The 57,671-nt window shown below is 49.9% G+C and carries 58 protein-coding genes (1 of these 58 running past the window's edge); 41 read left to right on the top strand and 17 right to left on the bottom strand.

Going from position 1 to position 57,671, the window contains the following annotated elements; genetic code table 11:
- Positions 1-13: 13 nt before the first annotated feature.
- The 6 genes from AC1MEO_RS10055 to AC1MEO_RS10030 all read left to right on the top strand — a co-directional run bounded on the left by AC1MEO_RS10055 (position 14) and on the right by AC1MEO_RS10030 (position 6,406).
- Complete coding sequence (locus tag AC1MEO_RS10055; RefSeq protein ID WP_480329999.1) at positions 14-1,138, top strand: NADH-dependent flavin oxidoreductase; 1,125 nt, start codon at positions 14-16, stop codon at positions 1,136-1,138.
- Between the two features lie 269 nt (positions 1,139-1,407).
- Positions 1,408-2,364, top strand: coding sequence for a sugar kinase (locus tag AC1MEO_RS10050; protein WP_480329997.1), 957 nt, complete (start codon positions 1,408-1,410; stop codon positions 2,362-2,364).
- A 21-nt stretch (positions 2,365-2,385) separates the two neighbouring features.
- Complete coding sequence (locus tag AC1MEO_RS10045; RefSeq protein WP_480336077.1) at positions 2,386-3,015, top strand: bifunctional 2-keto-4-hydroxyglutarate aldolase/2-keto-3-deoxy-6-phosphogluconate aldolase; 630 nt, start codon at positions 2,386-2,388, stop codon at positions 3,013-3,015.
- A 5-nt stretch (positions 3,016-3,020) separates the two neighbouring features.
- Positions 3,021-4,097 carry a mannonate dehydratase gene (gene uxuA, locus AC1MEO_RS10040; RefSeq protein WP_480329995.1) on the top strand — a complete coding sequence of 359 codons (1,077 nt, stop codon included), beginning with the start codon at positions 3,021-3,023 and terminating at the stop codon, positions 4,095-4,097.
- Entirely contained in the window at positions 4,094-4,930 is an 837-nt protein-coding gene (locus AC1MEO_RS10035; RefSeq protein ID WP_480329993.1) for an SDR family oxidoreductase, read from the top strand. Before uxuA ends, AC1MEO_RS10035 begins: the two co-directional genes overlap by 4 nt.
- A gap of 138 nt (positions 4,931-5,068) precedes the next feature.
- Entirely contained in the window at positions 5,069-6,406 is a 1,338-nt protein-coding gene (locus AC1MEO_RS10030) for a gluconate:H+ symporter (protein ID WP_480329991.1), read from the top strand.
- A gap of 50 nt (positions 6,407-6,456) precedes the next feature.
- Here AC1MEO_RS10030 and AC1MEO_RS10025 read toward each other — a convergent pair whose 3' ends face one another.
- Entirely contained in the window at positions 6,457-7,785 is a 1,329-nt protein-coding gene (locus AC1MEO_RS10025; RefSeq protein ID WP_480329989.1) for a TrkH family potassium uptake protein, read from the bottom strand.
- Between the two features lie 228 nt (positions 7,786-8,013).
- Here AC1MEO_RS10025 and AC1MEO_RS10020 point away from each other — a divergent pair, with 228 nt between their 5' ends.
- From AC1MEO_RS10020 to AC1MEO_RS09975, 10 genes are all read left to right on the top strand, one after another.
- A complete protein-coding gene (locus AC1MEO_RS10020) occupies positions 8,014-9,000 on the top strand; it encodes a TAXI family TRAP transporter solute-binding subunit (RefSeq protein WP_480329987.1) in 987 nt (328 codons plus the stop codon).
- Positions 9,001-9,028: 28 nt separating this feature from the next.
- The gene (locus AC1MEO_RS10015) at positions 9,029-9,454 is read left to right on the top strand and encodes a DUF1850 domain-containing protein (protein WP_480336075.1); all 426 of its coding nucleotides are present in this window, start codon (positions 9,029-9,031) and stop codon (positions 9,452-9,454) included.
- Entirely contained in the window at positions 9,451-11,478 is a 2,028-nt protein-coding gene (locus tag AC1MEO_RS10010; protein WP_480329985.1) for a TRAP transporter permease, read from the top strand. The genes AC1MEO_RS10015 and AC1MEO_RS10010 overlap by 4 nt, the downstream gene beginning before the upstream one ends.
- Positions 11,479-11,666: 188 nt before the next feature.
- Positions 11,667-11,822: a hypothetical protein gene (locus AC1MEO_RS10005; protein ID WP_480329983.1), complete on the top strand. Its 156-nt coding sequence runs from the start codon at positions 11,667-11,669 to the stop codon at positions 11,820-11,822.
- A 273-nt stretch (positions 11,823-12,095) separates the two neighbouring features.
- Complete coding sequence (gene nagE, locus AC1MEO_RS10000) at positions 12,096-14,012, top strand: N-acetylglucosamine-specific PTS transporter subunit IIBC (RefSeq protein ID WP_480329981.1); 1,917 nt, start codon at positions 12,096-12,098, stop codon at positions 14,010-14,012.
- 69 nt (positions 14,013-14,081) lie between these two features.
- Positions 14,082-15,242, top strand: coding sequence for an N-acetylglucosamine-6-phosphate deacetylase (nagA, locus tag AC1MEO_RS09995; RefSeq protein ID WP_480329979.1), 1,161 nt, complete (start codon positions 14,082-14,084; stop codon positions 15,240-15,242).
- Positions 15,243-15,247: 5 nt separating this feature from the next.
- On the top strand, positions 15,248-15,988 hold the full coding sequence (nagB, locus tag AC1MEO_RS09990) for a glucosamine-6-phosphate deaminase (protein ID WP_480329977.1): 741 nt from the start codon (positions 15,248-15,250) through the stop codon (positions 15,986-15,988).
- Between the two features lie 5 nt (positions 15,989-15,993).
- The gene (locus AC1MEO_RS09985; RefSeq protein WP_480329975.1) at positions 15,994-16,716 is read left to right on the top strand and encodes a GntR family transcriptional regulator; all 723 of its coding nucleotides are present in this window, start codon (positions 15,994-15,996) and stop codon (positions 16,714-16,716) included.
- 73 nt (positions 16,717-16,789) lie between these two features.
- Complete coding sequence (locus AC1MEO_RS09980; protein ID WP_480329973.1) at positions 16,790-17,059, top strand: HPr family phosphocarrier protein; 270 nt, start codon at positions 16,790-16,792, stop codon at positions 17,057-17,059.
- A gap of 25 nt (positions 17,060-17,084) precedes the next feature.
- On the top strand, positions 17,085-17,819 hold the full coding sequence (locus AC1MEO_RS09975) for an SIS domain-containing protein (RefSeq protein WP_480329971.1): 735 nt from the start codon (positions 17,085-17,087) through the stop codon (positions 17,817-17,819).
- 214 nt (positions 17,820-18,033) lie between these two features.
- Here the strand turns inward: AC1MEO_RS09975 and AC1MEO_RS09970 are convergent, their stop codons facing one another.
- The 4 genes from AC1MEO_RS09970 to AC1MEO_RS09955 form a co-directional block, all read right to left on the bottom strand.
- On the bottom strand, positions 18,034-19,356 hold the full coding sequence (locus tag AC1MEO_RS09970; RefSeq protein ID WP_480329969.1) for a CitMHS family transporter: 1,323 nt from the start codon (positions 19,354-19,356) through the stop codon (positions 18,034-18,036).
- A 179-nt stretch (positions 19,357-19,535) separates the two neighbouring features.
- Positions 19,536-20,243: a response regulator gene (locus AC1MEO_RS09965; protein WP_480329967.1), complete on the bottom strand. Its 708-nt coding sequence runs from the start codon at positions 20,241-20,243 to the stop codon at positions 19,536-19,538.
- Positions 20,240-21,889, bottom strand: coding sequence for an ATP-binding protein (locus tag AC1MEO_RS09960; RefSeq protein ID WP_480329965.1), 1,650 nt, complete (start codon positions 21,887-21,889; stop codon positions 20,240-20,242). The genes AC1MEO_RS09965 and AC1MEO_RS09960 overlap by 4 nt, the downstream gene beginning before the upstream one ends.
- Before the next feature lie 379 nt (positions 21,890-22,268).
- Positions 22,269-22,886 (bottom strand): YdhK family protein, encoded by a 618-nt coding sequence (locus AC1MEO_RS09955; protein ID WP_480329963.1) that lies wholly within the window; start codon positions 22,884-22,886, stop codon positions 22,269-22,271.
- A 134-nt stretch (positions 22,887-23,020) separates the two neighbouring features.
- Between AC1MEO_RS09955 and AC1MEO_RS09950 the strand changes: the two genes are divergently transcribed.
- The 3 genes from AC1MEO_RS09950 to AC1MEO_RS09940 are packed head-to-tail and all read left to right on the top strand — an operon-like array spanning position 23,021 to position 26,082.
- Positions 23,021-23,998, top strand: coding sequence for a F510_1955 family glycosylhydrolase (locus AC1MEO_RS09950; RefSeq protein ID WP_480329961.1), 978 nt, complete (start codon positions 23,021-23,023; stop codon positions 23,996-23,998).
- Between the two features lie 34 nt (positions 23,999-24,032).
- The gene (locus AC1MEO_RS09945) at positions 24,033-25,421 is read left to right on the top strand and encodes a sensor histidine kinase (protein WP_480329959.1); all 1,389 of its coding nucleotides are present in this window, start codon (positions 24,033-24,035) and stop codon (positions 25,419-25,421) included.
- Positions 25,414-26,082, top strand: a complete 669-nt coding sequence (locus tag AC1MEO_RS09940) for a response regulator transcription factor (RefSeq protein WP_480336074.1) — start codon at positions 25,414-25,416, stop codon at positions 26,080-26,082. The genes AC1MEO_RS09945 and AC1MEO_RS09940 overlap by 8 nt, the downstream gene beginning before the upstream one ends.
- A 344-nt stretch (positions 26,083-26,426) precedes the next feature.
- On the opposite strand, the gene AC1MEO_RS09935 is transcribed toward AC1MEO_RS09940, so the two are convergent.
- The 4 genes from AC1MEO_RS09935 to AC1MEO_RS09920 form a co-directional block, all read right to left on the bottom strand.
- Positions 26,427-27,905, bottom strand: coding sequence for a phytoene desaturase family protein (locus tag AC1MEO_RS09935; RefSeq protein WP_480329957.1), 1,479 nt, complete (start codon positions 27,903-27,905; stop codon positions 26,427-26,429).
- 106 nt (positions 27,906-28,011) lie between these two features.
- Complete coding sequence (locus tag AC1MEO_RS09930; protein WP_480329955.1) at positions 28,012-28,338, bottom strand: four-helix bundle copper-binding protein; 327 nt, start codon at positions 28,336-28,338, stop codon at positions 28,012-28,014.
- Between the two features lie 101 nt (positions 28,339-28,439).
- Entirely contained in the window at positions 28,440-28,694 is a 255-nt protein-coding gene (locus tag AC1MEO_RS09925; RefSeq protein ID WP_480329953.1) for an SHOCT domain-containing protein, read from the bottom strand.
- 19 nt (positions 28,695-28,713) lie between these two features.
- Positions 28,714-28,977 carry an SHOCT domain-containing protein gene (locus tag AC1MEO_RS09920; RefSeq protein WP_480329951.1) on the bottom strand — a complete coding sequence of 88 codons (264 nt, stop codon included), beginning with the start codon at positions 28,975-28,977 and terminating at the stop codon, positions 28,714-28,716.
- 168 nt (positions 28,978-29,145) lie between these two features.
- On the opposite strand from AC1MEO_RS09920, the gene AC1MEO_RS09915 reads away from it, so the two are divergent.
- The 5 genes from AC1MEO_RS09915 (at position 29,146) to AC1MEO_RS09895 (ending at position 33,622) form a co-directional block, all read left to right on the top strand.
- On the top strand, positions 29,146-29,709 hold the full coding sequence (locus tag AC1MEO_RS09915) for a GNAT family N-acetyltransferase (RefSeq protein WP_480329949.1): 564 nt from the start codon (positions 29,146-29,148) through the stop codon (positions 29,707-29,709).
- A gap of 485 nt (positions 29,710-30,194) precedes the next feature.
- A complete protein-coding gene (locus AC1MEO_RS09910) occupies positions 30,195-30,920 on the top strand; it encodes an ABC transporter ATP-binding protein (protein ID WP_480329947.1) in 726 nt (241 codons plus the stop codon).
- Positions 30,917-31,939 carry an ABC transporter permease gene (locus tag AC1MEO_RS09905; protein WP_480329945.1) on the top strand — a complete coding sequence of 341 codons (1,023 nt, stop codon included), beginning with the start codon at positions 30,917-30,919 and terminating at the stop codon, positions 31,937-31,939. Before AC1MEO_RS09910 ends, AC1MEO_RS09905 begins: the two co-directional genes overlap by 4 nt.
- 627 nt (positions 31,940-32,566) lie before the next feature.
- Entirely contained in the window at positions 32,567-32,851 is a 285-nt protein-coding gene (locus tag AC1MEO_RS09900; protein ID WP_480329943.1) for a DUF5316 domain-containing protein, read from the top strand.
- Positions 32,852-32,869: 18 nt separating this feature from the next.
- Positions 32,870-33,622 (top strand): class I SAM-dependent methyltransferase, encoded by a 753-nt coding sequence (locus AC1MEO_RS09895; RefSeq protein WP_480329941.1) that lies wholly within the window; start codon positions 32,870-32,872, stop codon positions 33,620-33,622.
- A gap of 512 nt (positions 33,623-34,134) precedes the next feature.
- Here AC1MEO_RS09895 and AC1MEO_RS09890 read toward each other — a convergent pair.
- Both AC1MEO_RS09890 and AC1MEO_RS09885 read right to left on the bottom strand, forming a co-directional pair.
- Positions 34,135-34,491, bottom strand: a complete 357-nt coding sequence (locus AC1MEO_RS09890) for a DUF1801 domain-containing protein (RefSeq protein ID WP_480329939.1) — start codon at positions 34,489-34,491, stop codon at positions 34,135-34,137.
- A gap of 13 nt (positions 34,492-34,504) precedes the next feature.
- Complete coding sequence (locus tag AC1MEO_RS09885; protein WP_480329937.1) at positions 34,505-35,023, bottom strand: helix-turn-helix domain-containing protein; 519 nt, start codon at positions 35,021-35,023, stop codon at positions 34,505-34,507.
- 159 nt (positions 35,024-35,182) lie between these two features.
- On the opposite strand from AC1MEO_RS09885, the gene AC1MEO_RS09880 reads away from it, so the two are divergent.
- Together AC1MEO_RS09880 and AC1MEO_RS09875 are read left to right on the top strand one after the other, a co-directional pair.
- Complete coding sequence (locus tag AC1MEO_RS09880) at positions 35,183-36,493, top strand: MFS transporter (RefSeq protein WP_480329935.1); 1,311 nt, start codon at positions 35,183-35,185, stop codon at positions 36,491-36,493.
- 91 nt (positions 36,494-36,584) lie between these two features.
- The gene (locus AC1MEO_RS09875; protein WP_480329933.1) at positions 36,585-37,568 is read left to right on the top strand and encodes an ornithine cyclodeaminase family protein; all 984 of its coding nucleotides are present in this window, start codon (positions 36,585-36,587) and stop codon (positions 37,566-37,568) included.
- Positions 37,569-38,456: 888 nt separating this feature from the next.
- Here the strand turns inward: AC1MEO_RS09875 and AC1MEO_RS09870 are convergent.
- A complete protein-coding gene (locus AC1MEO_RS09870; RefSeq protein ID WP_480329931.1) occupies positions 38,457-39,017 on the bottom strand; it encodes a maltose acetyltransferase domain-containing protein in 561 nt (186 codons plus the stop codon).
- A 113-nt stretch (positions 39,018-39,130) separates the two neighbouring features.
- On the opposite strand from AC1MEO_RS09870, the gene AC1MEO_RS09865 reads away from it, so the two are divergent.
- The 8 genes from AC1MEO_RS09865 to AC1MEO_RS09830 all read left to right on the top strand — a co-directional run bounded on the left by AC1MEO_RS09865 (position 39,131) and on the right by AC1MEO_RS09830 (position 46,846).
- Positions 39,131-39,772 carry an alpha/beta fold hydrolase gene (locus AC1MEO_RS09865; RefSeq protein WP_480329929.1) on the top strand — a complete coding sequence of 214 codons (642 nt, stop codon included), beginning with the start codon at positions 39,131-39,133 and terminating at the stop codon, positions 39,770-39,772.
- A gap of 335 nt (positions 39,773-40,107) precedes the next feature.
- Positions 40,108-40,683 (top strand): MEDS domain-containing protein, encoded by a 576-nt coding sequence (locus tag AC1MEO_RS09860; protein WP_480329927.1) that lies wholly within the window; start codon positions 40,108-40,110, stop codon positions 40,681-40,683.
- A 174-nt stretch (positions 40,684-40,857) separates the two neighbouring features.
- On the top strand, positions 40,858-41,304 hold the full coding sequence (locus AC1MEO_RS09855; protein WP_480329925.1) for a DUF4385 domain-containing protein: 447 nt from the start codon (positions 40,858-40,860) through the stop codon (positions 41,302-41,304).
- A 67-nt stretch (positions 41,305-41,371) separates the two neighbouring features.
- Entirely contained in the window at positions 41,372-42,259 is an 888-nt protein-coding gene (locus tag AC1MEO_RS09850) for a TIGR01777 family oxidoreductase (RefSeq protein ID WP_480329923.1), read from the top strand.
- A 147-nt stretch (positions 42,260-42,406) separates the two neighbouring features.
- A complete protein-coding gene (locus AC1MEO_RS09845; RefSeq protein ID WP_480329922.1) occupies positions 42,407-42,676 on the top strand; it encodes an RNA polymerase sigma factor in 270 nt (89 codons plus the stop codon).
- 152 nt (positions 42,677-42,828) lie between these two features.
- Entirely contained in the window at positions 42,829-43,302 is a 474-nt protein-coding gene (locus AC1MEO_RS09840) for a MarR family winged helix-turn-helix transcriptional regulator (protein WP_480329920.1), read from the top strand.
- Positions 43,299-45,023, top strand: coding sequence for an ABC transporter ATP-binding protein (locus tag AC1MEO_RS09835; RefSeq protein ID WP_480329919.1), 1,725 nt, complete (start codon positions 43,299-43,301; stop codon positions 45,021-45,023). Before AC1MEO_RS09840 ends, AC1MEO_RS09835 begins: the two co-directional genes overlap by 4 nt.
- A complete protein-coding gene (locus AC1MEO_RS09830) occupies positions 45,020-46,846 on the top strand; it encodes an ABC transporter ATP-binding protein (protein WP_480329917.1) in 1,827 nt (608 codons plus the stop codon). The genes AC1MEO_RS09835 and AC1MEO_RS09830 overlap by 4 nt, the downstream gene beginning before the upstream one ends.
- 46 nt (positions 46,847-46,892) lie before the next feature.
- Here AC1MEO_RS09830 and AC1MEO_RS09825 read toward each other — a convergent pair whose 3' ends face one another.
- Positions 46,893-47,717 carry a CPBP family intramembrane glutamic endopeptidase gene (locus tag AC1MEO_RS09825; RefSeq protein WP_480329915.1) on the bottom strand — a complete coding sequence of 275 codons (825 nt, stop codon included), beginning with the start codon at positions 47,715-47,717 and terminating at the stop codon, positions 46,893-46,895.
- Between the two features lie 189 nt (positions 47,718-47,906).
- Here AC1MEO_RS09825 and AC1MEO_RS09820 point away from each other — a divergent pair, with 189 nt between their 5' ends.
- Both AC1MEO_RS09820 and AC1MEO_RS09815 read left to right on the top strand, forming a co-directional pair.
- Complete coding sequence (locus AC1MEO_RS09820) at positions 47,907-48,080, top strand: hypothetical protein (RefSeq protein ID WP_298825206.1); 174 nt, start codon at positions 47,907-47,909, stop codon at positions 48,078-48,080.
- A 564-nt stretch (positions 48,081-48,644) separates the two neighbouring features.
- Entirely contained in the window at positions 48,645-50,816 is a 2,172-nt protein-coding gene (locus tag AC1MEO_RS09815; RefSeq protein WP_480329913.1) for a penicillin-binding transpeptidase domain-containing protein, read from the top strand.
- A gap of 498 nt (positions 50,817-51,314) precedes the next feature.
- Here AC1MEO_RS09815 and AC1MEO_RS09810 read toward each other — a convergent pair whose 3' ends face one another.
- Positions 51,315-51,656 (bottom strand): hypothetical protein, encoded by a 342-nt coding sequence (locus AC1MEO_RS09810; protein WP_480329911.1) that lies wholly within the window; start codon positions 51,654-51,656, stop codon positions 51,315-51,317.
- A 668-nt stretch (positions 51,657-52,324) separates the two neighbouring features.
- Between AC1MEO_RS09810 and AC1MEO_RS09805 the strand changes: the two genes are divergently transcribed.
- The 3 genes from AC1MEO_RS09805 (at position 52,325) to AC1MEO_RS09795 (ending at position 55,187) form a co-directional block, all read left to right on the top strand.
- Positions 52,325-52,714, top strand: a complete 390-nt coding sequence (locus AC1MEO_RS09805) for a MerR family transcriptional regulator (RefSeq protein WP_480329909.1) — start codon at positions 52,325-52,327, stop codon at positions 52,712-52,714.
- Positions 52,715-52,752: 38 nt separating this feature from the next.
- Positions 52,753-54,060, top strand: coding sequence for a hemolysin family protein (locus tag AC1MEO_RS09800; RefSeq protein ID WP_480329907.1), 1,308 nt, complete (start codon positions 52,753-52,755; stop codon positions 54,058-54,060).
- A gap of 71 nt (positions 54,061-54,131) precedes the next feature.
- Positions 54,132-55,187, top strand: a complete 1,056-nt coding sequence (locus AC1MEO_RS09795) for a hemolysin family protein (protein ID WP_480329905.1) — start codon at positions 54,132-54,134, stop codon at positions 55,185-55,187.
- A gap of 674 nt (positions 55,188-55,861) precedes the next feature.
- Here the strand turns inward: AC1MEO_RS09795 and AC1MEO_RS09790 are convergent.
- From AC1MEO_RS09790 to AC1MEO_RS09780, 3 genes are all read right to left on the bottom strand, one after another.
- Positions 55,862-56,032 (bottom strand): hypothetical protein, encoded by a 171-nt coding sequence (locus AC1MEO_RS09790; protein ID WP_480329903.1) that lies wholly within the window; start codon positions 56,030-56,032, stop codon positions 55,862-55,864.
- A 76-nt stretch (positions 56,033-56,108) separates the two neighbouring features.
- Positions 56,109-56,375: a hypothetical protein gene (locus AC1MEO_RS09785; protein ID WP_480329901.1), complete on the bottom strand. Its 267-nt coding sequence runs from the start codon at positions 56,373-56,375 to the stop codon at positions 56,109-56,111.
- Positions 56,376-56,397: 22 nt separating this feature from the next.
- Complete coding sequence (locus tag AC1MEO_RS09780) at positions 56,398-56,559, bottom strand: hypothetical protein (RefSeq protein ID WP_480329899.1); 162 nt, start codon at positions 56,557-56,559, stop codon at positions 56,398-56,400.
- Between the two features lie 185 nt (positions 56,560-56,744).
- Here AC1MEO_RS09780 and AC1MEO_RS09775 point away from each other — a divergent pair, with 185 nt between their 5' ends.
- Positions 56,745-57,152: a hypothetical protein gene (locus tag AC1MEO_RS09775; RefSeq protein ID WP_480329897.1), complete on the top strand. Its 408-nt coding sequence runs from the start codon at positions 56,745-56,747 to the stop codon at positions 57,150-57,152.
- Between the two features lie 115 nt (positions 57,153-57,267).
- Positions 57,268-57,671, top strand: the beginning of a protein-coding gene (locus AC1MEO_RS09770) for a flotillin family protein (RefSeq protein WP_480329895.1). Its footprint extends 1,102 nt past the window's final position; only the first 404 of its 1,506 coding nucleotides appear in the window; the start codon lies at positions 57,268-57,270; its stop codon lies beyond the right edge, outside the window.

The following is a 57,671-nucleotide window of genomic DNA, read 5'->3' as shown; positions in this document are numbered from 1 at the left end:
AAGAGGAAGTCCATTGAATCCATTATATAAAGAGTTGTTTGAAGAAATTACGTTGCCGAATGGCGTCGTATTGAACGATCGCCTAGGTGTTGCACCGATGACGACCTATTCAGGAAATGAAGACGGCACCGTTTCTGACGAAGAATTGACCTATTACAACCGTCGCGCAGGTCTTGGCGACTTGTTCATCTCGGCATGCATCGCAGTGTCGGAAAACGGCATCGCGTTCCCGAACCAGTTTATCGGTTTTGACGACAACGCCATTCCGCGCCTGACGCAAATGGCAAAAGAAATGAAATCAAAAGGCAGCAAAGCGATCCTGCAGATCCAGCACGGTGGACGCCAAGGACAGCCTGCATTGATCAAAGCCAATGAAACAGTAGCTCCAAGTGCAGTGCCGGGTGCAGCAGGTACGCCGACACCGCGTGAATTGACGGAAAAAGAAATTGAAGCCATCATCGAAGACTTTGGCGCAACGACCAGAAGAGCGATCGAAGCAGGATTTGACGGCGTGGAAATCCACGGTGCCAATACCTACTTGCTTCAGCAATTTGTTTCTTCGGCGACAAACCAGCGGCAGGACCAGTGGGGAGGCAGCCTGGAAAACCGCTTGAAGTTTCCACTGGCTGTCCAGAAAAAAGTTCAGGACACTGTCGCACAATATGCGGATGAGCAGTTTATCGTCGGCTACCGCCTGTCACCGGAAGAAAACAATGAAACTTCAGCCGGCTATACAATAGAAGAAACCAAAGTATTGGTGGAAGAATTGATTCAGCATGGCATCCATTACATCCACGTGTCATTGATGGAAGTCATGAAAGCTCCAAAAGGCGCGGAACAAGGCGACAGCATCGTCCGCATCTTAGCAGACCACATCAATGGCCGCGCAGCTTTTGTCGCAGTCGGCAGTGTGAAAACACCGGAAGACGCATTGACGGCATTGGCAGAAGGCGCAGACATCGTCGTGATCGGACGCCAAGCACTGATCGATCCGGAATGGACTGAAAAAGTAAAACAAGGCAACGAACACGAAATCCATCCGCAAATTACGCAAAAAATGGTCGGCAGCTTAGACATCCCGCAAAACATGTGGCATCTCATCACATCGTACGGCATGGTTAAAGTAGCGGACCAGTAATATGGGGTACTGAGCGTTCAACTTCGGTTGAACGTTTTTTTATGGAATTATTTATACAGTAAAATAATTTGTAAACAGAAGAAGCGCTTTTGAGAACCAGTTTGTGGAATATCAGAAGTATAAAATAACTATATTCCTATAATAGGTTGAAATTGAAAGCACTTTCATTTATAATTTTAATAAACCGGTTTAGTAAACCGATTTAGCAGAAATTGGATTCTAATGATAAATACAAATAATGGTTTTATATAGCGGAAGGAGCGAGTATTTTGTCTGATACCTATGGTGTTTTTACACTGGGCGATGCGTTGATTACATTTAATCCGTCGGAGACAGGGCCACTTCGTTACGTCCCAGCTTTCACACGTAAAGTCGGGGGAGCAGAATTGAATTTTGCGATTGGCTGCGCGCGGTTAGGCCTGCATTCCAAATGGGCAAGCCGTTTGGGCGGCGATGAATTCGGCCGTGTCATTTATAATTTTGCGCGCGGTGAAGGCATTGATATGACGGATGTAGAATTTGTGGAAGGTTATCCGACTTCATTGAACTTCAAGGAGATCCGGGAAGACGGCTCAGGCAAGACGTTCTACTACCGCTACCAGTCACCTATCCTGACGATGCAACCAGAAGACATCACTGAGGAAATGTTTGAAGGCATTGACATCATTCATTTGACTGGGGTGTTCCTGGCAATCGATCCAAAAAATTTGGCCATCACAAAGCGCGTGCTGGAAATTGCAGAGCAGCTGGATATCCGTATTTCATTCGATCCCAATATCCGACTCAAGCTATGGACCATCGAACAGGCGAGAGCCGCTTATATGGAAATTCTGCCTTCAGTGGATATCCTGCTGACGGGTCTGGATGAAATTGAATTGATCATCGGCGATGCTTCAATAGAAGCATTGGAAAAATGTGCAGCGGATTTCTCGATTGGCCAATTGGTCATAAAAGATGGCGGCAACGGGGCACGGGTCTTTACTGGCGGCGAGTGGCACGAAAAGGAAGCGTTCAGCGTCAACCCGATCGATACAGTAGGAGCGGGTGATGGTTTTGATGCCGGGTATATCTATTCGGTATTGCACGGCTATTCACCTGAACAATCACTGGAATTCGCCAATGGCGTCGGTGCACTGGTGACGACCGTTTCCGGAGACAACGAAGGGCTTCCTTATCTGAAGGAAGTCGAGTCCTTGATCCATAAAGAAATTGTTATTGAGCGTTAATCTGAAGGAGGAAACCAATTGATGTTAAAGCATGCCATTCTATCCCAATTGTCTGAAACAAAAGTGGTGGCGGTTATCCGCGGCACCAGCGCAGAAGAAGCGGTTGAATTGTCGAAAGCGGCGGTACAGGGCGGCATACGCGCAATTGAATTGACCTATACGACGCCGCATGTCCAACAAGTATTCGAAGCGCTTGAAGGCGAAGATGTCCTGCTTGGTGCAGGTTCTGTGCTGGATCCGGAAACGGCGCGCCACGCCATTTTGGCGGGAGCGAAATTTATTGTCAGCCCGCATTTCAATGAAGAGATTGCACCAGTCTGCAACCGCTACGGCATTCCCTATCTGCCGGGCTGCATGACAATCCGTGAAATGGTAAAGGCATTGGAATCAGGAAGCGATATCATCAAATTGTTCCCGGCGAATAATTTCGAACCTTCGTTCATCAAATCGGTCAACGGACCGCTACCGCATGTGCGCATCATGCCGACTGGCGGCATCAACCTGAACAATATCCAGGACTGGCTGGCAGCCGGCGCAGTAGCGGTCGGCATCGGAAGCGATTTAAATAAAGCATACGCAGCTGGCGGTTTTGACGCAGCGGTGGAACTTAGCCAAAAATACATACAGAAAAGTGCGCAGCAGAAGGAGTGAAGACCATGAACATGACATTTCGTTGGTATGGACAGGGCAATGATACAGTAACGCTGGAACACATCAAACAGATTCCAGGCGTCAAAGGAATCGTTTGGGCGCTTCACGACAAACCGGCCGGCGAAGTCTGGACAAAAGAAGACATCCAAGAAGAAGTGGCCTACATCGAATCACACGGTTTCCATGCGGACGTCGTCGAAAGCGTCAATGTCCATGAATCCATCAAACTGGGAAATGCAGAACGCGGCCAATATATTGAAAACTATAAGGAATCAATCCGCAATCTGGCAGAATTCGGCGTCAAAGTCATCTGCTATAATTTCATGCCGATCTTCGATTGGACGCGGACAGAAATGTTCCATCCATTGGAAGATGGATCGACCGCGCTGTTTTTTGAGAAATCGAAAGTGGAACAGATGGATCCAAAAGAATTGATCCGTACCGTCAGTGAAGCGTCTGATTTGACGCTGCCTGGCTGGGAGCCGGAAAAAATGGACCGCATCACGGAACTTTTTGAGGCTTATAAAGAAGTGGACGAAGCGAAGCTATGGGACAACCTGGAGATTTTCCTGAAGGAAATCCTGCCGGTCGCAGAAGAAGCAGGCATTAAGATGGCCATTCATCCGGACGATCCGCCGTATTCGATTTTCGGATTGCCGCGCATCATCACCGGTGAAGCAAGCTACGAGAAACTGATCGAAATTTCCGATTCACCATCCAATGCCTTTACGATGTGCACCGGCTCGATGGGTGCAAGCCCGGCGAACGACATGGTGCAGGTGGCAAAAAAATACGCCAGCCGCTCTCCTTTCGCGCATATCCGCAACGTCAAGATTTATGACAACGGCGACTTTACAGAGACCTCCCATTACACACAGGATGGGTCGATTGATGTGAAGGGCGTCGTTAAAGAATTGCATGCACAGAACTATACAGGCTATGTACGTCCGGATCACGGCCGCCATATCTGGGGCGAAGTTTGCCGCCCGGGCTACGGTTTGTATGACCGAGCACTCGGCATCATGTACTTGCTCGGATTATGGGATGCTTACGAAGCAGCCGGAAAAGAAGGTGCCAAATGATTCCAGTCCATGAAAACCTGAACGGCCGCGTAGCCGTAATCACTGGCGGCAGCGGGGTTCTTTGTTCGGAAATGGCAAAGGAGCTGGCACGCCAAGGCATGAAAGTAGCTATTCTCAATCGTACTGCCGAAAAAGGCGAAAGCGTCGCGGTGGCTATTAAAGATGCGGGCGGGGAAGCTCTGGCGCTTCCAGCTGACGTTTTAGACCGTGCTTCATTGGAACAGGCAAAGCAGCAGATCCTTGAAACATTCGGCCGCATCGACTTGTTGGTCAATGGCGCCGGCGGTAACCATCCGGATGCCATCACTGGCCCGGAAACCTATGCGGAAGAAAATGAGGGACAATCGTTCTTCGATTTGGATGCAACCGGCTTTTCTTCGGTCTTCTCGTTGAACTTCACAGGGACCTTCCTGGCTTGCCAGGTGTTCGGCAAGGAATTGCTGAAAAGCGAAGCACCGGCCATCATCAATTTGTCTTCGATGAGCTCGTATGCACCATTGACGAAAATCCCGGCATATAGCGCGGCAAAAGCGTCGATCAACAACTTCACGCAATGGATGGCGGTTCATTTTGCGGAAACTGGCCTGCGCGTCAACTCGATTGCGCCCGGTTTCTTCCTGACGACACAAAACCGCGACCTGTTGATGGATAAAGACGGAAATCCGACGGCACGCACGAAAAAAATTCTGGAAGCGACGCCGATGAATAAATTCGGCGAGCCCGAAAATCTGCTTGGCGCATTATTGTTCCTTGCGGATGAATCGTATTCTTCTTTCGTTACTGGAACGACGTTGGCCATAGATGGTGGCTTTATGGCCTACTCTGGCGTATAAGAAAGTCCCCCTGTGCTTAGTGCACAGGAGCTTTCTCAAGCCGTTTGAAAGCGATTGCAAATTTTGGAAAAATAAATCAACCATCAACCAGAGTCGATATGGCATAAGAGTTGGATAGGTTTTAACGGAGGAAAGAGTATGGATTGGATTATTGATTCGCTGCCGATTATTTGGGTGGCACTGGGCGTAGCCCTGTTATTGTTCTTGAACATGAAAGTGAAATTAAACAGTTTCCTGTCTTTATTGATTGTGGCCATTATCGTCGGTATTCTGAACGGGTTAAGCCTGGATGATGTAGTTGAATCCATTAAAAACGGTTTCGGCAGCACACTCGGCAGCCTCGCATTGATCATCGGATTGGGTGCTGTACTTGGTAAATTGATGGTCGACTCGGGAGCAGCCCAACAGGTAGCTTCAACGCTCCTCAGAAAATTCGGCGTTAAAAATATTGAATGGGCAATTTTAATTGTCGGTGGGATCTTCGGGATCTCAGTTTTCTACGAAGTGGCATTCATCATTTTAGCGCCACTGGTCATCAGTATCGCGATTGAAGCGAAAGTGTCGTACATGCGACTTGGGATGACAATGGTTGCTGCGGCGACCTTAGCCCACAGTTTATTCCCGCCTCAGCCGGGTCCGACTGCTCTTGTTGAAGCCTATGGCGCGGATATGGGAATGGTTTACATATTAGGCGTGGTAGTCTTTGTGCCTGCTGTTATTGCAGCAGGAATCATCCTGCCACGATTGCTCGGCAACCTGGAAAAACCGGTTCCACCTCTTTTGAAAAAACCGAAAGAATTTACAGAAGAAGAAATGCCGGGCTTTGCAATCAGTGTCATTGTACCGTTATTGCCGGCCATCATCATCACCAGCACGACAATTTTCAATCTCTTCATTGAAGAAGGAACAATGTTCCACGAAATCATCAACTTCTTGGGCACAGCTGAAATCAGCATGCTGTTGGCAGTCCTTATTGCGATTTATGTATTTGGTTTGCGCCGCGGCAAGAAAATGCATGAAGTCATGGATTCGTTTGGCAGTGCCATCCAAAGCATTTCGATGATCATCCTGATTGTTGGTGCAGGTGGTGCTTTCAAACAGATCATCCTAGATTCCGGTGTCGGCGATTATATCGCTGTGCTGATGCAGAACACCAGCGTCTCCCCGTTGATCATGGCATGGGTCATTACGGCAATGCTGCGTATCGCAACGGGTACGGGTGTCGTTTCCGCTATCACGGCGGCAGGAATCGTTGGGCCGCTGATTCCGACATTCGACGTTAATCCGGTACTGATGGTACTTGCTACCGCAGCCGGCAGTAATACAATTACGCACGTCAACGATGCGTCGTTCTGGCTGTTCAAGGAATACTTTAATTTATCGATCAAAGAAACTTTCAGAACATGGGGACTGCTGCTGTTGACGACTTCGGTTGTCGGACTTGGCGTTGTTCTTCTGCTGAGCTTGTTTATATAATGGAATGAAAAAAGCGCAACTCCGAATTTTCGGAGTTGCGCTTTTTGTATTCAGCCGGTGAACACCGTATCGTACGGATAACGGTAATTTTCCTTGTGTGGTTTCATTAAGATAAAGAACAGAGTCAAGGGCCCGATCCGGCCGGTGAACATCACCAGACTCAACAGGATTTCGCCGAGGTCGCTCAACTCGCCGGTGATGCCCATCGACAAGCCGACGGTCCCGAATGCGGACACCACTTCGAATGCCAGCGGCAGGAATGGGATTTTTTCTGTTACGGTTAATAGGAACAGTAAGAAGACAACCAGCAATACGCTGATGGTCGTGATGGCCAGAGAACGGATCACCGTCTCAATCCGGATGGAGCGGCCAAAAATTTCGGGTTCGCGCCGTGACTGCAAAAAAGAAACCGTCGCCAGGACGACAACGACAAAAGTCGTCACTTTGATGCCGGAAGCTGTCGAAGCGCTGCCTCCGCCGATAAACATCAACAGCATCGTGAACAAGAGGGTCGGATCTTCGAATTCGCCGTAGTTCAGCGTATTGAATCCCGCAGTCCGCGGAGTTACTGCACTGAAATAGGAAGCCAGCAATTTGTCGTGCAGGGACATATTGCCGAGAGTACCGGGATTGTTGTATTCCAAAGCGAAAATTACAATCATGGCAACCACATTTAAAATCAGGGTGCCGGCGACCATCAGCTTGGTATGCAATGCCCATCTGTGGAACGTTTTTTTCTGTGAGATATCCATAACCACGGTGAACCCGATGCCGCCGATGATGAACAACATGGAAATGAGTCCATTGACCAGCGGATCTCCGGCAAAGCTCATCATGTTATCGGGAAACAGCGAGAATCCTGCGTTGTTAAAGGCGGAAACAACATGGAAGACACTGTAGTTGAGTGCATCTTTAAAGCCGAATTCCGGAATCCAGTAAATGGTCAACAGCACTGCAGCGATTGCTTCCACCGTCAAAGCAAATGTCAGGATCGATTTGACGAGTTTGACGATGCCCCCGACTGTGTTTTGGGTCAGCGATTCCTGCAGGTAAATCCGGCTTTGAAGGCCAACTTTCTTGCGGAACAGGATCAGGATGGCCACAGCGAACGTCATCAAGCCGATGCCTCCGCATTGGATCAGCACCAGCAGAACCAATTCGCCGAAGCCGGTGAGGACAGTGCCCGGATCAAAGACGCTGAGTCCCGTCACTGTCGTGGCAGATGTGGCGGTGAACAAGGCATCAGTCCAGGAAATCGGTTGCGTGGTTGCGGAGGGCAGTTTCAATAATAAGGTGCCTGCCAAGATCAAAAATAAGAAACTGCCGGAAATAACAACCGGTGGAGAAACGGTTATCCGCTTTTTTTTCCATGAGCGCATCAAAGCACTTCCTCATCTATAGAACTGAAATATGAGCCTACTTTATGCCTGTTTCGACCTACTGTCAATAAAATTATGCACGACGGAAAAAACGGCGATTGCTGCGCAACCGGCAGGGCATCTTTGTATAATGAACCGCAATCGTTTATTAAATCAGAAAAAATAGAATATTCCCTATTAATCACTCCTTAATTTCGGTATAATTAAAAAAAACTAGGGGGTAGAGAGATGAAGAAAATGAAGGTAAGTGCGTTCTCTTTGATCATTGCCGGCAGCGTGGTTTTAGCAGCCTGTGGAGAAGACAATGTCACTACGAACCCGGAAGAAGGCGGTGGAGAAGCCGCTGGGTTGGAAACGAATATTGTCACCATCGCGACGGGTGGAGCATCCGGCCCTTATAATATCATCGGCTCGACACTGGCTGAAACCTACAGCACGGAATACGGCGTCAATTCAAGAACCCAGACAACCGGCGCGTCGGTTGAGAACGTCAACTTGATCAAAGAAGACAAGATTGAAATGGCATTCACGATGAGTGATGTTGTCAGCCAGGCGGTTGAAGGAACGGAAGGATTTACCGAGCCGTCAGATAAAATCAGCCAAATCGCTGCCTTGTATCCAAACTATGTCCAAATCGTCACCACGGCGGATTCAGGCATTGAAACCTTTGAAGACCTGCGCGGCAAGCGAATCGCAGTAGGTGACCAGAATTCTGGAGTAGAAGTGAATGCGCGCATGCTATTGGAAGGCTACGGCATCACTTACGATGACATCGATGTGGATTACCTTGGCTATGCGGAAGCGGCTGACGGCCTGCGTGCCGGACAGATCGACGCGGCTTTCCTGACAAGCGGCCTGCCGAATGCGTCCTTGCTGGAACTGTCTGAAACACTGGATATCCGCATGGTTTCCATTGCGCCGGAAGATGTTGAACGCGTGGCAGAAGATCAGTCCTATTTTATTTCACTTGAAATTCCAGCAGGAACTTACGGCAATGAAGAACCCGTTCCAACTGCAGCGATCATGAACGCTTTGGTGGTCCACTCGGATATGAGCGAAGACGATGTCTACAAATTAACCAAAACCTTCTTTGAGAATCTGGACACGCTGGAGAATTCCCACCAGGCAGCAGCCGATATTACATTGGAAGCAGCACAAGAAGGCTTGGTAGCACCGTTGCATCCAGGGGCACAGCGTTACTACGATGAACAATAAAGTGTTGGCGGGAGGGGCATGTTTGATTGTGCTCCTTTTTTTCCTGTTTTGGCGAATTCCTGTCGTACAGTTCGATTTCGGAGGGGAACGCTATTTTTTAAAAGATACCGACTTTACGCTGCAGTGGATCCATTCCGTCGAAAAAGAGGAGTGGCTGGAATTTTATGAACGGGACGGGGATAACCTGCTGCTGACGGAAACGAAATTCAAAACTTACGGCGCGGGTGTTCCTTCTGATGGTGAAATAATCTCTTCAGAAGACGGCTATGTCCATATGAAGATCGGCCGCCTTTTCAATGAAATGAATTTGACGGTTTCCCAAAATGCACAAACGGCGATCATCACCGCTGATAAGGAAATTCCATTGTATGAATACACAGAAGACTATGAGCTTGTGACAATCACGATTGAATTTATTGATCTTTGGGATTATGTAAGGGGGAGCAAGCTATGACAAAAGACAACCGGGATTTGGACGTCGAAAGCGTCTCCGCCCATGAAGAAGACAAAAACATCAGCCAGGAAGTGCTGGAGAAATACGATACGGATGCCAAAGTCCGGAAATTGAAAAACCGTAAACTGGTTTTATTGATTGCCGCGATCGCCATCGCCTATACACTCTACCATCTATACGTCACTTTCAATCCGCTTCCTGCCCTTCAGGCGCGTGCCATTCACGTTGCGGTCGGGATGGGGCTGATTTTCCTGGTTTATCCGACATTCAAAAAGCAGGATCGCACGAAGATTCCGTTCTATGATTGGATTTTATTTATCTTCAGTTTGGGAACTGCAGGTTATTTGATGTATGAATACAATGACATCATGACGACGCGCGGCGGGATTCCGAATACATTGGATATCGTTTTCGCCATCCTGACGGTTGTGCTGGTCCTTGAAGCGGCACGCCGCGTCACCGGCATCATCCTGCCGATTCTGGCTTTGGTGTTCCTTGCATATCCATTCATCAGCCATTTTATCTGGATGCCGGATATGCTGATGACGCGGCCGTTCGACCTTGGCGATATTTTCGGGCAGCTGTATTTGAAGACGGAAGGTCTTTATTCAACGGCCATTTCCGCTTCGTTGCAATTCATCTTCCTGTTCATCCTGTTCGGCGCCTTCCTCGCCAAATCGGGGATGGGGCAATTGTTCAATGACCTGGCCATGGCCTTAGCAGGCAGCAAGCAAGGAGGACCTGCCAAAGTGGCGGTCATTTCCAGTGGGTTCATGGGCAGCATCAACGGTTCGGCCATCGCCAATGTCGTCGGGACCGGTGCCTTCACCATTCCATTGATGAAAAAAATCGGCTACAATAAAAACTTTTCCGGCGCCGTAGAAGCGAGTGCCTCCGTGGGCGGACAGATCTTGCCGCCGATCATGGGGGCGAGCGCGTTCATCATGGCGGAGACGACAGGGATTGCCTACGGAACGATTGCGCTTGCGGCTTTGCTGCCGGCAGTGCTGTATTTCCTCGGGGTCATCATGCAGGTCCATTTCCGCGCCGGAAAAGAAAACCTGAAAGGCATTCCGAAAGCGGATCTGCCGAGAACCAAAGAAGTGCTGAAGGAAAAAGGGCATTTGCTGCTGCCGATCGTCGGCTTGATCTTTATGCTCTATACAGGCATGCCAATCGCTTACGCAGCATTCTATACCATCGTACTGACAGTCATTGTGGCCGCATTCAGAAAATCGACGCGTATGGGCTTTAAGGATATTCTCGAAGCGATGGAAAATGGGGCACGCCAATCGCTGTCCGTCATGATCGCCTGTGCGGTCGTCGGCATCATCATCGGTGTGGTCAGCCTGACAAGCTTTGGTACTGTCATGACTTCAGCGATTACAAGCTTTGGTGCAGGGTCGCTGTTCTGGACATTGTTCCTGACGATGCTGGCATCGATTGTTCTGGGTATGGGCTTGCCGTCCATCCCGGCTTATATCATCACGGCAACCATGACGGCGCCGGCACTTGCTGAATTTGGCATTCCGGTTCTGGTCGCACATTTATTCGTCTTCTATTTTGGGATTTTCGCCAATATTACACCGCCGGTCGCGCTTGCCGCGTTTGCCGGTGCCGGGATATCCGGAGGGGATCCGATGAGGACCGGCTTGAACGCCTTGCGTCTGTCGATCGCCGGTTTCATCATCCCGTACTTGTTCGTTTATAACCCAGCCATGCTGATGATTGACACGACAGACATTGCGGTCAATGCCACTGAGTTCGCTTTGCCGCCGATATGGGAGATCATTTCAATTACCATCACCGCCATCATCGGCATCATCGGATTGAGTGCGACCGCAGAAGGCTATTTCCAGACCAGGCTTAATGTGCTGTTCCGGATTGTGCTCGGAGCGGGAGCGTTGATGCTGATTGTTCCGGAGACCTTGACGGATATCATCGGTTTGACGATTGTACTGGGGATTTTCGTCATCAACTTCCTGAAGAGCAAAAAAGAAAATGCAGCCGCGGCTGCTTCGTAACTAAGGTGCATGTCAGCCGGACAGCAGATCGTCTGCCGTCCGGCTTTTTTGGTAAGGCAAAGAAAAAGCGGGAGGGCAACGAATATGAAAGAATTCATTGAGGCAAATCACCAGCCGATGCTGGAATTGATTGAAAACCTGGTCAATCGCTGACGCATGAGAAGAGCGGCGGCGGGTCAGACGCCAACTTGACGGCCCATATCGGCATTCCGTCGATTGACGGCTTGGGTCCGGTCGGAGGCAACGCCCATCAGGAGACCGAGTATTTGGTGGTGTCCTCGCTGGCTGAGCGGACCCTGCTGCTGGCGAATGTGATTGAGCGGTTGAGTGGGAGAGAGCGGTAATCAGGCCTTTGATCCAAATGAATTAGTAAGAGCTGGAAGTCTTTGACTTCCAGCTCTTTTTCAGTTATCACTCATGCACATAAACCCGGCTGATGGCGATTACGCCAGCTAGGATGGAGGCATCCACTTAAAAGAGGCGTATCCCTCATTTGAAATTTACTGAATTATAAGTAACCGCTTACTTTATTTCTATTAACCTTGAAATTGGTATAGACAACTATACCGATAATGGATATAGTGAAAATTAAGAATCCATAAAGGGGTGGAAATTTTATGTTTGGTTTTCTTCAAAAAATAGGGAAGTCCTTGATGTTCCCGATTGCTACCTTGCCTGCCGCGGCTTTGCTGCTGCGCTTTGGGCAGGAGGATTTGCTCGATATTCCGTTCATGTCGGCAGCCGGTGCAGGAATCATCGATAACCTGGCGATCATCTTCGCCATCGGAATCGCGATGGGCCTTGCTCATGACGGCAACGGAGGAGCGGCTTTGGCTGGAGCCATCGCTTATCTTGTGTTGACTTCGGCAATCGTCACGATCAACGAGTCGATCAATATGGGAGTTTTCGCCGGTATTTTATCCGGTATCGTCGGAGGTCTTTTATACAATAAATTCTATAATGTGAAGTTCCCCCAATGGCTCGCTTTCTTCGGCGGCAGGCGGTTTGTGCCGATCATCACCGCGGCGACCATGACCGTTCTCGCTGGAATATTGGGCTATGCATGGCCGCCGGTTCAGGCAGGCATCGATAACGCGGGTGACTGGATTTTAAATGCCGGCATATTCGGCGTCGGCGCTTACGGTTTCCTGAACCGCTTATTATTGCCGACTGGTTTGCACCATGTCATCAACACGGTCGTCTGGTTTGATTTCGGAACCTTTACAGATGCCACGGGAGAAGTGGTGCGCGGAGAAATCAACCGCTTCCTGAAAGGGGATCCGACGGCAGGGCCATTCCTGTCCGGGTTTTTCCCGATCATGATGTTCGGCCTTCCTGCTGCCTGTTTTGCTATGTACGCGGCAGCTAAGAAAGAGCGCAAAGCCATTGTCGGCGGGATGCTTTTCAGTATCGCCTTTACGTCATTTTTGACAGGCATCACAGAACCGATTGAGTTTTCGTTCATGTTCCTGTCGCCTATCTTGTATGTAGTCCATGCCCTATTGACGGGTGCTTCCATGATGGTCGCTTATGCCTTGGATGTCCATCACGGTTTCGGCTTTTCAGCTGGCGCGATCGACTACGTGCTGAATTATGGGCTGGCCACCAATCCGCTGATTCTGCTCGTTATGGGGCTTGTCGTCGGAGCCGTTTACTTTGTTATCTTCTACTTCTTGATCGTCAAGCTGGACCTGAAAACGCCTGGCCGTGAAGATGAGGACGAGGAAGGTGCAGAAAATGCAGGTTCCGGCAATAAAGCCGTTGATGTCAGAGCGTACAATACGATTGAAGCATTGGGCGGCACTTCGAACATCGTCGCTGTCGAGTATTGCACAACGCGTTTGCGCATGACGGTCAAAGATTCAGAGCTTGTGGATGAAAAAGCCCTCAAACGCCATGGTGCGATGGGGGTCATGAAAATTAATAAAACCAATGTCCAGGTGGTTATCGGAACAGCGGTTGAATTTTTGGGAGATGCTATGAAGCCGCGTTTGGCAAATGGCAATCCGGCTCCTGCACACGGAGCGGAAGCAGCAGCTGTTGAAGAAATCGTCAGTGAACAAGCGGCAATGAATGAAATCATCGCAGAAGATTTTGAAATGCCGATCCAAGGAAAGATGATTCCGCTGTCGGAAGTGCCGGATGAAGTATTTGCTAAAGGCATGATGGGACCCGGTTTTGCCATCATTCCAACAGGCAACATCCTCCATTCGCCGGTTGACGGCCGTGTAGTCAGCGTTTTCCCGACCAAACACGCCATCGGCATTGAAACGGATACAGGAATTGAAATCCTGATTCATGTCGGCCTTGATACCGTCAAGCTGAAAGGTGAAGGCTTTGAGTTATTAATAGAACAGGGGCAGCTGGTGCAGCGCGGAGACGCTTTGCTGAAGCTTGATTTGGACTTTCTGAATGCCAACGCGCCTTCTGTTGCAACACCAGTTATTTTTACCAATCTGACTGAACAAAAACTTACGGTCATGAAAGACGGCTTCCAGGAACAGGGAACAGCTTCCATCTTGAGAGTCGAATAAATAATACGAGCCGAAAACCAGGGATATCCACCGCGATCTTCCTGGTTTTTCGCAAGGAGAGTGGTCGAGATGAGTAAAAGCATATTGATTTCCGGCATCACCATTGCAGATGCTGTTGAAGAAAGTTTTGTGGGGGACATTCTCGTGGAAGACGGGAAAATAAGCCGTGTTGCCGAAAAAATCGATGCGCCCGCTGATTTCCATATAGAAGCTAGCGGAAAAAGTTGGACGGCGTTTCCTGGGTTTATTGACGTCCATATCCACGGTGCTGCGGGGCATGATGCCATGGACGCAACACCAGAAGCGATGAATGGCCTGGCTGCTGCGTTGCCGAAAGAAGGCACAACGAGTTTTTTGGCGACGACGATGACCCAATCGGATACAGCCATTTCGGCGGCTTTGGAAAATATCCGTGAATTCCAGGCACGGGAAGGGCATGCGGAAATGCTGGGCGTCCATCTGGAAGGGCCTTTCATTTCCGATAAGCGGGCAGGAGCACAGCCGATTGAACACATCGCCGAACCGTCCTACCCGCTATTCCGGAAGTGGCAAAAGCTCAGCGGCAACCAAATCCGGCTGGTAACGCTTGCGCCCGAAACGACAAACGGATTGGCCTTCATTAAAAGCCTGGCAGAAGACGGCGTGATTGCGTCAATCGGGCATTCAGACGGAACTCTGGAGGAAATGCAGGCCGCCGTCCAGTCTGGCGCGAGCCATGTCACCCACCTCTACAATCAGATGAGTCCATTCCATCACCGTGATCCAGGCGTAGTGGGTGCTGCTTTAACAGAAGACGGCTTAACGGTGGAAGTAATCGCCGACTTTATTCACAGCCATCCGACTGCGGTTAAACTGGCTTTCCGCCAAAAAGGGGCAGAGCGGCTGATCCTCATTACCGACGCCATGCGTGCAAAAGGCCTGGCGCCAGGGGTCTACGATTTAGGCGGCCAGGATGTGCAGGTCACCAAAAAGGATGCGCGGCTCGCCGGTGGCACATTGGCTGGCAGCATCCTGACGATGGAAACCGCCGTCAAAAACATGCAGTCACTCACCGGCTGCAGCCTGAGGGAGCTGGTCTTGATGACTTCCGCCAACGCGGCAAAAGAACTGGATCTTGTGAACAAAGGCCGGTTGCAAGTTGGCGCGGACGCTGATGTGGCGATTCTGGATGACAATTTTACTGTGCAGATGACCATATGCAGAGGAACGATCTCTTATACGAAGGAGTGACTGTGATGAAACTGATACGAGTCGAAAACTACGAAGAGATGAGCAGCAGGGCGGCACAATTAGTGGAACAGCAAATCCTGGAAAACAGCCATTCGGTGTTGGGGCTCGCGACCGGATCGACACCGCTCGGCCTTTACGAAAAACTGATTGAAGGCGTTCGGGAGCGGGGCATTTCCTACCGGCATGTCCAAACCGTCAATTTGGACGAATACCGCGGACTGTCTGGTGACCATCCGAACAGCTATCGCCATTTCATGAATGAAAAACTGTTCCAGTCCATTGATATTGCACCGGAAAGCACCCATATTCCAAACGGCAAAGCATTGTCGGCAGAAGCGGAATGCCAGCGTTATGAAGCGCTGATCGATGAAATCGGACCGCCGCATCTGCAGATTCTCGGCATGGGAACGAACGGCCATATCGGCTTTAACGAACCCGGAACGCCGGAGACAAGCCTGACCCATTGTGTGCAGCTCGAGGCATCGACCCGGAACAGCAATGCCCGGTTCTTTAGCGACCGCGATAGCGTGCCGACCCATGCCATCACGATGGGAATCGGGTCGATCCTGAAAAGTGAAAAGATCCTCCTGCTGGCTTCCGGCAAAAAGAAAGCGCAGGCAGTAAAACGCTTGTTGGATGGCCGCATCAGCAAAGATTTTCCAGCTTCATTTTTATGGAAACACAATCATGTTACACTGATTGTAGACCGGGATGCCTACGCGTTGGCTGCGGCAGAGGAGGAGTGAAAGCTGTGCTGGACAAACAATCGCCGATTCCGATTTATATTCAAATAGAAGAACAACTGAAGCAGCAGATCGAACAAGGCGACTTTCCGATCGGCACAGCGATTCCTTCTGAACGCGAACTGACTGAACGCTTTGGCGTCAGCCGGATGACGGTGCGCCAGTCCATCACCAATCTGGTCAATGACGGCCTGCTGTACCGGGAAAAAGGGCGCGGCACATTTGTGGCTTCCCCAAAAGTCGAACAGCCGCTGAATGGCTTGACGAGTTTTACGGAAGACATGATAACGCGCGGCATGGTGCCGAGCAGCAAGCTGATCGGTTTTGAAATCCTGGAGCCGGAACCGGACATCGCCGCTGACTTGCAGCTGGCGGAAGGGGACAAGGTCTTTTTCGTCGAACGCATCCGCTTTGCCGACGACAAACCGATGGCCATCGAACGCACTTATTTGCCGGTCGACCGTTTTCCAGGCCTCGACAAGGTTTCCTTGCAGGGATCGCTGTATGCGATGATCGAAGAAGGGCAACAGTTGACGATCAGCCGTGCCACCCAGCGGATGGAGGCGGGGCTTGTGAAAAAAGAAGATGCCGAGCTGCTGCAGATCAAAGCGCCCGCAGCCATCCTGATGATTGAACGCATCAGCTATTTGGCCGGTGAGCAGCCATTCGAAGTGGTCCGCAGTACGTACCGTGCCGACCGCTACAAATTCACGACCGACATCAAGCGCTGACGGTAAAACCTTGAACAATGAAGTTTTCGAATCTAGAGCACCATCAGAAATCAACACCAGAGGAGAGAAAATAATGATTGAAAAAAGCTATACCATCACCAGCGAAGAAGGTCTCCATGCACGCCCAGCATCAAAATTAGTGGGAGCGGTATCGCCGTTTTCTGCAGAAGTCAAAATGCTTTATAAAGAAAGAGAAGTCAACTTGAAATCCATCATGGGCGTCATGTCACTCGGTGTTTCAAAAGGCAATAGCATCACGATTACAGCTGACGGCAGCGACGAAGAATCCCTAATGGCCAAAGTCGACGAAATGATTGTCGCTGAAGGGCTTGGAAAAGCGTAAGCAGTTGAACTGGAGTTGAATCAAGATGTTAAGCAGTTATTTCAAACAGGTACAGGAACGGCTGGAGCTTGTCGAAAAAAATGAAAAACTTGCGATGCGGACAGCTGCCGGAAAAGCAGCTGACGCAATTCAGGCAGGCGGCATCATCCAACTGTTCGGCTGCGGCCATTCACATATTTTGACGGAAGAAGTGTTTTACCGCGCCGGCGGCTTGGTGCCGATCAAGCCGATTTTCGTGGAACCGCTGATGCTGCATGAAGGGGCGGTCCAATCGTCCCAGCTGGAACGCCAGAATGATTACGCGGCAAGTTTCCTGAAGGAACAGGATTTTCGTGCCGACGATGTGGTCTTTGTCATCTCCACTTCCGGCCGCAACCCGGTGCCGGTGGACGTCGCAGCCGCTGCGCGCGAAAAAGGCGCGTTTGTCATCGGCATCACGTCGCTAGCGTATTCAGCCAGCCAGCCTTCGCGCCACAAAAGCGGCAAGCACCTGTTCGACTCGGTGGATCTGGTCATCGACAACCATTCAGTAGCAGGTGACGCAATCCTCTCTTATGAAGGTGTCGGTGCTCCATTTGGTCCGACATCGACCGTCGTAGGCGCAACAATCCTGAATGCGATTTTTGCGGAAGCCATCAAGAAAATGGCTGATGCCGGTTTTCCGCCGCCTATTTTCCTGAGCGGCAATATCGACGGAGCAGATGCACACAACACGCAGCTGATCGATAAGTACAGTGCGCGGATTCCGCTGCTGTCTTGAATTTTTTAGCGCACGGCAGAGATTTTTCTGCCGTGCTTTTTTGTTGCGATTAGGGCTGAACGTGCGTAAACCCGTCTGAACGTGCGTAAATTTTGCTGAACGACCATAAATCCATCTGAACGCCCACAAATCCCGCTATTCCGCAAACAACCATAGAAATCCGCACAAAAAAGACAGCTGCGGTAGCAACCCCAGCTGTCTTTGATGAAAATCCTTACACAACACCGATCAAAATTGAAATTCCAAGCAATACGATGCTGAATCCCCACATGATCGGAAGGGAGTAGCGGATGTGGCGACCCATTTCGAGTCCAGCCAGCCCAAGTGCCAGCCAAAGCGCCGGTGAGAAGGGGCTGACGAACGTCCCGATGATGTTTCCGATGATCATGGCGTAGGCAGCAGAAAGCGACGAAACGCCAAACTCCGTAACTACCTGTTCCACAATCGGGAATAAGGCAAAGTAATAAGCGTCGGTACTAAGCAGCAAATCGAACGGTACGCCAAAAAATCCGATAATGATGTGAAGATACGGAATGACGAAGGCAGGCAGAACTTTCACCAAGTCATTTGCGATCGAATCGAGCATCAAGGTGCCGTTCAGAATGCCAAGGAACGAACCGGCTGCAAGAATGATGGCAGCCATCAATAAAGCATTTGGTGCATGGTCTTTGATGCGGTCCATCTGGTCTTTCATGTTCGGGTAGTTTAAAGGCAAAGCCAAACTGACACCGATCATGAAGGCAAAGCCGGCAGGGATGACACCCCATACGAGAACCCCGATGACTGCAATAGCCAGAATTGTATTGGACCATAACAGTTTAGGACGTCGCAGGGAAGCGGCCTTCAAAGAGGCTTCATCCTGTGCCCCCTCGATAAGCGGCTGCGCTTCTTCGTAAATTTCTTCATTGAAGTCTCCACGTTTGGCGATCAGGCGTTTTTCACGGATGGCCAATAAAACGGCAACTCCGATCAGCAGCACCAAGCCGATCACCTGGACTTTGATCAATGGCCTCCAAAGTTCTGTAACATCAACGCCCAGAACCGCGGCGGTACGGCCAAGCGGACCGCCCCATGGCAGCATGTTCATGATGCTGGCAGACATCCCGACCAACAGCAACAGCAAATAAGGGTTCATTTTCAAGCGTTTATACAAAGGCAATAAAGCCGGGATGCTGATCAGGAAAGTGGAAGCTCCTGAACCGTCAAGCTGAGCGACAGCTGCAATCAACACGGTTCCGATTGCCACCGCAATAACGTTTCCGCGTGATACGGCAATCATTTTATTGATTAACGGTTCAAACAAGCCGACATCTTGCATAATGCCGAAAAACAGGATGGCGAAGATGAACATGATGACGACGCTCATGACGGAATCGATGCCGCTATTGAAAAATTCACCGATTTCTGCAAAGCTGAATCCCGCAACAAAGGCAGCGACAATCGGTACCAGAACAAGTGCGACGATGGGCGTAATTTTATTGCTGATCAGCAATGCGACAATGACCACAATGGTCAGTAATCCAATAATACTTAACATAATAATTCCTCCCCAGAGCTAAAAGATTAAAATGAAGGAAGAATTGTAACCGCATACAAAAGATGTATTTAGTATAAAATCCTTCTGCTTCTAAGTTATAGCTCTAAACTTAGCACAGGAGGATTTGAAAAATAAGATTATTCAATTAAGTTAACTAAAGAGCCTTTTGATGGTTTTGTTCATTTTGTCCACGGGATGTAACGCCTTTCGGGACGACCAATCTCCCCGTAATTCAATTGTGCTTTCGCTTCGCCGGTGGACACCAAATGCTCGAGGTAGCGGCGGGCAGTGGAGCGGCTGACGCCGACCGATCTCCCGGTTTCCATAGCGTTGATGCCTGCCGGAGCAGAGGATTGCAAAATTTCCATAATGCCGACCAAAGTCAGTTGGTCGATGCCTTTGGGCAGTTCACCTTCAGTTGTATCTGAAAGAAGGGCAATAGGTTCGATGCCGATCAGCCGATCGATGTCTGTCTGTTCCAGGTTCTGGCGGGAAGCAAGAAAAGCTTTTTGTTCGCTGAACCGTATCAGGGATTGTTCGAAGCGGATAAAATCCACGGGTTTGATAAGGTAATCAAAGATACCGCAGCGCAGCGCCTCTTCAATTGTTGCTGCTTCCTTCGCAGCTGTCAGCATAATTATATCGACTGGATGGAAGGTGCTGCGAATTTCCCGAAGCATATTAAGCTCTATACGGTCAGGAATAAAAACATCCAGTAAAATCAGATCCGGCAGCTCATGGCTGTTGGCGAGAAAATCCATCGCTTCATCACCTGTCTTCGCGATGCCGGCCACTTGGTAGCCAGCGACCTGTTCCACCAGTTGACGGTTGATCTCGGCTACCCGAAAATCATCTTCAATTATCAAAACATGAAGCTCCTGTTTCATAAGTTATTCTCCTTTTTCGGTAATGAAACGATAAAGCAGGCTCCGCCGAGTTCACTTTCCTCGGCATGCAGTTCACCACCGACAAGGGCAATCAGGTGTCTGGTGGTACTCAAGCCATAGCCCCGATCGCTTCCCGATTTCGATGAAAATCCTTTATCAAATAAAACCTGTTCTTGGCCGCTTGGAATTCCAGGGCCAGAATCATCGATTTCCAGCAAAATGTCATCTCCGACATCCGTGAAATACAGCGCAATCTGCTTGTCGTCAGGCGGACAGTCTTTCACAGCGTCCAGCGCATTGTCGATCAAGTTGCCGATCGCCGTCAGCAAAGCGCGGCTTTGCGGCTCAGATAAAGGCGTCTTCAGCTGGCTATCCGGATCAATCACCAGCTGAACCTGCTGCTCGCTTGCCTGATTGAGCTTGCCGATCAGAATGCCGCTGATCAGCGGATCGGCCACTTTGTCGATGACTTGCTGGATCCATTCCTGCTGAATGTTATGCTCCATACGAATAAAATCGAGCACTTCCTGTTTTTTATTCAAATGGACTAGCCCTGAAATGGTGTAAAGTTTATTGGAAAACTCATGCGTCTGTGCACGCAAAGCATTGGCATATTGCTTTACATGTGACAGCTCCTTCGTCAGCCTGTCGATTTCGGTTTTATTGCGGAAAGTGGAGACAGCACCAACCAATGTATCCTCGTAATAAATCGGTCCTGAATTTACATAAACCGCATAGCTGCCGTATATCTGCTCTTGATCGAAGCGGCTCTTGCGGGTTTTCAAAATCTCAGGCAAATCAGAAGTGGGCAGGACTTGCCGGATGGGTCGGCCAATGAGCTTGTCCACGTCCTGGGCGTTGCCGAACAGCAATTGCTGTGCCATCTGATTGAGCAGGGTGATCCTCCCCGTGTCATCGACTGCGATAATGCCTTCATGGGTCGACTGCAGAATAGTCTCTTTCTGAAACAGCAGGCGGGAAATTTCCTCGGGCTCGAGCCCATGCAACTTCCGCTTGATATAGGTGGCAATCGCGATGGCCATGACAATTGCGGCAGTAGCGATGATCAGCAGCATCAACCATAATTCATGATTATAACCGCCGATCAGCGTCTGGATATCATTTGCGAGAAAGCCGACCGACACTACCCCGATAATGTCATTCCCTGAGTAAATCGGCACTTTGGCGCGCAGCGAATTACCGAGAGAGCCGGTAGCCTCCGATACATAGGAATCGCCGTAAAGCAAGGCGCGTTCATTGTCTTCACCGACCATCCTCTTGCCGATCTGCTCCGGATTTGGGTGTGAATAACGAATTTCATCCGTATTGCCGACGACAATAAATTCGGCATTGGTCGACTGCTGGATCGGGGAAACAAGCGGCTGGATAATTGCCGCCGGATTTGTAGTTTCAAAGGCGAGCGCAATATCGGGATTGAGGGCCACACTTTCTGCAACGCTCAATGCCTGCTCACCGAGTTGCGTCTCCAAGGTATCGGTGATGAAATAATCGAGGAAAATACCGATAAACAGGACGATCGCCAAAATCAGAAAGCCGATCAAACCAATCATCTTCATCTTCAAATTCATAGTGGCTGTTGCTGGAAGCGATCGTTTTTGGATATCAGCTTTGCGGAATTGAATCATGTGGTAGAGCTCCTTAGTATAGATCTGCTTTTTGTAATAATACCATATGCGCGGCATAGGTTTGTGGCTCCTTGAGTACTTGGAATCTTTTCTGAGTATCTGCAAATTACTGACTTTTGGAAGATAAAGACTAATGAATAACAAGAAAGGGAGATTTTGGCGCACGGCAGCGTTTTTCTGCCGTGCTTTTTTTGTGCAATTAGGGCTAGAACGTGCGTAAATTTTGCTGAGCGACCGTAAATCCGTCTGAGCGTGCGTAAATTTTTTTGAACGACTGCAAATCCCACTGAACGCCCAAAAATCCAAAAAGGGGCGGAATTGCCGCCCCTCTGAACAAGCAAAAAGCCTCCCCGGTGCCAAATGCACGGGGAGGCTCTCTTTATTCGGCGGATAACTCGCTTTCGGTCACCCATTTATGGTTGGTGACGGCTTCATCAGTATCGGCCGTCGTAAAGTCGACCATGTAGACGGTGGTTTCTTCGGCCGAATCGATGGTGGCTGTGGCGCCGTCCATGCCTTCCATATGGTCTGTAGCAATGATTGCCTCATCACCGGCTGAAAGAGGCGTGTCGCCCGCATCCTCCAACTCTTCGTGGATGACCCATTTATGGTTTTCGACCGGTTCACCGCCGGTGGTCGGTGTAAAGCTCAAGGCGTAAACGGTCGTGTCGTAGGCGCCGACGATGGTCGCTTCAGCCCCGTCCATGCCTGGCATATGATCTGCATTCATGATGGCTTGGCTGCCGACTCCAAATGTTGGGTTTTCAGCTTCGGCCAGTCCTTCTGGTATTTCGCCGGAGCTGGAATGATCCATGCCCCCATGGCCCATATCTTCTTCCAAATCCTCGTCCATGTTTTCATCCATTTCTTCCGTCATGTCGACCTGGTTGTCAGGGTCGGCCGGGTTCATCGCATCTTCTTGCGTATCCCCACAGGCTGCCAACGTGATTGCCGTTAAAGTTGACATTGCCATCAACAGAAATTTGTTTTTCGTCATTGAAATCCCTCTCTCTTCACTATAGTCTTTACACTGTACCCAAATAGTATGCAAATGCTGTGCAGAATCTGCACAAAAAATCAAAACTTTTCTTGTACAATAAAACAAAATTGAACGATGGGAGGACGATTGGAATGAACATAAAATGGGTATTAGTGCCTTTAATGAGCGGTTTGCTGCTTGCAGGATGTGGAGAAGAAGAAGTACCGGAACCACCAAACGCTGAAACTGCTGAGGATGTTGAAACAGATGAAACCACCCAATCCGCCGAAACCTCTGAAGATTTCGAAGTGGCGTTCGATGGCCGCATGGACCATGTCCACGGAATGGGTTTTATTGAAAATGAGGAAGGGCTGTATTTTGCCTCACATCATGGCCTGAAGATTTACCGCGACGGGGAATGGCTGGAAACAAACGATCATTTCCATGACTATATGGGCTTTAACGCAGTCGATGATGGTTTTTTCACATCCGGACATCCAGGTCCTGGATCGATGATGCAGAACCCGATCGGCATACAGCGCAGTAAAGACGGCGGCCGCTCACTCGACCATATGGGCTTTGAAGGCGAAACCGATTTCCACGGCATGGCGGCCGGCTACCGCAGCCATCACCTGTTTGTCATGAATCCACAGGAAAATTCACAGATGGGGCCAGGGTATTTCCGCAGTGAAGATGAAGGGGAGCAGTGGCAGCAAGTGGATGGCAAGGGATTGGAAGGCGAGATTTCTGCTTTTGCTATGCACCCAAGCGATTCGCAATTGATTGCCGCAGCAACGACTGCAGGGATTTTCCTGTCTGAAGACGGCGGTGACAGCTTCACCTTGGTGACGGAAGACGGGATTTACGGAACTGCCGTGTTCTTCAGTGAAGACGCGCTGTATTACGCGACTTATGGCACACAAGCAGAGCTCATCGAGTATACTTGGGAAAATGACGGACAACAGGCGCTCGAATTGCCTGACTTGCCGGAAGATGGCATTCTGTACATCGCACAAAATCCGTCCAATAAAGACGAAATAGCCATCTACACAGCAGCGGGCCATGCCTTTATTTCCGAAGACGGCGGAGGCACATGGAATCAAATCCTGAATGCCGGACAAGTAGAGTAACGGAGAGAAATGTGTTGTTACGGCGGAGGTCCTTATGTTCAATAAATTATCTTTAAAAATCGGCTTATTGTTTTTTATCTTCATCTTGATCATTGAAGCGTTCCTGTTTGCGACGCTTTATTTCACGCTGGTCAATGAACGCGTTGATGAAGTGATGGAGAATTTATTGGCGCGGGGCGAAACCCATAGCGATGTGCTGGAAGACAGCTTTGAAGAGATGACGCTCACTCATGTCGGCATGATGGAAGCCGCTACTGATTTTATTGTCGTGATTACAGATGAGACAGGTGAAATTTTGATCAATTCAGATGCATTGGAACCAGAAATGCTGGAAGTGCTGAGTCATACTGATTTTGACGCCGTGCCCATAGACGGGGAAATAATCGAGGAAAGCTGGCAGGACAAGCGTTATATCGCGACGGACAGCCCGATCACGATTGACGGGGTACACGAAGGCCATGTCTTCATGTTCGCACCGACCGATAATATCGAGCGCATCATCGACCATCTGAAAAACCAGTTTCTCCTGGTCGGCATCATTACGGTCGTTTTGACCATCATTGCGATCATGCTGCTGTCACGGATCATTACTTTGCCGCTGATCCGCATGAAAGAAGCGACCGAGCAATTGAGCCAAGGCAATACCCAGGTCGATCTGACGAATGACCGAAATGACGAGCTTGGGGAACTGGCGAACGCCATCACCAAATTGTCGACAGATCTCGACCGGTTGAAAAATGCCCGTAATGAGTTCCTGTCGAGTATTTCGCATGAGCTGCGGACGCCACTGACCTATATCAAGGGTTATGCCGATATTCTGGACCGGCCGGAGACGACGGAACAGGAGCGCGAAGAATATATGGCGATCATCCGCGAAGAAGCAACCCATTTGACAGGGCTGGTCGGGAATTTATTCGACTTGGCGAAGCTGGACCGCAATCAATTCACGATTGAACGAAAAGATGTCTCTATTGCAGAATTATTGAAGTCGGTCGCCGTATTGGTCAAACCGGCATTTGATGAAGAAAAAATTGAACTGTCGATCAGCTGTGAGGACGAGGTGCAGGCTTCCATCGATCCTGAACGCATCCAGCAGGTGCTGCTCAACATTCTCGACAATGCCCGCAAACATTCGTCGGCAGGCGACCGTGTGGCGGTGGAGTGCTGCGAGGAAGTGGACGGCATCGCCATTCGCATCAGTGATGAAGGGCAAGGGATTCCTGAGGAAGAATTGCCTTTCGTTTTTGACCGGCTGTACCGCGTCGAAAAATCGAGGTCGCGCGAACGGGGAGGATCAGGGCTCGGCTTGGCGATTGCCAAGGAAATCGTTGAATCGCATGGCGGACGGATCCGCATCGACAGCCAATTCGGCAGAGGAACAGCTGTTACGGTCCGATTGAAAAGGGGTGGAGACCATTCATAAAGTATTGCTGGTGGACGATGAAAAACGGATGCTCGACCTGGTGTCGCTTTATTTGCGGCCGCATGACTATGCCTGCACAAAAGCGGACAGCGGCAAGCTGGCGCTGGACCTGCTGGATAAAGAAACATTCGATTTGGTGCTGCTGGACATCATGATGCCCGACATGGACGGCTGGGAAGTGTGCCGCGAAATCCGCAAATCCTCCAATGTGCCGATCATCATGCTGACTGCCCGTGAGCAGCAGGAAGACATCGTCAAAGGCCTGCGGCTCGGAGCGGACGATTACATGACAAAACCTTTCGGCGAAGAGGAATTGTTGGCGCGGATGGAAGCCCTGCTGCGCCGCAGTGCCCCGGCAAAGCGCATTGAATTGGATGGCTTGGTATGGGAAGAGGACCGTTTTGAATTGAGTTATAAGAATGAACCCATCCATCTGACCCCGAAAGAGTTTTCGATGCTCGGCTTGCTGATGAAAAATCCGAATAAAGTTTTCGAGCGCGAACGCCTGTTGGAATTAGTCTGGGGCTTCGACTCGGAAACAGAAGGACGCACCGTCGATTCACATGTCCGCAACATCCGCGAGAAAATTCGTCAAGCCGGCTTTCCGGTTGACCAGCACTTCCTGACGGTGTGGGGCATCGGCTATAAATGGGTTAATTAAAAAACCGCTGCAGAATTTTTCTGCGGCGGTTTTTTTGCGCGGCAATGTTTTTTGCCGTGCTCCTTTTAGAGCATTCCGTGTTGGATGGTTGTGATACTGAGCGCCCACATAGTTGGCTGAACGATCGTAAATTTTTTTGAACGACTGCAAATCTCTCCGAACGATTGCAAATTCATCCCAGCGACTGCAAATCTTCCTGAGCGATTGCAAATTTTTCTGAACGACTGCAAATCCGCCGTGCCACCCAAAATGTGAAGCCAGAGCCGAACCGAAGGCCTAGATATGTCCGGGACCCTATGTTTTTCGCCGAACCATACATGTTTTCGCTTCAAAAAACCAAAAATCTACACCAGACGCTTGCCCGATACCGACCGTGCAGCATGGATCCCGCTGGCGGCAGCGCCGATGGTTCCGCCGCCCGGGAAAATGTGGTCGCCGCAGACGTAGAGGTTCGGCAAGCCGGAATGATGCGAAATGGAATTGAACAAAGCGGCATCCAAGGTTTGGGGAAAGCCGCCAACCAGTCCATTTGGCCGGCCCGCAAAACGTTCCCACGCTTTGGGCGCGCCGCTTTCCATATGGACAACCGCCTCGCGGAATTCAGGGATAACCCCCTGAATGGCCTGGAGCATGCGCTCCGTTAAAACCGCCCGCGTATCTTCGTATTTTTCCTGGCTATCCCATTCCCCAATGCGCGAGTGCGTGGAGATCGTCACGGTTTGGAAACCTCGAGGCGCGCGCAGCTCGTCACCCGGAACAGAACTGGACATGAAGAAATGGCCGCCTTCAGCAAGCCCATCGCCTGTTGAAATCTGGCGAAATGGCGGCAGCGGCTCTTTCAGCCGTGCCGAATCCACTGCCAAATACAGCGTGAGCGTCGTCCAAGTTTCTCCGGCAATGCCATCGCGCAGCGAAACCTTCAGTTTGGACACCAGCTCCGGCGCCAAGATCTTCGGCAATTGTTGGATGGGGACATTGAGGATGACATCCGTCGCTTCATAGACATTGCCGCGATGATCGGTCGCGATCCACAAATCGCCCCGGCGTTCCAGCTTTTCAAGCGTCCGCCGCTTTTTCAGCACGCCGCCATTTTCCTTCAGGCTGTCGCCCATCAATTCGGAAAAGCGGTACAAGCCGCCAGGCACGTAATACGCTCCTTCGTGATAAATATCAAGCGCCACTGCGGACAATAAATACGCCACATCTTCACTGCCGGTCTGCATGCTGTCGATCAAAAGGCCATCGAGCATATGGCGAAATTCCTGCAAGTCCCCAAGTCCATGCTTTTTCAGCCGCTGACCCAAGGTTTGATTAAAAAAAGGCAGGAGCTTGATGTGCTTGGGACGCATGGATTTTGTCAGGAATGCCCATTCGGCCGCCGTTGCAGGAGGCAGGGACGGGAGTGGATCCATCAGGGTGCGGACGATAGCCGCAGTATGGTGGATTTCCTTGTAGAACGCGCGGATCCGGTCGCTATGCTCAGGAAAATGCGCCGCGATGCCCTCGACATGGCGCGCTCGGTCTTTATGGAACACGAATGTCGCTTCCGGATGGACCATTTCCATGACCCGTTCAAGCGGTTCGATGGCCATCGGTTTGCCGAGGAAACGGAAGACGCGGTTGTGGATGCCACCCGGTTCAAGGCCCATGCCAAGCGTAGCGCCAGCAGGGAATAAATACTTTTTGCGTTTGAATTTACCGGCGCAGCCGCCGAGTTCTGAAGAGGCTTCCAGCAGCGTCACTGGCCATCCTGCTTTTGCGAGCAGTGAACCCGCTGTCAATCCGCCGATGCCGGCGCCTATCACCAATACTGTTCGTGCCATCCGAAACCACTCCTTTGGTTACATTATGTCGAAAAACCCGCACTTCCGCCAACACAAAAGCCCGGCTGCCGGGGATTTCCCAGCAGCCGGGCTTTTGGTATAAAAATTATGCCACGTTTCGGCAAGCTTCTGCGCATTTTTTACAGGCTTCTGCACATTTCTGGCAGTGATCGTGGTCGTGTTTTGCACATTCTGCTCCGCATGCATCGCAAATGGTCGCGCATGCCTGCGCCAATTCTGCGACGAATGGCGAGTTGCGGGTAATGGCATGTTCCAGATACGCGCAGATGTCGGCGCATTCCCGGTCCAGCCGAATGCACTGTGCCATCATCTTCACATCGTCTTCCTGTAAGCACGCGTCAAAACAGTGGTTGCACGCTGCTGCGCAATCGTGCAAGGTTTTAATCAGTTCTGCATGTTGTTCATGTGCCATCAATAAAACCTCCAGTTTCAGATTTTGTTATGTTTCTTTTTGGTTTCCCTTTCAATTGCCAATTAAACGGAAATTGAGAAACTCCACAAAATCTGCACAGTTCAGTTTGTTGGCGGTCCTTTCAAATTGCGCAATTGCTCGTCGTATTCCTCTTTGCTGATTTCACCATTGACATAGCTTTGGCGCAGCGATTCAGCCGCTTGGTTTGATTCGCTGGGCTCGGTTTGTGCTGATTTTTTGCGTGCTTTGATCAGCGTGAACCACAGAAGCGTCCCGATTGCCGCCAATAGAACGATAAATCCAACCGCGATAGTTGCGCCAAGTGCCGGATTTCCTTGCGTAAAAAATTCTCCCATGCTCTTCAACTTCCTTTCTTTAATGAAGCTTCTTTCTCGATTGTTCATCCAAAATCTTCATGCGTTTCTGAAACTCTTCGTCGCTGATTTCGCCCCTGTCGTACTGCTCTTTCAGCAGCTGGGATTGTTTATTCTGAGGAGGCAAAATATCACGGGGCATACTTTTGCGGCTGGTATAGATCACCAATCCAATAAACGCCATCACCAGGAACATCAGGAACAACAGCATCCACAGGTACAATGGAATTCCCGGGTCCAGTGCATTCACATCAACAGCTTCCATCCTCTCACGCTCCTCTTTGCACTAAAGTCACGTTTGCTTATATTCATTTTACACGTTTCTGTCCGTAAATAATCGAACAAGTGACAGATCAATAAAGCAAAAATTTATGGATGGAAGATTCTGAAAGTTATGCTAGGATTAATTTACATAGAAAAAGGAGAGATTCCCATGTTCATACATAAAATTGATGACGACCTGTCGCTCAAGCTGCAGGAAGTGCGCGATGCGGAACGGATTTTCGAGCTGACTGAGGCTTCACGGGATTATTTGAAAGAATGGTTAGGGTGGCTGGATTTCACCACCAAAGTACAAGATACCAAAGACTTCATCAAATCCGGAAGCGGCAATTTCGTCGAAGGCAAGAGCCTCGGCGCCGTCATCCTCTACAAAGGCGAAATCGTTGGGATTGCGGGATTCAACAACATCAACCAAGGCAACAAGACGGCTTACATCGGCTATTGGCTCGGCCATGAATACCAAGGGAAAGGAATCATGACCCGCGTCGCCAAAGCCCTGACCGATTATGCATTACTCGATCTTCAGCTCAATAAAGTCGAAATCCGGGCAGCCGTGGGCAACCACAAAAGCCGCAGCATCCCCGAACGCCTCGGCTACACCGAAGAAGGCACCATCCGCCAGGCCGAATGGCTGTACGACCATTACGTCGACCACGTCGTCTATGGCATGCTGGCTTCGGAGTGGGGGGAAGGAAAAGCGGAAGCGTCCGTGTAGCTCTGCCGGGCATAAGACGATCTGGCGAAGCGGCGTCCTTTGCCGCATAGCCAGAGTGGCTTATGTCCCAAAGAGCTGGGCGCTGGAGTCTGGACAATAAGAAAAGCGGAAGCAGCCGTTAAGCCGCGACAAGCGCTGGAAGCCTTGCCGGTAATGGCGTTCTTCAGCCATTGCTGGAAAGGCTGAAGCGACTCGAGGGGCTGGCTGCTGGAGTCTGGACACAGAAAAGCGGAAACGGCCGTTCAGCTCCGAAAGGCATAAGACGAACCAGCAGAGTGGCGTTCTTTGCCGCGCAGCTGGGTTGACTTATGACCCGAGGAGTTGGCCGTTGGAGTCTGGACACCAAGAAAAGCGCAAACACCCATACAAGATGCATACCCATTATAGATAAAAAGCAAAGCAGCCCTCCCGCTGCTTTGCTTTTTTTGAAATGAGCGTAGAATACAAAGTGACAACAGGTTTTTATTCGACTGGAGGGAACGGACATGGATAGCAGCATCTCCATCAACAAGCTCAGCAAGAACTACGGCAAAATCCCGGTGCTTCATGGAGTGGACCTGCAAATTGCAGGCGGTGAGATTTTCGGATTGATCGGGCCGTCGGGGTCGGGGAAAACCACTCTGGTGAAGATGATCGTCGGCATCGATTCGCCGAGCGGCGGCACAGTAGATGTGCTTGGCAAACGGGTGCCTAATCTGTCGCTGCTGGAGGACCTTGGCTATATGGCGCAATCAGATGCACTTTATCCTGAACTGACCGGCAAAGAGAATTTAAGCTTTTTCGCTTCGCTGTACAAAATGAAAAAGGCTTATCTGAAAGAACGGATTGCCTATGCGGCAGATTTGGTTCAGCTGACAGATGAGATGGGCAAGAAAGTCTCTGCTTATTCAGGTGGCATGAAACGGCGATTGTCGCTGGCCATCGCATTGGTGCACGATCCGAAAATCCTGATCCTCGATGAGCCGACCGTCGGCATCGATCCGGAACTCCGGCTGTCGATCTGGCGTGAGTTGATGCTCTTGAAAAGGGAGCAGGGCAAGACCATCATCGTAACGACGCATGTTATGGATGAAGCGGAAAAATGCGACCGCATCGCCATGGTCCGTGAAGGCGGCATTCTGGCAGCCGGAACGCCAGACGAATTAAAGACAGCTTACGGGGCGGCTGATTTGGAAGGCGTCTTTCTGCAGGCTGGGAGGGATGCACGATGAGAATCCTGGCATTGATTCGACGCATCATGCTGCAGCTATTGCGCGACAAGCGGACGATGGCGCTGCTGTTTTTCGCTCCGCTCATTGTCCTGACTTTGATGTATTTCTTTTTCAATGGCGACAATGAAAACCCACAGCTCGGGCTTGTCGGCGGCAATGACCCGCTCGTTGGCGCGTTGGAAACTGCATCGATTGACGTGATTTCCTATGACGAAGCTGATCAACAAACCATCATCACGGATGGCTTGGACGGGTTGCTGGAAATAAATGGAGGCGACTTCCAGATTACGCTGGAAAACAACGACCCAAGCACATCCCGGGCTTTATTGATGAAGGTCACGCAAGCGGCAGCTATGCAATCTGGCGGAGGGGCGCCTGCCAGCATTGATACGGAATATATTTACGGAGATGCAGAGACAGAATTTTTTGACGTTCTGGGGCCGATACTGGTCGGCTTTTTTGTCTTCTTTTTCGTATTTTTGATTTCTGGAATCGGGTTATTGAAAGAACGGGTTTCGGGAACCTTGGAGCGGCTGCTGGCAACACCGATCCGGCGCTGGGAAATTGTCCTGGCTTATCTGACTGGGTTTGGTATTTTCGCTGTCATCCAAACAGTCATCGTCGTATTCTACTCGATTCAAGTGCTGGATATGATTATGGTCGGCCAGGTTTGGCACGTCATCATCGTCAATCTGCTGCTGGCTTTGGTGGCGCTGTCCCTCGGCATTCTGTTATCGACTTTCGCGGCTTCAGAATTCCAAATGGTCCAGTTTATCCCGATCGTTGTCATTCCGCAGATCTTTTTCGCCGGCATCATCCCGCTGGAAGGCATGGCCGATTGGCTGCAGAACATCAGCCGCATCATGCCGCTGTATTACGCGGCCGATGCCCTGAAAGCCATCATGTACAGAGGAGAAGGCTTGGCGGATGTAACCAGCAACCTGCTGGCGCTCGCTGCTTTTGCGGCGGTTTTCATTTTCCTGAACATCGTCGCCTTGAAGCGCTACCGGAAGCTATGAAATAAAAGAGGGCTGTTCGCTGATTTTTTAGGTGAAATCAGTCCGCTTAATGAAATCAGCGATTCCAAGTAGTGAAAAGCAGTTCGCGCAAGCGAACTGCTTCCTTTTGCGGTCTTGAACTGGAGTGTGGGGATTTGAGTACGTGTAGCAAGGCGAAAGGATGAGGTAGAAGGATGGGGAATTGCTGTAGGGGAGTGGGAAGTTCATGTATGGAATGAAAACGTTCATGTTTAAAACGAGGATGCTGGTTTGGATTCGAACAGTTCATGTAGAAGCTTTAAACGTTCATGTAGAACGCTGAACCATTCATGTAGGCGATGGAATCATTCATGTAGCCATATAAAATTCATGTAAGGATGTCGCAGGTTCATGTAGCCGCCTCGAACGTTCATGTAGAACGCTGAACCATTCATGTAGCCACATGAAATTCGTGTAAGGATGAGGATCTTTCATATAGCCAACTAATATATTCACTTTGAAACCTCAGACCATCAGCTAGAAAACCGAATGATTCACATTGAAGTCAAAAATCCTTTCTAACAGCTACCTCTAGCGGACGACATTTGGTAAAATTAGCATGCAGGGAAAAGTGTAATCATCCACAGTACCTAAAGGAGAGAAAATAGCATGAAATACTTTTTGATTGGAATCTTAATCGTCATGGCTGGTGTGCTGGTTGCTTATCTGACGAACGATTGGTCACTGGTTTTCGTTATTAGCGGCATCGCTGCCGGAATCGCGTTGATTTGGGGCGTATTGGGGTTGGGAAATGGCAAGAACAAATCGACAAGAACGACAAGTTCAGAAAAACGCCGTGAACAGCAACAGCGCGTAACGAAAATGAAGAACGCAGTATTAGTGGCTGTGCCGAATATCATCGCAGTCATTGTTAACCTGGTTATGATTTCATAAAGCGGATGGGGTGAGGAGTTGTTAGGGTATTACAGCAGTTTGTCATCAGAAGTCTATGATCTCGATAAGCCGATCGGCAGTTCATTCGGGGATATTGAATATTATTTGGAGCGGCTGGCTTCGTGCAAAGGGCGCATTCTGGAACCGGCAACAGGGACGGGGCGTCTGCTCATACCCTTGCTGGAAAAAGGATTTCAAGTGGACGGTTTTGACGTATCTGAGGAAATGCTTCGAGTGTGCCGCGTTAATTGCGAAGAACACGGACTTCTGCCAACATTGTTCAACGCGAAAATGGAGTCGTTCTCGATTGAAGCAAAGTATGGGGCTATCGTCATCCCGACAGGCACGTTCCTGCTGCTTCATGAACGTGAAAAATCGCTTCAGGCTTTGCAGAATTTCCACAACCACCTGGAAACAGGAGGCCGTCTGATTGTCGATTTGCATGTGCCATCCGATATCGAACTCGAGAAAACCTCGACGCGGACGTGGCAAGCTGAGAATGGCGACACGCTAACGGTGGAAAGCAAGAAAATTGAAGTTGACTGGATCAAGCAATATTTCATTTCCCAGGGGCGCTATGAACGCTGGCGCGAAGGTCGGCTGGTCCAGACGGAGCTCGAACGGTATCCGATGCGCTGGTATGGCGTCGAGGAATTCAAGACGATTCTTGAAGGGCTCGGTTTCCGCGATATCGGCATTTCAACAGGTTATCGATTCGGCGAGTACCCGGAAAATGCAGACTCCATCATCACCTTTGAAGCGACGAAATAGAAAAAACGAGGCGCATTAGATTGCGCCTCGTTTTTTAAAATGCTTAAAAATAGTTCTTTTAACTGCCTGCGCTTTTCTGTGTCCAGACTCCGGCGCCTAGCTCTTCGGGTCATAAGTCAGCCCAGCTGTGCGGCACAAAGAGCGCCGCGTCGCCGATCTGCCTTATGCCTGTCAGAGCTGAACAGGCGCCTCCGCTTTTCTGTGTCCAGACTCCGGCGCCTAGCTCTTCGGGATGCAAGCCACTCCAGCTATGCGGCTGAAAACATGCCGCTTCGCCAGATCGTCTTACCCCTGTCAGAGCTGAACAGGCGCCTCTGCTTTTCTGTGTCCAGACTCCGGCAGCCAGCCCCTCGAGTCGCTTCAGCCTTTCCAGCAATGGCTGAAGAACGCCATTACCGGCAAGGCTTCCAGCGCTTGTCGGAGGCCCGCAGGATGCGGGTCAGCTAACCGTTGCGACACGATGTCGCGCTCTTAGGTTAGCTTCTGCTGTTGGGCTGCCTCCGCTTTTCGTGTTATCCCCGATTCAATTCCACGGCATCCCAGATCAGCAGCTTCAGCTCATCAGGCCGGATTTCGTCTGTCCGGTGCAACCGCACATGACGCATTTTATTGCCATCGCCTTCGAGTAGCTTGGACTGGTCGCGAAGGTCCGCGCCACGGTAAAAGCCGAAGTTGACGTGGGTTTTGGCAGTCTGCATATAGCACACCAGACCTTCTTTTGCATAGCTCGGGTTGGACCATTTAAAGCCCTCTTCCATTTCCGGATAAGCTTCGAACACCAATGTGCGCAACTGCGCCACGATTTCCTGCGTGTGGCTTTCCAGCCCTTCGATAAATTCATCTACTTGCGGATCTTTGATTGGATGCATAGACGGACTCTCCTTAATTCGTTTTGGATGATACCAATAAAAACCGTACATCTTGCTCCGTTAAGTTGAACCAATAATGCTTTTTGCGTGCATCGAACAGGATGGACTGCTGCTGTGCGAGTTCGGTGCGTTCACCGTCGACTTCCACTGTCAACATTCCAGCTACGACGAATAGAAACTCGTAGCCGTTGTGGGCAAATGGATTGCCTTCCGAATCGCCGGGCTTCAACGTCACGAGCATCGGCACGAAATTGGCTTCTTTGACGCCTTGCGATAAATCTTTGTAATAAAACCGTTCAAGGCGTGTGGCCCAATCGATTTCTTCGGTTTCATTCGCAAAAAACAGGCTGGGATCCACATTCAGGGCATCCGCTATTTTGCGCAGCGATTCCAGCGTCACACTTGATTTGCCACGTTCGACCTGGGACAGAAAGCTGATGGAAACCCCGGTTTGTTCCGCCAGCTTCTTCAAGGTCATCTTCCGTTCCTTGCGAAGGTTTTTCAATGTTACCCCAATTGTTCCGTCCGGCATGCAGAAACCCCTCTTTGCTAAATGTTCTGCTCTCATCATACCGTACATAAGCAGAAAATAAAATTAAGGCAGGTTATTGACAGAATATTGCTAACTGACTAAACTGTTGGAAAGGGAGAATTAAAGTGTCACTTCAATTATTCGCAAGGGGGAAATGGGATGGATAAAAAGCAAACACGCAAAGTTTTAACGGCAAGCCTGGTAGGGAGTTCGATTGAATGGTTTGATTATTTCCTGTACGGAACAATGGCGGCGTTGGTATTTAACCAATTGTTTTTCGTCAATGAAGATCCGGCGGTCGGGCTGATGCTCGCTTATGCATCTTTTGCGCTATCATTCTTTATCCGTCCATTCGGCGGCATCATCTTCAGCCATATCGGCGACCGCATCGGCCGCAAAAAGACTTTGGTAATCACTTTGAGCTTGATGGGCTTTGCGACATTCGCAATGGGGCTCCTGCCGACTTACCAAGCAATCGGCGTTGCCGCACCGATCCTGCTGATTACGCTTCGTTTGATCCAAGGTTTGGGCATCGGCGGCGAATGGGGAGGGGCATTGCTGCTCGCCACCGAATATGCACCACCTGAAAGACGGGGTTTTTTCGGCAGCATTCCGCAGATGGGCGTCACAATCGGAATGGTCATGGGAACCTTGGCATTATATATTATGACTTTATTGCCGGAAGCCGCATTCATGAGCTGGGGCTGGCGCGTTCCATTCATTTTGAGTGCGTTCCTGGTGGTCTTTGGCCTATGGATCCGCAAAGGCATTGATGAAACTCCAGAGTTCAAAGCGGTTAAGGCATCCGGTGAAATTCCGAAGTTGCCGATTGTGGATACCTTGAAATACCATTGGCGCGAAGTATTGATCGCCATCGGTGCAAAAGTTGTCGAAACAGCACCGTTCTACATTTTCGGAACTTTCGTGGTATCCTATGCAACAACCAACCTTGAATTTTCGCGAACTGCCACATTGGCTGCGGTGATGATTGCGACAGTCATCACGACGATTTTGATTCCAATTATGGGCTCATTATCCGACCGTGTTGGACGCAAAAAGATGTACGTCACCGGCTCGGTGGCTATGGCGTTATTCGCTTTCCCGTACTTCTGGCTGCTGCAGCAGGGGTCTGTAACTTTACTGATCGTCGCGACGGTCATAGGGCTCGGCATCATCTGGGCACCGATTACGGCAGTTCTCGGCACCATGTTCTCGGAGATTTTCGACGCTAAAGTCCGTTATACTGGCGTGACATTGGGGTACCAGATCGGCGCAGCCTTAGCGGGCGGAACGGCGCCTTTGGTTGCGACATTCCTATTGGCGACATTCGACAACTCTTATGTGCCAGTCGCGCTTTATATTATCCTAACGGCGGTCATTTCACTCCTCTCGATCTGGGCAGTGAAGGATTTGAGTGGCAGACAAGGACAGCCAGAACCAAAGTTAGTGGCAGAAGAAAGCCGCGTTTAAGGGGAAATAACTATTGCCCATCGAATAATAGCTAGACTACAGCGCCCGGATTCAGCGGGCGCTTACGCTTTTTTAGGAGGATACTCTATTCATGCTTATCATCAACGAACAGCAAATTCAGCAGCAATACCATATGGTCGACGCTATCCACGACGTTACGGAAATTCTGCGCGCCAAGCAGCAGGGTGGGATCAACAGTCCGCATCGCACGGTTCTCGATTTTCCGGAGCGGCAGGCATCGGCGCTGTATATGCCGAGTGCCGATACGGTTAATAAAATCTCAGGCGTCAAAATCGTCACCATCTTTCCGGAAAATCCGGCACAGGGCAAGCCGACCACGCAAGGCGTTATCCTGCTGTCCGACGGTGACAACGGGGAGCATGTCGCGATGATGACCGCTTCTTACTTAACGCGCTTACGCACGGGTGCGCTCAGCGCCATCGCGACCGACCTTTTGGCGCGCAAGGAAAGCCGTGTCCTGACCGTCATCGGCACAGGCGCGATGGCATTCGAGCAGGTGTTGGGTGTGCTCGCTGTACGGCCAATCGAAAAAATTATCCTGGTCAACCGGACCCCTGCAAAAGCGGAGCGCTTCGGTGAACGTCTCGTGGCATTCGGCGTGGAAATCCCGTACACGGTCGAAACCATCGTTTCGTCAGCGGTCCAGCAGGCAGACATCATCTGCTGCGCCACGCGGTCGAACGAGCCGGTCTTTAATGGCGAAGACTTGAAGCCGGGCACACACATCAACGGCGTCGGCTCCTATTTGCCGAGCATGCGCGAAATGGACGAAACGACCATCCTGCGTGCGAATAAAATCGTTGCAGATGACATCGCCGGCGTCAAAAGTGAAGCAGGCGAGCTGATCTACAGTGTGGATAGCGGGGCCTGGTCATTTGACCAGCTCCACGCCGAACTTGGCCAGCTGGTTGTTGGTGATGTAGCCGGGCGCGAAGCAGAATCGGAAATCACCTTCTTCAAATGCGTAGGAGCAGCCTATTTCGATCTAGCAGTCGCCAAAGGCGTCTACAGCAAAGTAAAAGCGAGTGGAGCAGGAATGGACGTTGAATTGTAGGTTTGAGTTTAAAGAAAAATCCCGTAAGCGGCAATTTGCGCTTGCGGGATTTCTTATGGATGGGATTTGGATGTTTATGAGAAGAATTACGCCTTCTACCTGAACCATTTCGATTTCTACAGGAGAGTACGGGGCTTCTACCTGAAGCTTTCGACCTCTTACATGAATCACATCTTCCTACCTGAAAGCTACAGGTTTCTACCTGAACCGTTTCGATTTCTACAGGAGAGTATGGGGGCTTCTACCTGAAGCTTTCGACTTCTAACATGAATTACATCTTCCTACCTGAAAATTACAAGTTTCTACCTGAAACATGTCGATTTCTACAGGAGAGTATGGGGCTTCTACATGAAGCTTTCAACTTCTTACATGAATTACATCTTCCTACCTGAAAGTTACACCTTTCTACCTGAACCATTTCGATTTCTACAGGAGAGTATGAAGCCTCTACATGAAGCTTTCGACCTCTTACATGAATCACATCTTCCTACCTGAAAGTTACAGGCTTCTACCTGAACCATGTCGATTTCTACAGGAGAGTATGAAGCCTCTACCTGAAGCTTTCGACTTCTTACATGAATTACATCTTCCTACCTGAAACGTTTCGATTTCTACACGAAGCTTTCCCACCGCTATAGGAATGTCAGTTACTAATAGTTCCAATCAACACTCCCACAATCCAAGCTCAAGCCCATCAAATTAGCAACTTGACGTAAATTTGCAAAAGTAAAAGCTCTCTCTAATAAAACATCTTTTGCGAATAACTATACAAAATTTACATAAAGCACTCACGCATTTAATGAAATGTTTGTATAATGATGGAAAAGATAGTGTTAGAGGCAACGAAAAAATCTAAATGAAAAAGCAACACGCCAAAGCGCATTGCTTTTATTCCTCAATATGGCCGATTGCTTTCGCAGGATTTCCGCCGACGATGGTATTGGCAGGCACATTTTTGGTGACGACAGCGCCGGAAGCGATGACGGCATTGTCGCCGATCGTGATGCCGGGGTTAATGACGGCACGGCCGCCGATCCAGACGTTGTCGCCGATCGTGACAGGCTTGCCGAATTCTTTGCCGGAATTCCGGGCAGTCGGATGGAGTGGGTGGGTAGCTGTGTAAATATGGACACCCGGTGCAATCATGCAATTGTCGCCGATCCGAATTTCGCAGACATCGAGAAACACGCAATCGAAATTGGCATAAAAGTTTTCGCCGACATGGATGTTGAACCCATAATCGCATCGGATCGTCGGGGTGACGTGGATGATTTCACCGGTCGAGCCAAAGAGTTTTTTCAACAGGTCGGAGCGGTCCTGGCCATCTATTTCAGTTGTTTCGTTAAACAAACGACTCAGACGGCTGGCATTCATCCGTTTTTGGCGCAGCTCAGAATCCTGAGGATCGTACATTTCACCAGCCAGCATCTTTTCTTTTTCCGTTTTCATTCATCAACCTCCCAGCAAGAATAGTGATAAGTTGATTGTATCATAGCTAATTGGAGGAATATTTAGTAAACTTATGGAATATTCTTTATAATAGAGAGGAAGGGGTGAGCTTTATGAAAACAATCGACTACAAAGTCATAGGCTATAAAGGAATTGAGGTTCCCTACACGGTCGTGTTGACGGAAGATTACACAAAAAAATTGGCCATCTTTTTGCCAGGTGCCGGATATACCACGAAAAGTCCGCTGTTTCATTTTGCAGAAGAGATTTTTTTAAATGAAAACTACGATGTCCTGCGGGTTAATTATCAGTATACAAGTAAAGCGTACAACGAATTCACCATGAAGGAATTGGGCGAGGCAATTGTCCATGACGTACACCTGGTGATCAAAGAGGTACTGAAAGGCAGAAATTATCAGGAGTTTTACTTGATCGGCAAATCACTCGGCACCATCGCCATGGGCGCCGAAATGAAGCGTCCTGAATTCAGCGACGCCAAAGCCGTTTGGGTGACGCCGTTATTGAACCAGGAAGAAGTCCTCAATACGATGGTCAACAGCAAAAATCCTGCCCAATGCTATATCGGCGACAAGGATCGCTACTATTCACCCGGTGCATTTGAATTGCTGAAAACCAATCCGAACCTGGAATCGACCCTGTTGCCTGAAATCAACCACCGATTGGATTGCAAAACCGATCCACTCAAGTCCATTGATGCCTTAAAGCAGATCATCGCTGGAATCAAAAACTTTTAATGCGAAGCCGTCCGCTTATTTGGGGCGGTTTTTTTGATTGGGAGTTTACTGGTTTCTAGACGATGTTCCGGTGGTCGACGTGAATAGTTGAGGCTTCTATCAGAAGGAAAGTTGACCTAAAGAAACCAGCTTTTTCACATTTTTTCGGACGCTTTGGGTAGAGCAAAAACGATTGCTCCTGCGCAAGTTTGTCGCCAATAAAGTCTCAGGAATGCCTGGCCACTTTTTGTCTTCACCCATGGATAGTGAGGACTGGGGACAAATGTTCTGCTGTTGTGTATACTTAACCTAGAAAATCGATATTGATGATATTAACTGGTTAAAGGGATGATGAATTGAACAAGAATATGCTGCAATTGTTTGATGAACGGCGTGATGTCCACGTATTATATTCGTATGATGAAATTGAAATATATATCGATCAAGTCGTTGCTTTTGCCAAGCACGGCGTTGGAGCGGGAGATTACGTCATCTTGATTGAAAATCCCCGTTTGACTCCAAAAATCCACGATGCGCTGAAGATCCAGCTGACAGCGGCGCAACTGGAATTTATCCATTTTGTAAAAAGCTTTGATTTTTATTACTCAAGCGGCAGTTACCATCCGCCTGCAATCCAGGCCTATTTCGAAAAAATGGTTGAACCATACCTGGCAAAAGGGGCAACTTTCAGGTCTTGGGCGCATGTGGAATGGGCGACGATGGAAGATCCTATGCACTTGGTAAAGGACTTTGAAAAAATCATCGATGTCGCGGTGAAGGAATTGGATTTTCCATTGATTTGCGCCTATGCCAACAAATCGATGCCGGAAGACATCAAAACCATGCTGCTCGAAGCGCATCCGTATATTCTGGTTGAAGACGACCTGATCGTTTCAGACCTGTACATTTCAACAGAAGTTCAACAGCAATAACCACCCACGCTCCGAGGCAATCGGGACGGGTTCCAACACTGCCGGAAAATTCCGCAGTGTTTTTTTATGGGGAATTGGAACTCCTGGCTAAACACTCGGGCCCTTTAAACTCTTGGATTCGCCCACCCCAATGGAGGGTATAACTCTAACAAAGCACAAAAGGAGTCGATCTGCATGGCGTTTGATTATGAGTTGGATTATAAGAACCTGGATTTGCGGAAGCATCCGGAGCTGTACCGGGTGGGAAAAGGCGAGCAGGGCGTGCTGCTGGTGGAGCCGTATAAGAGTGAAATCCTGCCGCATTGGCGTTTCAAGACGCCGGAGATTGCGCAGGAGTCGTGCGATAAGATTTCAGAGATGTTCGAAGAATACCGCAAGCAGGATGATTTTGTCGGCATGGATATGGCGCGCAAGTTTATCCAGATGGGCTATACGCGTGCGCGCCGCTACACCAATTACAAAGGCGGCCGCAAATACAATGAAGACGGCAGCATCAAGGAGCGCGACATCGATCCGGTCAAGGCGGAGTCGGCGGCAATCTTCAAGAAGCGCTGGGATGAAATCCGGCAAGATGAGGATTACCTGGCGCGCAAAAAGAAACACCAAAAAGAATTCGGCTGATGCGCATCTTTTATTGGAATAGGGCGTCAAATACCACAAGAACAACTTACAGAAAATAGGTGATGAGATGAAGAAGATCGTATTGGCTGGAGGCACCGGCTTTGTCGGGCAGTATTTGGAACGGAAATTTACAGACCAGGACTACCAGGTCATCATCATTTCACGGCAGCCGGACCACTTGAATTGGAGCAACCATACCGGAATCGTCCAGGCTTTGGAAGGCGCCGAAATGGTGGTCAACCTGGCGGGGAAATCGGTGAATTGCCGCTATACTGAAGCCAATAAGCGGGAAATATTCGATTCGCGTGTAGAGACGACGGAAGCGCTGGGTACGGCGATTCTGGCCTGCGACAATCCGCCGCCGCTGTGGATCAACTCCAGCACATCGACCATTTACCGCCATGCGGAAGACCGGCCGATGACGGAAGCGAACGGCGAATTCGGCAGCGGTTTTTCAGTGGAGGTCGGCAAAGCTTGGGAACAGGCATTTTTCACCTTCAAGCTGCCGGACACGCGGCAAGCGGCACTTCGCCTGTCGATTGTCCTCGGCAAAGACGGCGGTGTCATGACCCCTTATGAAAATATGGTGCGTTTCGGGCTCGGCGGCAAGCAGGGCAATGGGCGCCAAATGTTCAGTTGGATCCATCTGGAAGACGTTTACCGCATCATCCTGTTTATCCGCGACCATGAAACCATCAGCGGCGTCATCAATACAACTTCTCCTGAGCCTGTCACCAACCGCGAATTGATGAAGCAATTGCGTCGGGCGATGGACCGGAAAATCGGTTTGCCGGCAACAAAATGGATGCTGAATGTGGGTGCCGTGGTTATCGGAACCGAACCGGAATTGATCTTGAAGAGCCGGTGGATCCTGCCTGAGCGGCTGCAGCAGGCTGGCTTCAAGTTCACTTATCCAACGCTCGACAAAGCACTGCAAAACATTCTTCAAGATTAAATCGAATAGACCAATAGCACCAGAAAATTCAGCGGAAGCCGGATTTTGCTGGTGTTTTTTCTTTTATTTCAACAAAATGTCTTTATTTCGAGATAGTTGGGTTTAGGACGATGGCCTTAAGGCAATGGCAAAGGAGGGGGTGGCAAATTGACCATAGATGAGAGATTGATGACTGGCATAGTGAACCGGGACCAACAGGCCTTGGCGGATTTGTACGACCGATATCACCGCATCATCTGGAATATAGCGCGCCAAACCGGTTCAGATCTATCCGTCTGTGAGCAGCTTGTCGCCCATGTATTCCGCACGGTCTGGACCGATCCGCAAAACTTTATGCAGAGCCATAAATTGTTGGTGCTGTTGATTGCCTGCTGCCGTTCGCATAGCGCGGGAACCGCCACAAAAAAATGTTCCTGAAACATCCGCATCTCCATCAGTTGGAGGTGTTTTTATTTTGCCGAAAATCCGGAACGCCAAAGTTGACGGGGTGCAACAATCGGAGTAGCTTAAAGAGAGCATAAATGATTGTTCCATTTGGAACGGTTCAGAAATGAAAGATGGTGAAGCAGATGAACGATCAGAAAGAAATGGACGCCTCTATGCAATTGATGCTGTCATTTGCCCATGTGCAGAAAAACATGGTGCGTTTTATTCAAAAGTCGGCAATGGAAAAAGGGCTGTCGGTTCCGCAGTATTCGATCTTGATGACGATCATCAGCTGCAAGGAAATGACGCAGAAAAATATCGGGGAAAAGACTTTCCTGCCGAAAAGCACCTTGAGCCAAGCGGTGGACGGGCTGGTCAAAGAAGGCTATCTTGACCGCCGGCAAGTCGAGGACAACCGCCGCGAAACGTTGCTGGCACTCAGTCCAGCCGGCCAAGCTTTGGTGGAGGAACTCCATCTCCAGGAAGACGGGCTGCATCAGGTCTTCAAAGCGGCGAGTGAACAGTTTACAAACGATCAAGTAGCAGAGCTGCTCGATGCCCACCGGAAAATTTCGGCTTATTTAGCGGATATAGAATTAGAGGTGGCTGCGAAATGATCAAAATCCTGAAAAACCTCAACCCCTATAAATGGGTGGTGCTGGCGGTTGTCTTGCTGGTTTTCGGCCAATCGATAGCAGAGCTGTTCCTGCCGACTTTGATGGCGGACATTATCGATAATGGCGTCGTCAAAGGCGACATTCCGTATATTTGGAAAATCGGCGGCTGGATGCTGCTGGTCTCGGCAATCGGTGCTGTTGCCGCCGTCTTTGCCAGTTTTTATTCGGCTAAAGCGGCGATGGGCATGGGCCGTGACTTGCGGCACAAAGTGTTCAAGCATGTCGGCCAATTTTCGCTGCAGGAATTCGATGAAGTGGGAACGGCCTCGCTGATTACGCGTACGACAAATGACATCACCCAGGTGCAGCAAGTGGTCATCATGATGCTGCGCATGGTCATCAGCGCACCGATCATGCTGGTCGGCGGCGTCTTCATGGCGGTTTCGAAAGACGCCAAGTTGTCGCTGGTTATCATCGGCGCAATGCCGATCCTGGCCGTTTCGATCCTGTTGATCTTGAAATACGGCATGCCTTTGTTCCAGGAGGTCCAAAAGCGATTGGATGGCCTGAACTTGGTGGTGCGTGAAAACCTGACAGGCATCCGCGTCATCCGCGCCTTTAACCGTGAGCCGGAGGAAAAAGCACGTCTTCAAAAGGCCAACCGTGAATTGGCCGATGTCTCCATCAAGGTCAATAAAATCATGGCCTTCCTGATGCCGGTCATGATGCTGGTCATGAACATGACCGTCGTCGCTGTTATTTGGTTCGGCGGCATCCGCATCAACAACGGCATCATGCAGATCGGTGATTTGATGGCATTTATCCAATACGTCATGATGATCATGTTCGCGTTGGTTATGGCGTCGTTCATGTTCGTCATGGTTCCGCGTGCAGCGGTATCGGCGAAGCGCATCAACGAAGTATTGGAAATGAAACCGGCATTCAAAGACGATGGCACCGCCAAAGCGGACCGCACACGCGGCACGCTGGAGTTCGAAGACGTTTCCTTCTATTATCCGGGAGCGGAAGAACCGGCGCTGTCGAACATCAGTTTTTCGGCCAAACCAGGGGAAATCACAGCGTTGATTGGCGGAACAGGTTCCGGCAAATCGACGCTGGTCAACCTGGTGCCGCGTTTCTATGACGTCAAGAGTGGAACGATCCGAGTCAACGGTGTCGATATCCGTGAAGCTTCGCAACAGGAAATCCGTTCGAAAATCGGCTTTGTGCCGCAAAAAACAATCTTGTTCACCGGAACGATTGCGGACAATATCCGCTTCGGCAAACAAGACGCCACTCAAGCAGAAATGGACCATGCGGCAAGCATTGCGCAGGCCACAGAGTTTATTGATCAGATTGATGGCGGCTATGCGGCTGAAATTGAGCAGGGCGGCTCTAATCTGTCAGGCGGACAGAAACAGCGCCTGTCGATCGCCCGTGCCTTGATCCGCAAGCCGGACTTGTATATTTTCGACGACAGTTTTTCGGCGCTTGATTTCAAGACAGACGCCAAGCTGCGCAAAGCCTTGAAAGATGAAACGAGAAACGCCACCGTGCTGCTGGTCGCACAGCGCGTCAGCACCGTGGTCGACGCGGACCGCATCATCGTCTTGGAAAAAGGGAAAATAGTGGGCATGGGGACACACGATGAACTCTTGAAATCCAATGAGGTCTACCGTGAAATCGCCCTATCCCAGCTGTCAGAGGAGGAAATCGCATGAGCAAGATGGGGCCTCCTCACGGCGGAGCAAATATGCCGGCAGAAAAAGCCAAGGATTTTAAAGGCACATTCCGCCGCCTTGTTTCTTATTTAAAACCGCGCCGCAAAAAGTTGGCGGCGGTGTTCCTGGTCGCAATTCTTAGTACGGTGTTCGCCATCGTCGGACCGAAAATCATGGGAATGGCGATCACCGAACTGTTCGAAGGCGCTTACGGGCAATTGCAGGGAGTTCCGGGCGGCGGCATCGACTTTCGTGTCATCGGCCAGATTCTCGCAATCCTTGCCGGGCTGTACCTGTTCAGCAGTGTGTTCAGCTATATCCAGCAATACATGATGTCGACAGTGGCACAGGATACGGTCTATGATCTGCGACAGGACGTCAATAAAAAACTGGAGAAATTGCCGCTGAAGTATTTTGATGGCCGGCCAAACGGCGAAACCTTGAGCCGTATGACCAACGACATCGATACCATCGGCAGCACGCTGCAGCAAAGCTTGACGCAATTCATCACCTCCATCGTCACCATCGTTGGGATTCTCGTGATGATGCTGACCATCAGTCCCTTGCTGACCTTGATTGCGGTCGTTTCGTTGCCGCTGTCCTTGTTCGTCATCGGACCGATTCTGAAAAAATCCCAGAAATATTTCAGCAGCCAGCAAGAAAATCTGGGCCGGCTGAATGGCCACGTGGAAGAAATGTACACAGGCCACCAGGTCGTCAAAGCGTTCGGGCATGAAGCGAAATCCAACGAGCAATTTGATGCCGTCAATGAAAAGCTGTACAATGCCGGGCGCAAAGCCCAGTTCATCTCGGGGATCATTATGCCGATGATGACGTTGATCGGCAACTTAAGTTATGTGCTGATCAGCGTCGTCGGCGGGATTCTGGTGACGCAGCGCGCCATTTCCATCGGGGATATCCAGGCGTTCATCACCTATTCCAAACAATTTACGCAGCCAATCACCCAAACGGCCAACATCGCCAACATCATCCAGTCGACGGTTGCCGCCGCTGAGCGGGTCTTCGAATTGCTCGACGAGGAAGAAGAAGTCAAGGAAGTGACGACTTCTGTCCTGGCACGCGCGAAAGGCGCAGTCGCTTTTGAAGACGTCGACTTTGGTTACGGGGACAAATTGTTGATCGAGAAAATGAATATCAATGTTCAGCCAGGGCAAACAGTGGCGATCGTTGGGCCGACCGGTGCCGGCAAAACGACGTTGATCAATCTGTTGATGCGCTTCTACGAATTGAATGGCGGGCGCATCACCGTTGACGGTTTTGATTCGCGTGAAATGTCGAGAAACGAGCTGCGCCAGAACTTCGGTATGGTGCTGCAGGATACATGGCTTTTCAACGGCACCATCCGCGACAACATCGCCTACGGCAAAACCGGTGCCAGTGAAGAGGAAATTTTGGCAGCGGCAGAAGCGGCGCACGCCGACCATTTCATCCGCACTTTGCCGGATGGCTACGATACCGTCCTGAACCAGGAAGTCTCGAATATTTCCCAGGGGCAAAAGCAATTGCTGACCATCGCCCGTGCGATTCTCGCCGATCCGCCGATCATGATCCTGGATGAAGCGACTTCAAGCGTCGACACACGGACGGAAATCTTCATCCAACAAGCTATGAACCGGTTGATGGAAGGCCGCACAAGCTTTGTCATCGCACATCGCCTGTCGACCATCAAAGACGCCGATTTAATTCTCGTTATGGATAAAGGCGCAGTCATCGAGCAAGGCACGCACCAACAGCTTCTCGACAAAGACGGCTTCTACGCCGATCTGTACCAAAGCCAGTTTTCAACCAAAGTGGCTGTATGAAAATGAAAAAGGTCCACTGTGCAGTTTTGCACGGCGGACCTTCTTTTTATTCCTGGATAGATTCTTCTTCCGGTTTCTTGTGTGTTTCAAGATTGCGCGCCAGCCAGAAAATGGCGCCCAGCAGCAGTAAGGCGCTGATGCCGAGCACGACTGCGTTCGGCGTCGCTTTCGTGTAGATATCCGCGACATCGAAAATCGCGATCGATTCCGGCCAGGTTGGCGCAAGGAACATCGCAGCCGCCGCCAAGGAGTTATTGATGATATGCAAAAGGATCGGAAGCAGCAGGTTATTGGTACGCAAATATAAGAGAGACGCGACGACGCCAAACAAGAACGCGCCGATGACATCGAGATGCAAAATGCCGAACAACAGGCTGGAGATCAAAATGCCGCCCCATACCGAGGTTTTGCCGATCAGCCGCTTCAGCAGCACGCCGCGGAACATGAACTCCTCGACCACCGGCGCCAAAATGGCGATGGTGAAAACCGTGAAGACGATGTACAACGGCGTATCCGGTATCGGCAGCGCCTCCAACATGAAATTGACCAGCCACGGGGCAATCGGCGCCAGCATGAACAGCTGAAACCAGAACATGCTGATTGAAAAGGCGATCGACACTGCCACTAAGGCGAATAAAACCGGCAGCCATTTCTGGACGCCGCTCAATGACAGCACGTTCCAGACGGAGGTATTGTGCTTGCGGAAATAATAGCCGAAATACAGCCCAGGCACCAGAACATACAGCACCAATTGGCTGACGACATCAAATGTCATATCACTGGCATCCAAGAGGATCAAGCCGATCATGGTGGCGATCATCCCTACTACAGAAAACAAGATCAAATAACGCGCCTTCATCTGCTCAAACATGGAGCACCGCCTTCTTTTTATTTTCACAAGATCATCGTTTCACATTAGGTATATAGAGTATACGCCATTTCCCGCAGGGGGTTTCATTTTAATTGCGCCTATTTTTAGACAAAAGGGGGCGGGGCAATGTATGCTTAAAGCAGTTTACCTGACCGTTTTGGCGGCGGGGAGAACGGAAGGATGATTCAGATGGCATTTCTAGACAAACTGAACCAATTGAAAGACAAGTCAATCGAAAAAGGCAAAGCGCATTGGGAAGAAAACAAAGACGACTACAAAGAAAAAGCAACAACATACAAAGAGAAAGCGATGGTCATGAAAGACGACGTTGCGAATAAAATCAAAGAGAAAACCAAAAAATAATCCATGAGTTAGTTAGGCGAACGTCGCCTGGCTATTTTTTTTGTGGAAAATTCGAGTTAATAAGCATATTGTGGGTTTCTATGTGAAGGGTGTGGGCTCTTACCTGAAGCTTTGAGGTTTCTACATGAAAGTTTTGTGATTCTATCGGGAGAGTGCGAGGCTACCTGAGAGTTGTGGGTTTCTACAAGCATCGTACGTGTTTCTACATGAAGCTTGCCGGCTTCTACATGAATGCTTCGCGATTCAATCGGGATGGTGTGAGGCTACCTGAGAGTGGGGGGTTTCTACAAGCATGATACGTGTTTCTACATGAAGCTTGTCGGCTTCTACATGAACGCTTCAAGATTCTAACGGGATGGTGTGACGCTACCTGAGAGTTGTGGGTTTCTACAAGCATGATACGTGTTTCTACATGAAGCTTGTCGGCTTCTACATGAATGCTTCACGATTCTAACGGGAGAGTGTGAGTCTACCTGAGAGTTGTGGGTTTCTACAAGCATGATACGTGTTTCTACATGAAGCTTGTCGGTCTCTACATGAACGTTTCGCGATTCTAACGGGAGAGTGCGAGGCTACCTGAACAACCACGGCTTCTACAAGCACATATCACATTTCTACCTGAACGCTTCGACTTTCTACATGAAACTCTCAACTCTCTACACGCCACACTCCCTAATTAGAAAATTCAGTCTTTATATTAATGAAGATTCAAGCGATAATAGAAGAAAGCAAAAGAGCGGAGGTCATTTGATGAGAAAGACCATCTTTTTTCTATTGATACTCCTATTGACGGCGTGCCAGGAGGAAGAGGCGCAGCCGGCTCCCGAGCCGCCGCCGGAAGAGCCAGCCGAAACGGTTGGATCGCCGGAAGCGCGGGTTGCGGAATTTATTGAGCTATGGAAAAGCGGCGACTTTTCCAACATGCACGCGAATTATTTGAACCAGGGCACGCAAACGGTTTACGGCGAGGCGAATTTTGTGGTCTGGCAACAGGAGCTTCATGAGCAGTTGGGGATCGACAATCTGGAGGTTTCCTACACCGAACTCGCAGAAGACACCGAATGGAATAAAGAACAGCCCGCTGATTTCCCGATTCAAGTGGCGTTCGATACAATGATCGGGCCGGTGGAATTCGAAAAGACGTTGACGCTGTTATATGAAGCACATGGAGAAGCGGAAGACTGGTTTGTTGAATGGGATCCGTCTTTTATTCTGCCGAATCTTGAAGCTGGCGATCAGGTGTCGACCCAAATCACTGAAGGGCCGCGCGGGGAAATTGTCGACCGCAACGGCCAAGCGATCGCTTCCAACAGCAGCGGCTATGAAGTCAGTGTGGTTCCGGAAAACTTCGACACTTCCAAAAAGCAGCAGCTCGCGCAGTTGCTGGGGATGAGCGAGCAGGCCGTCGACGACAAGCTCAACCAGCCGTGGGTGCGGCCGCATTACCTTGTGCCGATTGCGCAGATCAAGGCGGATCAATCTACCTTGGATGAGCTGTTCACGATTCCCGGCACGTCCCGCGTCGAAGTGGCGATGCGCAATTATCCGTATGGCCGGGCGCTGTCGCATATCAGTGGTTACATGGGGCCGATCACTGCCGAGCAGCTGGACGCCTGGAGCGGCCAGGGCTATTCGATCGAAGCCCTGGTCGGTCGGCAAGGCTTGGAGGAAATTCTGCAGGAGCGGCTCCGCGGGGAGGCAGGCGGCCGCATCATTCTGAAAAAGCAGCGGGAAAACGCCGTCATCACGTCAGTCGACAATGAACCGGTGCCAGGTGAAACCGTGGCGCTGACCATTGACGCCAAGCTGCAGCAGGCCATTTATGGCGTGATGAGGGAACGGGCGGGAACCAGTGCCGCCATCGATCCGGCTACCGGAGAAACGCTGGCGCTGGTCAGCTCACCGGGTTTCGACCCCAATGAATTTATTCCGAACATCACCAATAGCCGCTTCCAGGAGCTCGCCAATGATCCGCTGCAGCCGTTTTTCAACCGATTTGCGGCCATCTATGCGCCGGGTCCGGTGATGCAGCCGATCACTGCGGCCATCGGATTGGAAAGCGGGACGCTCGATGCGGATGAAGGCCTCGAAATCACCGGCAAGTCGTGGCAGCGCTACCGTTCGTGGGGGGATTACCGGGTCACCCGGCCGCGTGATGACGTGCCGAACCCGATCGATTTGGACAAAGCGCTGGTCCATTCCGACACCATCTACTTTGCGCAACAGGCCCTTAATATGCAAAATGACGATTTCCGGACCGGCCTCGAAAACTTCGGTTTTGGCGAAGCCATCACTTATCCAATCGAGCTGACGCCGTCCCGCATTTCGCAAAACGGCACATTTGGCTCGGAAGGCCAGCTTGCCGGCACAGCTTCCGGCCAGGGGCAGATGCAGGTCAACATCCTGCATATGGCGACTCTGTACAGCCCTATTTTGAATGGCGGCAAGCTCTACAAGCCGACCCTGTTCCTCGATGACCAGGACGAGCAAGTATGGAATGAAAACCTGTTGGACGCTCCAGATGCGGAGGTGCTGCAGGCGGGATTGGCCAATGCCGGCCGCGAGTTGGGACTGGAAATCGCCGGCAAAAGCGGCAGCGCGCGTGAAAGAGGCGAGCAAAATGGCTGGTTCGTCGGCTATAGCCTGGTGAATCCCGATTTGATTATCGCAATGATGGTCGAAGGGGAAGAAGAGGTGGGGGGATTGGTGGAGCAGGTTTTCGCAGCGCGGGAATAAAACCTGAAAATAAGCAAGCGGGCCAGGCGGATGTTGCCTGGCTTTTTTTGTGGCGGAAATTGGGTGCTCCTGCAGCCAATTTAGAGGGAAATGCTGGGGGTTTCCGGGTAACTGGAGGGCGCGGCTGGTTGCTAGCCGGGTGTTTTCTGTTTCTACCTGAAGGTTTTGGGTTTCAACCGTCATCTTTTAGCTTTCTACCTGAACCTTTTGGGTTTCTATCGGGATTCCAGCTTTCTACCTTAAAGCTTTTCGGTTCTACTTGAAAGTTTTGGGTTTCAACCAGCACCTTTCAGGTTTCTACATGAACGTTCCTCATCTCTAACAGCATCCCAGCTTTCTACCTCAACTTTTCCCGATCTTACATGAACTTTTTGCTTTCTTACCTAAACCTTTCACCGCCCTACATCTACTGAATTCCAATAGCTATACATCGCCCCAATCTCCTCTTAAATACACAAAAACAGGCGGCCCATGGGCAACCTGCTTCACAAACTTCCACTATTCAAACCGCTCATTCTCGGGCGGCCCCAACTTATCGGTCAGAACCTCCAAGATGTCATCGAAATATTTTCCTTCGTACCACATTTCCTTATACGACGCCGAACGGATAATCGCTTTCTTGTCTACTTTCGTCACATCGATCTGTGCCGTGTGGCTGGACCCTGTCTCCTCAATCTCCTTTTTCTTCTCCTGGATAAAAGTCTCCATATCATCCGGCTCGTAATGCTGGAACGTCTCCACCACCTCGTCAAACAGCGGCATCGTGTCCTCTGAGCTTTCGAACAGCCAGGAGTACCCCTCATTCTCATTAGCCAAGCGCAAAGTCAGTTGATATTCCAAAAACGCCATCTCCTTTTCCAAGCTATTTGCCGAACATGAAAATCGATTTTACGAATAAACCCCGTGGCTAAAAGCAGTTATCCAGCAAGAAATTGCTGTATTAGGGTTATACCCGATTGTCCGGCCGACAGTCCTGGGAAATCAAAAAAACAGCCTGGCGAAAAATTGAAGGGCTACGCGGATTTTCCCTGCTTTCCTGAAGCCATTTGTTGAAAATCATCAACTCAGCTCGGAGTTTGACTGGAAAATAGCGGATCTGGCTAATCAAAACAGAGTGAAAAGAGGTTTGTTTGCGGAAAACTGCTCGTTGTTTGCGCAATACCCGGGTTTGTTTGCGGAATCCCACACGTTGTTTGCAGCAAGGCTCTACCCCACAAACCCTGATTGGAAAAAGAAGAAAGAGTGCCGGGAGCACTCTTTCGCTAAAATCAATTCTCCATTCATAAGTAAAAATGTCTAAATATTGTCAATTATGTTGAGGGACTCATTATTTCCACTGAAAAGCAGCACGTAACACTGTATGCTTTTTAATAACATGTGCTATTATTTTTTATTACATAGAGAAACTGCTTTGCTGCAGTGGATCAAAACGGATTTTAGCTGCCAACTATGTTTCTGGAGGCTGAAAGAGATCAAAAAAAGGAGGCGTCTGCATTGGGAAGGACTTAATGAAAATCGGGGAAATTGCAAAAATGAGCGGGGTATCAACGAGAACCATCGATTATTACACGGTATCCGGATTGCTTTATAGCGAGCGTTCTGAAGCCAATTACCGGCTTTATCCGGCTTCTGTCCTGCAGACGCTCGAACGTATCCAGCTGTTGAAAAAACAGCGGCTGTCGATTATGGAAATCAAGGAGATCCTCGACGCACCACCGGAAAGTTCAGAAACGGAAGAGCTGGTGGAAGAAGTTACTGAAGAATTCGAATGCCTGCAACAAAAAATCACGCGCTTGGAAGAGCAATTGAAAGATGCGCCAAGTTCCGTGAAGCTGCACATCAGCAAAGCGCTTGAGCATCAAGTGGCAGCCATTGCCGCCTTGGTCGCTTTGCTGTAATTAACTTTGGAGGTGAATCCCTTTTACAGGGAAGACACGTGGATATAGTTATCTTATTGAACTTAGTGTTATTAGTGATATTGATCGCCTTGACGGCTTTTTTCGTCGGCTCGGAGTTTGCGGTCGTTAAAATCCGCATGTCGCGGCTCGACCAATTGATTGCGGAAGGCAATAAAAAAGCAGTGATGGCCAAAAAAGTAGCGACGGATCTGGACTACTACCTGTCCGCCTGCCAGCTCGGCATCACCGTCACCGCACTCGGACTGGGTGCACTCGGGAAGCCGACCGTCGAACGTTTGATGTACCCGATCTTTGATTTTTTTGCAGTTTCAGATACGGTGGCATCGACTGCTTCCTACGCCATCGCCTTCTTGCTGGTGACTTACCTTCACGTGGTCATCGGGGAAATGGCGCCGAAAACATTGGCGATCCAGTTTGCGGAAAAGATGTCCTTGCTGTTGGCACCGCCGCTCTACTGGTTCGGACAAATCATGAAACCGTTCATCTGGACATTGAACGGAGCTGCCCGCGTCCTGCTGAAACTTTTCGGCGTTCAGCCCGCAGGCCACGAACAGGCTTATTCGGAAGAAGAACTGAAAATCGTTATGGCCCAGAGCTTTCAAGGCGGAGCCATCAATGAAACGGAGCTTTCCTATATGGAAAACGTCTTTTCATTCGATGAGCGCGTTGCCAAGGATATCATGGTGCCGCGTACCGAATTGGTGACGCTCGACAAAGACATGCCCTTGGAAGAAATCATTGAGATTCTGGATGAAAATAACTATACGCGTTATCCCGTGACAGAAGACGGCGACAAAGACCGCGTTCTCGGTTTTGTCAGTGCCAAAAAAATGCTTCCTCACATTGTTGCAGGACGCGAATGGCAGCTTGAAGGATTTGTCATGGAATTGCCGACCATTTTTGAAATGACTGGCTTGCAGGATGCGCTATTGCGCATGCAGAATGCCCGCGTCCACATTGCCCTTGTGGCGGATGAATACGGTGGCACTGCCGGTATGATCACAATGGAAGATATATTAGAAGAAATCGTCGGCGAAATCCGCGACGAATTTGATGCCGACGAAGTTGCGGAGATCAGCAAAGTCGCTGACAATCAATACTTGCTTAACGGCCGCGTGCTGTTGAAAGATCTGGAGGAGCGCTTTGGTTTAGAATTTGATGAAAGCGAAGAAATCGATACCATCGGCGGCTGGATTCATTTCAAGAGCCCGGGAGAAGTAGAGACCGGTGCAAGCTTTACGGAATCGAATATTTCGTGGACAGTCGTCGAAATGGACAACCAGCAGATCAAGCAAGTCATGTTCCATAAACATTCAAAAAACTAAAGTGGCTTTATTGAATCGCATTGGACTTAAAAATTTAATGGAGGTGAATCCCTCGTTTTGAGGGAGACGAATTGGATGGACAAATAGTGATTAATTTAATACTCGTGGCGTTGCTGATCCTCGGTACCGCATTTTTCGTCGGTGCCGAATTCGCCATCTTGAAGGTTAGGATGTCGCGGATCGACCAACTGATTTCAGAAGGCAACAAGAAAGCCGTACGTGCCAAAGAAGTGGCCAATCATCTGGATTATTACCTGTCCGCCTGCCAGCTTGGGATTACCGTCACCGCCCTGGCCCTTGGTGCACTGGGAGAGCCGACAGTTGAACGCATGCTGCATCCGCTGTTTGAGACTTTTGAAGTTTCGCCTGCGCTATCGACTGTTCTATCCTACGCAATCGCCCTTACTCTCGTGACGTTCCTGCACGTAGTCATCGGAGAATTGGCGCCGAAAACATTGGCGATTCAATACGCCGAGAAAATGACGCTGTTGCTCGCACCGCCGCTTTACTGGTTCGGTAAAATCATGAACCCGTTCATCTGGGTGATGAACGGGTCGGCACGCCAGCTGCTGCGTTTATTCAAAGTAGAGCCGGCCGGCCATGAAGTAGCCCATACGGAGGAAGAATTAAAGCTGATTATGGCGGAAAGCTTCCAAAGCGGGGAAATCAACCAAACGGAGTTGACGTACTTGAAAAACATCTTCGCCTTTGACGACCGCATTGTCCGGAACATCATGATTCCGAAAGCGGATATCGTCTCAGTCGACAGCCGCCTGACGCGTTCGGAGTTGTTTGAAGTATTGGACGAACATGAATACACCCGGTATCCGGTAGCCCAACATGGCGACAGGGACAGCTTGATCGGTTTCATCAACACCAAAGAGCTGCTGACCAGCATGGCGGCGGGACGCGCACAAGATCCGGAATCGTTCATCCATGAGATGCCGCGCTTCCCGGAAACCACACCGATCCAAGCCGTATTGACTAAAATGCAGCAAAGCCGCACGCATATGGCGATCATCACCACGAAAGACGGTGCCATGTCAGGCCTTGTGACGATGGAAGACATTTTAGAGGAAATCGTCGGCGAAATCAGCGACGACTCGTTCGAAGCAGAACCGACCTGATTGCAATAAAAAAGGAGAGAAGCCCGAGGGTTTCTCTCCTTTTTTTGCTTTATCTCGATCTTTTCGATCTTCAGCATAATAAAAGTGATGAATTTTCGGGGATAAGGAGGTTGTTTGCGGGATAGGCGGGTTTGTTTGCGGAATAGGCAAGGTTGTTTGCGGAATACGCCAGTTTGTTTGCAGTAAGCCTGAAAACCCAGATGAATGGATGAAAAAAGCTTCAGGCAAACCCCGTGCCCGAAGCTTTTTTGAAGGACCTTTCATCAAAGCATAACGGCTCTAACGCAGAAATCTGCGGGCATAATCGCGTTGTTTGCGGAATAAGCGGGTTTGTTTGCGGAATCCCGCCCGTTGTTTGCGGAATACGCAAGGTTGTTTGCAGTAAGCCCGAAAACCTGGACGAATGGATAAAAAAGCTTCAGGCAAACCCCGTGCCCGAAGCTTTTTTGATGGTCCTTTCATCAGAGCATATTTGCTCTAACGCAGAAATCTGCCGGCATAATCGCATTGTTTGCGGAATAGGCGGGTTTGTTTGCGGAATCCCCCGCGTTGTTTGCGGAATAGGCAAGGTTGTTTGCGGTAAGCCCGAAAACCGAGATGAATGGATGAAAAAAGCTTCAGGCAAACCCCGTGCCCGAAGCTTTTTTGTTGGTCCTTTCAATGAAGCATAGGTGCTACAGACTTTTCCCGCGCAGCTCCAATTGCTTTTGCTCCAACGCAATTTTGTCGCGTTGCAATTGAATTTCAGCCAATTTGATCTGTGATTTTCGGTACATCTCGAAAGCAATCAGCAGGAGGAAGCCGGTGCCGAGAATGCCCATCAACAAGAATAATCCAATCTCCAAAGATATCCCTCCTTTAAAATTAAAATAGAATATATTGCCAAATGGAATAGGAGAGGAGGCTCACTCCCCAAAACACCTACCCATGAAGCGCCTGCTGCGCGCGATGTGCATCTTTTTTCGCCACATAAAAATTATATTGCGCCGTGTTCGCCATCGCCTCGCGCATTTGCGGAGCACCGGTATGCCCCTCGGTGCCGTGTACATTGGCATTCACTTTCAACACCGCGTCATAGGCGATGCCGTTCTCGCTGAACTTGCCGACCGCTTTGTAATATTGGTCGTCGCCAAAAGCGGTAAACGCCAAATGCTTCTTTTCATAAAACAGCCAACGGATCAGCCCCAAACCGTCCAACTCCTTTTTAAAGTCACGGCCTACGCCGCAACTCTTCCGTAATCGCCTTCAAATGTGCATTGCGTTCTTTCGCGAGCTTCAAGGCAGTGACAACGGCATAAACCGCAAAGCCGAGCACTACTAGATAAAAAAGAATCGACAATAGTGGAATAAAGAAGAAAAAATCATTCATCATATCCGCACCTCCTGTACCTATAATACGGCACAAACTGAGAAATGATTCAAAAAGATTCAACAGCCGGCAAATCGATAGCACCCCTCAAAAGCTAAACACACTAAACTCTTCATTCACCTTGGAACTTATTGCCTCACGAAACGTATGGATAGGAAAGAACTGCTTGCCAATAAAGGAGGGCTTTCATGGACACCTTCACCTGGTTTTTCGTCGTCTTGGGAATCATTACAATCATTGTCATGGCCAGTCCTTATTTCAACTGGTGGGGGAAAAGCCTGGTCGTCGTCTATTACGGGATCATGTCGTTTGTGTTTATCGGTATGACCCGCCGCATCAATGAAAAATATAGCGGCATCATTCCGGTTCCGGATGCCTACTGGGATGAAAATTCGCAATGGGCTTTGGCCGCATCGCACCTGATGCTCCTGCCGTTCATCGGCATTCTGGTTTATATCTACGGCAACTGGCTTCTGAACGCCCGCACCATAACCGCAAGAATCCTGATCCCCTTGAGCGTGCTGCCGGCAGCGCTGCTGGTGTTTTTCTTTTATTTCATTTTCATTTTCAATTTCGGTTACGGTTACCGGCCGTAAAAGAGATGCCATTTTTTATTTATCTAAATAAAAATTCCCTTTATTTGAAACATTTCGATAAAACGTCCGTATTATTACTATAAGCCATCATCTAAACAAAAGGAGTGGAAGCAGAATGGAGTCATTAGGCATCATTACAGTCATTATTGCGTTGCTGATCATCGCGGCAATCGCAGGGGTCGCGTATTTTTTCTGGATGAAGATCCGTTACCGCACTGCCAAATCCAACGAGGCGCTGATCATCACCGGACCGAAACTCGGGGACCCGGCAAAAGATACGAATATTTTCACGGACGACGAAGGGCGTTCGATGAAAATCATCCGGGGCGGCGGGTATTTGCTGAGACGCTTTCAGACTTCGACGCCTGTCAGCCTGACATCGTTCCAGCTGAAATTGGCGACACCGCGGGTCTACACGAACGCCGGCGTGCCGATTGTCGCAGACGCTGTAGCGATGGTGAAAGTGGCCGATACGCTGAACGGCATCGCCAATTACGCCGAGCAGTTTCTTGGCAAGGA

This window comes from Planococcus sp. BI3, from assembly GCF_056680115.1.
The sequence above is the reverse complement of the archived record's forward strand: the minus strand, read 5'-3'. Positions and strand labels throughout refer to the sequence as shown.

Bases quoted from the DNA above. Each gene is read 5' to 3' on its own strand.
- AC1MEO_RS09925 (WP_480329953.1), bottom strand. From the start codon at position 28,694: ATGGGAGAATTTTTTACGCAAGGAAATCCGGCACTTGGCGCAACTATC.
- AC1MEO_RS09915 (WP_480329949.1), top strand. From the start codon at position 29,146: ATGTTCATACATAAAATTGATGACGACCTGTCGCTCAAGCTGCAGGAA.
- nagB (WP_480329977.1), top strand. From the start codon at position 15,248: ATGAAACTGATACGAGTCGAAAACTACGAAGAGATGAGCAGCAGGGCG.
- AC1MEO_RS09970 (WP_480329969.1), bottom strand. From the start codon at position 19,356: ATGTTAAGTATTATTGGATTACTGACCATTGTGGTCATTGTCGCATTG.
- AC1MEO_RS09850 (WP_480329923.1), top strand. From the start codon at position 41,372: ATGAAGAAGATCGTATTGGCTGGAGGCACCGGCTTTGTCGGGCAGTAT.
- AC1MEO_RS09945 (WP_480329959.1), top strand. From the start codon at position 24,033: ATGTTCAATAAATTATCTTTAAAAATCGGCTTATTGTTTTTTATCTTC.
- AC1MEO_RS09890 (WP_480329939.1), bottom strand. From the start codon at position 34,491: ATGCATCCAATCAAAGATCCGCAAGTAGATGAATTTATCGAAGGGCTG.
- AC1MEO_RS09880 (WP_480329935.1), top strand. From the start codon at position 35,183: ATGGATAAAAAGCAAACACGCAAAGTTTTAACGGCAAGCCTGGTAGGG.
- AC1MEO_RS09910 (WP_480329947.1), top strand. From the start codon at position 30,195: ATGGATAGCAGCATCTCCATCAACAAGCTCAGCAAGAACTACGGCAAA.
- AC1MEO_RS09905 (WP_480329945.1), top strand. From the start codon at position 30,917: ATGAGAATCCTGGCATTGATTCGACGCATCATGCTGCAGCTATTGCGC.
- AC1MEO_RS09885 (WP_480329937.1), bottom strand. From the start codon at position 35,023: ATGCCGGACGGAACAATTGGGGTAACATTGAAAAACCTTCGCAAGGAA.
- AC1MEO_RS09820 (WP_298825206.1), top strand. From the start codon at position 47,907: ATGGCATTTCTAGACAAACTGAACCAATTGAAAGACAAGTCAATCGAA.
- AC1MEO_RS09980 (WP_480329973.1), top strand. From the start codon at position 16,790: ATGATTGAAAAAAGCTATACCATCACCAGCGAAGAAGGTCTCCATGCA.
- AC1MEO_RS09975 (WP_480329971.1), top strand. From the start codon at position 17,085: ATGTTAAGCAGTTATTTCAAACAGGTACAGGAACGGCTGGAGCTTGTC.
- AC1MEO_RS09930 (WP_480329955.1), bottom strand. From the start codon at position 28,338: ATGGCACATGAACAACATGCAGAACTGATTAAAACCTTGCACGATTGC.
- nagA (WP_480329979.1), top strand. From the start codon at position 14,082: ATGAGTAAAAGCATATTGATTTCCGGCATCACCATTGCAGATGCTGTT.
- AC1MEO_RS10025 (WP_480329989.1), bottom strand. From the start codon at position 7,785: ATGCGCTCATGGAAAAAAAAGCGGATAACCGTTTCTCCACCGGTTGTT.
- AC1MEO_RS10020 (WP_480329987.1), top strand. From the start codon at position 8,014: ATGAAGAAAATGAAGGTAAGTGCGTTCTCTTTGATCATTGCCGGCAGC.
- uxuA (WP_480329995.1), top strand. From the start codon at position 3,021: ATGAACATGACATTTCGTTGGTATGGACAGGGCAATGATACAGTAACG.
- AC1MEO_RS09830 (WP_480329917.1), top strand. From the start codon at position 45,020: ATGAGCAAGATGGGGCCTCCTCACGGCGGAGCAAATATGCCGGCAGAA.
- AC1MEO_RS09865 (WP_480329929.1), top strand. From the start codon at position 39,131: ATGAAAACAATCGACTACAAAGTCATAGGCTATAAAGGAATTGAGGTT.
- AC1MEO_RS09955 (WP_480329963.1), bottom strand. From the start codon at position 22,886: ATGACGAAAAACAAATTTCTGTTGATGGCAATGTCAACTTTAACGGCA.
- AC1MEO_RS09965 (WP_480329967.1), bottom strand. From the start codon at position 20,243: ATGAAACAGGAGCTTCATGTTTTGATAATTGAAGATGATTTTCGGGTA.
- AC1MEO_RS10035 (WP_480329993.1), top strand. From the start codon at position 4,094: ATGATTCCAGTCCATGAAAACCTGAACGGCCGCGTAGCCGTAATCACT.
- AC1MEO_RS09840 (WP_480329920.1), top strand. From the start codon at position 42,829: ATGAACGATCAGAAAGAAATGGACGCCTCTATGCAATTGATGCTGTCA.
- AC1MEO_RS09870 (WP_480329931.1), bottom strand. From the start codon at position 39,017: ATGAAAACGGAAAAAGAAAAGATGCTGGCTGGTGAAATGTACGATCCT.
- AC1MEO_RS09855 (WP_480329925.1), top strand. From the start codon at position 40,858: ATGGCGTTTGATTATGAGTTGGATTATAAGAACCTGGATTTGCGGAAG.
- AC1MEO_RS09950 (WP_480329961.1), top strand. From the start codon at position 23,021: ATGAACATAAAATGGGTATTAGTGCCTTTAATGAGCGGTTTGCTGCTT.
- AC1MEO_RS09935 (WP_480329957.1), bottom strand. From the start codon at position 27,905: ATGGCACGAACAGTATTGGTGATAGGCGCCGGCATCGGCGGATTGACA.
- AC1MEO_RS09900 (WP_480329943.1), top strand. From the start codon at position 32,567: ATGAAATACTTTTTGATTGGAATCTTAATCGTCATGGCTGGTGTGCTG.
- AC1MEO_RS09960 (WP_480329965.1), bottom strand. From the start codon at position 21,889: ATGATTCAATTCCGCAAAGCTGATATCCAAAAACGATCGCTTCCAGCA.
- nagE (WP_480329981.1), top strand. From the start codon at position 12,096: ATGTTTGGTTTTCTTCAAAAAATAGGGAAGTCCTTGATGTTCCCGATT.
- AC1MEO_RS09835 (WP_480329919.1), top strand. From the start codon at position 43,299: ATGATCAAAATCCTGAAAAACCTCAACCCCTATAAATGGGTGGTGCTG.
- AC1MEO_RS09780 (WP_480329899.1), bottom strand. From the start codon at position 56,559: ATGATGAATGATTTTTTCTTCTTTATTCCACTATTGTCGATTCTTTTT.
- AC1MEO_RS09825 (WP_480329915.1), bottom strand. From the start codon at position 47,717: ATGTTTGAGCAGATGAAGGCGCGTTATTTGATCTTGTTTTCTGTAGTA.
- AC1MEO_RS09875 (WP_480329933.1), top strand. From the start codon at position 36,585: ATGCTTATCATCAACGAACAGCAAATTCAGCAGCAATACCATATGGTC.
- AC1MEO_RS10010 (WP_480329985.1), top strand. From the start codon at position 9,451: ATGACAAAAGACAACCGGGATTTGGACGTCGAAAGCGTCTCCGCCCAT.
- AC1MEO_RS10030 (WP_480329991.1), top strand. From the start codon at position 5,069: ATGGATTGGATTATTGATTCGCTGCCGATTATTTGGGTGGCACTGGGC.
- AC1MEO_RS10045 (WP_480336077.1), top strand. From the start codon at position 2,386: ATGTTAAAGCATGCCATTCTATCCCAATTGTCTGAAACAAAAGTGGTG.
- AC1MEO_RS09805 (WP_480329909.1), top strand. From the start codon at position 52,325: ATGAAAATCGGGGAAATTGCAAAAATGAGCGGGGTATCAACGAGAACC.
- AC1MEO_RS09920 (WP_480329951.1), bottom strand. From the start codon at position 28,977: ATGGAAGCTGTTGATGTGAATGCACTGGACCCGGGAATTCCATTGTAC.
- AC1MEO_RS09775 (WP_480329897.1), top strand. From the start codon at position 56,745: ATGGACACCTTCACCTGGTTTTTCGTCGTCTTGGGAATCATTACAATC.